Raw genomic sequence first — 57,671 nt, forward strand, 5'->3', positions numbered from 1 at the left:
AGCAGGATGTTGTGTTATATCTCAAAGATACTCAAAAATGAAAGCAATTCACAACTTACAATTCTAAAGAAAAGTAAAGCGGTAAGTTGTGTTATATCTCAAAGATACTCAAAAATGAAAGCAATTCACAACTGACGTAATCATCTTCTGTGTAGTCATCTTGTTGTGTTATATCTCAAAGATACTCAAAAATGAAAGCAATTCACAACAATTGTTTACACCACCAAAAGCGGGTATTAGTTGTGTTATATCTCAAAGATACTCAAAAATGAAAGCAATTCACAACGCTTTTACTGCAGAGATCTCTGAATCATAAGTTGTGTTATATCTCAAAGATACTCAAAAATGAAAGCAATTCACAACTTAGGTTTTTCCGCTTTTAAGCCTAAACCAGTTGTGTTATATCTCAAAGATACTCAAAAATGAAAGCAATTCACAACAGCATCCCCCACAAGCATAAAGTAATTTCCGTTGTGTTATATCTCAAAGATACTCAAAAATGAAAGCAATTCACAACGGAACATATTAAAACTAATATTGTCAGAGAGTTGTGTTATATCTCAAAGATACTCAAAAATGAAAGCAATTCACAACCTTAGCCCTTGTCATTAAAGTTGATGAAAAGTTGTGTTATATCTCAAAGATACTCAAAAATGAAAGCAATTCACAACGAACGCAGTGACGTTGTACACGGTGCAAGAGTTGTGTTATATCTCAAAGATACTCAAAAATGAAAGCAATTCACAACGGAGCTGCATCAATTATTATTCAAGTGGATGTTGTGTTATATCTCAAAGATACTCAAAAATGAAAGCAATTCACAACGCTGATTATCTCAAAAAATGAAAATGATTCTGTGCCTTAAATATATAAAAAACACCAGCGAGCAAATAGCAGACTGGTGTTATGTTTTATTTGAAGGTAGAAGATCTTAATCCAAAGGCTTTCTACCTGAAATGATATTGAATAATACCACAATAACAGCGATTACCAATAGTACGTGAACCAGATATCCGGTATTCATTCCTGGGACAACGCCCAACATTCCTAGTAACCATACGATGATGCAGATAACTGCAACTAACCATAATAGACTTCTCATAATTTTATTTTTTAGTGTGATTAATGAGATATAAGCATATATTGTGCCTTTTCATTTTTTGAAATGATAAAAGCACATGGCTACAGATTCTACAATAGTCGTAAAAGAACAGGGAAATGGTCGCTGTAACCACTCATATATCTTGATCCAGAATACGTTCTGGAAGGATAATTATTGTTTTTGTTGTCTTTGTTTTTCAGTCTTGGAGAATTATAAATTTCAGCTTTAATTTTTTTAAAATTAAAACTTTCCCTTAGAGTTTTTTCAGTGAATAAAATTTGGTCAAAACAAACACCTTTTTTTCCGTGGTAGGTCGAAAATTGGTTTTGATTATATAATTTTTCAAAAGGATTACTCAGAACTTTTTCGCCATTTTTATCAAAAAGTAGATCTTGTAAAGTTTCATTATCCGGATTTTCATTGAAGTCTCCCATTATAATAACCGCTTCTCCCTTATCAAGCACTTCCTGAAGAGTTTCTTTTAACTTTTGAATAATGAAATTTCGCTTTTCTTTTTTAGCATCCTGATTTCTTTTGGAAGGAAGATGCAAAACAAAAATATGAAGCTTTTTCTCCATAAATAAAAACTCCGCCTGTAAAATATCACGTGTTTCAAATTCTTTCTCTTCATCCAATTGGAACTGTAAAGTTTGATATTTCAGTAACGTGAATTTCTCTTTATCAAAAAGCAAAGACACACTTAGATTACGAGAATCTTGAGAAGGTTCATAAATGATTTCATAATCATTAATATGAGAATTTTCTCGAGTCAAATCTTCCAGAACAGACTTAGCGCCGATCTCAGCCAAACCAATAAGAGAGGGTGATTGTCCAAAATCTTCCTCGATAAAACGAAAAACATTTGAGATTTTTCTGACTTTCAGATTGTATTTGTAATCATCCCAATTGTATAAACCGGAATGATAGGATTCTGCAGAATCTTGGTCAGGCGGATAAAAATTTTCGACGTTGTAAAATGTCAGCAATTCTTTACTCATCTAGCCTTGCCACTTTTTTCTTCGCATATAGATAAAGGTACAAATTACAATCAAAGCCATTAGCCCTAGAGTGAAATAATAGCCTTTTTTATGATGTAATTCCGGCATATTATCGAAGTTCATTCCGTAGATTCCGGCAATGAAAGTAATCGGTAAAAAGTAAACCGAATAGATAGCCAAAAGCTTCATTACCTGATTCGCTTTCTGGTCAGAAAGTGCCAAAAACATAGAGATGAGGTTGACGGTTTGTGCATTCACGTGGTCAAAATCCGCAATTACATCCTTTTGTTTATCGAGTAAATCCATAACTTCTACTTCCTGCAAATCCAAAGTTTTGAATTTAGTGATCCATTCTCCAGAGATGTTTAAGATTCTCGTATTAAGCCCAGATTTTCTTTTAAGTTTATACAGTCTTCTGATTTGGTTTGTGTGATTGGTCGTTTTCAGGAAGATTTCATTTTCCATACTATCCATCACCTCAAGCAAAGTGTTGCTCTCGTCATCAAAGGTTTTTATAATTTTCAAAGCCAATCGAAGCGCCAAATGGTCACGCGAAATATTCTCGGGATGACCTTTTTTCAGTTCCTCAAAAACTTCATTGATGCTTTTGCTTTTCGCTCTGTGCGTTGTGATAATTAATTTTGGAAGTAAGAAAATCCCTAGTTTACTGCTGATATCACTGATGTTGTTCAGCGTCCGCTTTTCCAAATCCGTAGATTCGCGGGTCAGAAAAAACTTCACCTGATCCACTTCTTCATATTTCGGAAGGTGGTTCGGGTCTATCGTATCCTCCAGCAGGAGATAATTGATGTGGTAACGCTCGTGCAAAAACTGCAAATCCTCTTCAGTAGGCGCAGTTACGTCTATCCATTCCCAGTTGGCAGTTTTATATTTCTGTTCTATCGGCATAGAACAAAACTAATTAAAATATAACTTATTTCAAGACTATCAATGGTTCAAAAATATTTGGGCAGCTTAATCCGCCTTCCACTCCCGCTTTTTTCTTTTTTTGCTAAAAAAGAAAAAGAGCTCCGTTCAAGTCGGGCTGCAGCTTCGCCATACTCAACATTAGTCATAATTTAGAGGTTTTATCATTAAACCAAAATAATTTAAACCGGTATGAAAGAGATAAATTTTAACAATCAATAAAAAATCTATGTAATAAATAAAATATTTACATTTGCCAAAATTTCTAAAACACACCAATGTTTAAAAGTGTAATATCAGGAGTCGGACATTACGTTCCGGAAAATATAGTGACCAACGACGACCTTTCTAAACTAATGACCACCAACGATGAGTGGATTACCGAGAGAACAGGCATCAAAGAAAGAAGACATCGAAAAAACCGTGTAGATTCTGAAGAAACAACCTCTTTTTATGGATTGAAAGCTTCAGAAATCGCACTCAAAAATGCAAACCTTACTGCAAAAGACATAGATTATATTGTATTCGCAACATTGTCTCCGGATTATTATTTTCCGGGTTCCGGCGTGTTGTTACAAGAAATGCTAGGTTGTGATACGATTGGAGCTTTAGATGTTCGAAACCAGTGTTCTGGTTTTGTTTATGCAATGAGCGTTGCTGATGCGTTTATCAAATCAGGATTGTACAAAAACGTTTTGGTTGTTGGAGCCGAAATTCATTCTTTCGGATTAGATTTTTCTGATGCTGGACGTGGCGTTTCCGTGATTTTCGGCGATGGAGCAGGCGCAGTGGTTTTATCTGCAAGTCAAGATGAAAATGCTAAGGGAATCCTTTCTGTTAATATGCATTCTGAAGGCAAATATGCGGAAGAATTAGCTGTTAAATTCCCTGGAACTAAGTTAGGTTGGAGCGACAATCTTCTTAAAAATCCAGATTCTTTAACAGCAGAAGATATCTATCCGGTAATGAATGGGAACTTCGTTTTCAAACACGCTGTAACAAGATTTCCAGAAACTATTTTAGAAGCTTTGGAGAAAGCAGGAAAAACGATTGAAGATTTAGATTTATTAATTCCTCATCAAGCGAATATCAGAATTGCGCAATATGTTCAGCAATTGTTAAAATTACCAGACGAAAAAGTATTTGTGAATATCCAAAAATATGGCAATACAACGGCTGCTTCTATTCCAATTGCTTTGAGTGAAGCGATTCAGGAAGGTAGAATGAAACGTGGCGATTTGGTTTGTATGTCAGCCTTCGGAAGTGGTTTTACTTGGGGAAGCGTTTTATTTGAGTATTAATTCAATTCAAAAATGATTAGTTAAACCACAAAAGTTACAAAAGATTTTTAATTTTTAAAGTGATTCAAAAGTTTTAGAAAGTATTAATTATGAGCATTTCACTTATTTGCTCTTTTAAGCAAACTTTCCTTTTGTGACTTTTGTGGTGAAAATAACAAAAAGAGCTATTCGTTTCTGAATAGCTCTTTTTTTATTGATTAATTTTCTGAACAACCTTATCGGATAATGTTTTCAATTGCTCCATTTCTTCGAGATTGAGATTCATTGCTTTTGCTAATTCAATCGGGATACAAGTGGCTTTTTCTTTGAGTTTTGCACCTTTTTCTGTTAAATGAATTTTAACAACACGCTCATCTTCCTTACTTCGTTTTCGTTCCAGATAACCTTTTGATTCTAATCTTTTCAAAAGTGGTGTCAAAGTGCCGTTGTCCAATTGTAGAATTTCCCCAACTTGATTCACCGTCACATCATCTTTTTCCCAAAGCGTCATCATCGTGATGTATTGTGGATAAGTCAACCCAATATTTTTAAGAATCGGACGATAACACTGCATGATTTCGCGATGTAAAACATAAACAGAAAAGCAAAGTTGTTTGTCTAATTTTAATAAATCTTCCATACTGAGTTTTTGATTGAGCTCCACTATTCAAAGATAAATAATTTAGCACCTTTTCGGGTTGGGAAAACAAAATTTAGTCGTTGCTCACAGTCAACTTAACTTCGATATTTCCTCTTGTAGCATTAGAATAAGGACAGATTTGATGTGCTTTCTCAATCAATTCCTGAGCTTGTTCCAAAGAAACTCCTGGAATATTAGCGTGCAATTCTGCTTCCAGACCAAATCCGCCATTCTCGATTTGACCAATTCCGACTTTTGCAGTTACGGTTGTTTCGCCAGTTTCGATTTTGCTTTGTTTGATAACCAGGTTCAATGCGCTGTCAAAACAAGCTGCATATCCTGCAGCAAAAAGCATTTCAGGATTTGCAAAATCATCATTTGCTCCACCAAGACCTTTTGGCATTCTCACTTCTAAATCTAAGATTCCGTTATCGCTTTTCACGTTTCCGTTTCTTCCTCCTTTGGCTGTAGCGCCAATGCTGTACAATGTTTTCATTTTGTTGATGTTTTAATTATTATTTGATGGTACAAATGTATGGTGTAAAATTATATTGCGCACAATATAAATTGAAGTTTTCATCAAAATCGATTATTGATGTAAACTATAAACCATCTGAATTTGATAATTAGTCGGATTTGAATTTTAAAATTTTTGCTGAGTGAAACGCCTTTGCGCTCTTGAAAATATTTTCAATAAACAATAAAAACCTTTGCGGACTTTGCGTTTAAAATAATATTGGGATCTGTGAACAAGTTTAATTAAATAAAATCATAATAAACATTATCTTTTCCGAGGATCTTTTGGTCATTAGTATTCAGCCATCTTTTGAGAACTGTCGCATAAACTTTTCTGAAATCTTCTGTGTAAATCAAATCGCCGTCTTTTAGATTGGTCAAATCAGGAAGTGGATTCAACAATCCTTTTTTCTTTAGTCCACCGCTGATGAAAAACATTTGGTTGGCCGTTCCGTGGTCTGTTCCATTACTAGCATTTTGTGCAACTCTCCGTCCAAATTCAGAGAAAGTCATTATCATAATATCATTGAATTTCCCATTATCCTTCATATCCTTTGTAAAGATTTCCACAGCATCATTGATATTTTTGAACAACTGATTTTGTTTTTGATTTTGATTGGAATGCGTGTCAAAACTTCCTACGGAAAGATAATAAACTTGTGTGTTGATATCAGATTTGATGAGTGATGCAATGGTTTTAAAATCTTTCCCAATTTGTGTCGATGGATAAACTTTGTCTGTTGGTTTAGCTTTGCTTTCAGAAAAAATATATTCGGAATTGTTGATGGCGTTGCCAAGTGTATTGTAAAGATATGAAGCCAATTCGTGCTCGTGGTCGTGATTGTTTGCATTAAGTTTTTTATAAAGCATTTCCTGACTGTTATCAAACAATTTTTTTGGGTCTTTGAAAGCGATGGCATTTTTCGTTTCGCCTTTCATTGCTAGACTTAACAAATCATCAACTTCTATTGCCTGAGTCGGGTTCTGACAATCGTGACACGCTTCATCCAAATACCGCCCGAGCCAGCCAGAATTTTTGAACTCATTGCTGTCACTCGCCGTTTGCCAAATATCCATACTTCGGAAGTGCGATTTGTTCGGATCCGGATAGCCAACATTATTCATCACAGCTAATTCTCCATTGTCATAAAGTTCTTTGAAGAATTTGAGATTAGGGTTAATTCCAGCTTCATCTGTCAACAAAAGCGAATTTTCTTCCTTGATAGAAATCTGATTTCTTGACTTATAATAAATATCATTTTTGACAGGAATAATAGTGTTGAGTCCATCATTGCCGCCAGATAATTGTAGAATAATCAGCGTTTTTCCATTCATAGAAATCGCTTCTGGTAAAGTTATAGCTTGTAGAAAATTTGGGAAAAGAAAAGAAGCAGCAGCCAGACTGCTTGTTTTCAAGAATGTTTTTCTATTAATAATCATAACTGCTTATTTTAACAAAGTTGATATTCCGGCGTTGACATAATACTTATCATCAGATGTTTCTTAGTTTTATCAGAATTGAAATCCGTAATCATTTTCTGTAGATTTTCATTTGGTTTTGCTAATAGAAGACTGAAAAGGTCTTTATTCAAAATATTACTGATGCCTTCCCAATGGATAGTAATTGGGTTTTGCTTTTTGTTGACAACCACTTTTTTCTCGTCTTTTCCCATATTGACATCATCATTAGATTTAGGTTCTATATCTAGGGTTTTGTAACCCGCCATTACAGCAGGAATTTTCATTCTAAGTAATAACGTAGAACTGTCTATCCAAAGTGTTCCGCTTGGCCAACCTGCTACATTTGGAGGTTGTAAAAGTTCTTGTCCAAGCAATTTTTCGAAGTTGTAAATCGTATCGCGATTCTGCAAATCCATGGGCATTATTCTTCTGATTCCGACGATTAATTCAACTGGCGATTTTATTTTTGCACCGATGTTTTTTTCAGAATAAAACCAATCTGACAGGAAAATTTCGTCCATCAAAGTTGTGATGTCATAATTGGATTTGTAAAATTTATCACTCAATGATTTTACTATTTTTTCATCAGGATTTTCATTAACCAAGAATTTGTAGATTTTTTCTGTGATGAAATGTGCGCATTCTGGTTTTTCGAGAATCATATTAATGATATCAGTTCCATCAAAATTACCCGTTTTTCCAAGAAATACTTTTTCTCCAGAATCGTGTTGTTTTTTGTTATCGGTAAATTCTCCTAAACCATTATAACTCCAACCAGTAAAGGCTCTAGCGGATTCTTTGATATCTTTTTCTGTATAAAGATTTCCTCTTCCCAAAGTGAAAAGTTCCATCAGTTCTCTGGCAAAATTTTCATTCGGTTTGGCTTTTTTATTTTGCTGATTATTCAGAAAATTGAGCATCGCCGCCGATTTTGAAACTTCAAAAACCAGATCTCGAAAATTTCCCAAAGCATTTTTTCGGAAGATTTCTATAATCTCCTTATTAAATAAAGATTGCTGAATTCTTGTTGCAAAATGTCCGTGCCAGAAAAGCGCCATTTTTTCCCGAAGCTGATAAGGCGTATTTATCATTTGAGAATGCCAGGATTTTCGGACAGAAATATTATAATTTTTATTGAATTGATTAACTGGCTTTCTATCTGTAGCTTTTGACATTTCCTGATATTGTTCTGGTGTTATCGCTGGAACATCCGTTTTCAAAGGTTGATAATCCGAAGTGTTTTTAAGTATTTGATATAATTTCTTTGGATTTAGGTTTTTATATTTTTCGATATCGTTGTGATGAATGCCAAAACCAGCTCTGAAAACCAAATGTTTATTTTTTAAGAAATTACTCATAAATCAGGATTTATCGTTTTAGAATCAAATAAAAAAGAATTGTTAAATCAAAAATTATGAAAATATCGCTTTGTGAATAAATTTTAATAAATAATTATGATTTTAAATAATTGAAAATTAGAAAGTTGTTAACTAGATTGTTAATATTGTCAAACAAAAATCCGCTTTGGCACGGAATTTACAAGTAAGAACCTTGTAAAATTTAAAATTTAAGAATATGAAATCTTTAAAGCAGTTAATATTAGGCGCAGGAATTTTGGCAGGAGGATTAATGTCTGCACAGAGTTCTGATATGACCAATATGTTGAAAGTTGGTCTTAATGCAGGTGTTTCAACAGGTGGTAATACAGCAGCTAATTTAGGAGTGGATTTATCTTACCAATATTTGGTGACGCCTGGTTTTGGTTTAGGTATCGCTACAGGTTATAACCATTACTTCGGTAAGAATAAAACTATAAATGGTGTAGAAGTTGAAAACAATGATTTGGGAGTAGTTCCGGTTGCGGCACTTTTCAGATTTTATCCACAACAAACTGGGTTCTATTTTGGAACTGACTTAGGTTATGGCTTGATCGTTGGAGATGATAAAGTAGCAAGTAACGTGAATGTTGACAGACCAGACGGTGGTTTTTACATTAGACCAGAAATTGGTTACCACAATCGTGACTGGAACTTTTTTGTTCAGTACAACAAAACATTTACTGGAGACAAAGGACAGATTGCCGACCAAAAATATAATGCTGGAGCAATCGGTGTAGGTTTTGCTTACAACATCCCTTTAGGTAAATAACATGATTTTTTGCTTCTTTCATTAGAAAGCAAAAGATTAATTGAATTAAACTATGATACATTAGTGCCTCATTTTTTATAATGAGGCATTAATTTTTTAAAAACTTATCATACATCAATTTTAATTTTGAATGATTCTAATTAGATTTGCGTCATTAAAATTATTTAAAACAATGAAAAAGGTATTATTACTAGCTGTATTGGTAAGCGGATTAGCTTTTGGACAAACAAAAAAATTAACAAGTTCAGACGTACACTGGTGGGGTTATAAAATTGCAAAAACAGAAGCATCTTCGCACGATGGAACTGTGAATGTAAAATCTGGGAATCTCGTTCTTAAAAATGGTTCTGTAGTAGGAGGACAGTTTGTTTTGGATATGACCACTATCAATTCAACAGACCTTTCTGGAGAATACCAAGGGAAATTGAATGGACACTTGAAAAATGGTGATTTCTTCGAAGTTGAAAAATTCCCAACTGCAACGTACAAAATCACTTCTGTAAAGAAAAACTCTAACAAAGATTATAATTTCCTTGTAAACGGTAATCTTACAGTAAAAGGAAAAACCAATCCGGTTTCTTTCCCTGCGAAAATTACTGCTAAAAATGGAGTTGTAACTTTGGAATCTGATAAGTTTTCTTTTGACAGACAAAAATTTGATGTAGCTTACAAATCTACAATGCAAGACGTTTTGGTAAAAGACGATGTTGATTTGAAAGTGAAAATCAGCGTAAAATAATTACCACAGTACTAAGTAAATATCAAGAGCAGAATTTTTTCTGCTCTTTTTTTCTTTTAAATTTGAATGTTATTTCAAGTCATTGCTGAGTTTTACGTCTTTGCGAACCTTAAAAATGTTTTCAATTAATTCAAAAAATCTTTGCGGACTTTGCATTCAAAAATCAAGTTAATGAAACTATATACCATAAGCGGACTCGGGGCTGATGAGAAAGTTCTGGAAAAATTGACTTTCAATCCAGAAATAGAAATCGTTCACATTCCGTGGCTTATTCCGAATCTCAATGAAGATTTCCTCGATTATGTTTTAAGAATGTCAGAATCTATAGATGATTCCGAAGATTTTTATTTATTGGGATATTCGTTCGGAGGAATCATTGTACAAGAAATTCACAAACTAAAACCGGCGAAAAAAATTGTGATTCTAGGAAGTATCAAATGTGATGCGGAGAAATCAAAACTGATTCTCGCAGGACAAAAAACTAATGCTGTAAAATATATCCCACTCAGAGTTTTCAATGGAAAAACAACATTGTTTTATTCATTTTTTAGAAAATTATTTGACCCGAAAAATCCAAAACTTACCCAATATTTCCGAGTAAAAGACCCGTATTATCTCAAATGGTCTATGGATAAAATTACCAAGTGGAAATTCGATAAATTGCCGGATGTTATTCAGATTTTGGCAGACAAAGACATTGTTTTTCCACTCAAAAATTCAGAACCAGATTTCGTGATTAAAAATGCCACACATCTTTTTCCAGTTACCAAATCGAAAGAAGTTTCCGAGATTTTAAAGACCATTTTTGTGTAGAATTTTTATTTGGGCAGCTTAATCCGCCTTCCGTTCCCGCTATTTTTTGCCAGAAGTTTACAATTCAAAAAGAAAAGGAGTAATCTGCAAAAAATGAGCTCCACTCAAATCGAGGAACGAGATTCATCGATTCAAAAAGGGAAATAAAGAAAATGAGATAAGTCGGGCTGCGCTTCGCCAGAATCAACATTGGTCTCAATATCAGGATTTAACAAAATAATATTTCAGATTTAGATAATTTGTAAAAATCAATTACTTTTACAACCGATAATTTTTTACAATTTAATGGAATCAATCAGTGTTTTCGACATCATAAAGATCGGTATCGGGCCTTCATCTTCCCATACAATGGGACCTTGGAACGCAGCAAAGATGTTTCTGGATTTGGTCAAACGAAATCATTCTTTACAAGATGTCAAAGAAGTTTTTGTAGAATTCTTTGGCTCGCTTGCAAAAACAGGCGTTGGTCACGGAACTGATATTGCAGGAATGCTTGGTTTAAGCGGAGAAAATTTCAGAACCATTGATACCAATACGATTGATGAAAAGATTGAAAAAATAAAATCAGAACAAAAAATCCATCTTGGAGGAGAAGTTTGGTTGCCGTATATTTATGGTCATCATTTGATTCTTAACAAAGAAAAATCTCTCGATTTCCATCCAAACGGAATGATTTTCAAAGTTATTTTCCAAAATGGAGAAGAATTTAGTCAAGATTATTATTCAGTTGGAGGTGGCTTTGTAGCAACCAAAGAAGATAATTCTATGGAAGACAGATGTGTGAGAACGCTTTATCCTTGTCATCACGGCAGCGATATTCTGAAATATTGTGAAAAACTGAAGATTGATAAAATTTCCGACTTAGTTTTCCTAAACGAAGAATCTTGGAGAACGCACGAAGAAACACGTCAAAAAGCTCTTGAAATTTGGGATAACATCAAAGACTGCGTTTACAAAAGCATCAACAAAAAAGGAATCTTGCCAGGTGGACTGAACGTTACAAGACGAGCTTCTGAAATGAATGAAAAACTTCTAGGAACTCAGATTTACAAAAATAAAAATGAATGGTTCGAAATGGTTAAAAATCAGGAGAAAACATTCAATTCTGTGACAAAGTGGGTTTCTTGCTTTGCTCTTGCTGTGAATGAGGAAAACGCATCTTTTGGAAGAATTATCACTGCGCCAACCAATGGTGCAAGTGGGGTAATCCCGGCAGTTTTGATGTACGCTCAGACTTTTACGGAGTTTAATTCTGAAGAAGATATTATTAGATTTCTTTTGGTTGCGGGAGAAATTGGAACTTTATTCAAAAAAAATGCAACAATATCTGCAGCAATGGGCGGTTGTCAGGCAGAAGTTGGCGTTTCATCAGCAATGGCAGCGGCAGGATTGACGGAGATTTCTGGAGGAACGCCTGGACAAGTCTTGATGGCAGCAGAAATAGCAATGGAACATCATCTTGGATTAACTTGTGATCCAATTGGTGGGCTTGTTCAAATTCCTTGTATAGAACGAAACTCTATGGGAGCAATGAAAGCGATTACAGCAGCTTCATTAGCTTTGGATGGCGACCCCACAAAAGCTAAAGTTTCCTTAGATAGCGTCATCAAATCTATGTGGGAAACGGCTTTGGATATGAATTCAAAATATAAAGAAACTTCCGAAGGTGGATTGGCAGTTGCTGTGAATGTTGCTGAATGTTAAATACTTTTATTATACAATTTTCGATATTAAATTTCATTAATAAAGAATCGTTAAAAAAGAAGTCATTTTGTTAGCAAAAATAAAATTCGTATCTTTGCAGGAAATTAGACGATCTTTAAATGAATTTATTTACGGAATCCAATCTTAGCGCTGAAGTTCTTCAGGCGATTGGCGACCTCGGCTTCGTAGAGCCGACAGAAATCCAAAAACAGACTATTCCTTTTATCTCTACAGATACTCGCGATCTTATCGCACTTGCGGCAACAGGAACAGGTAAAACAGCAGCATTTTCGCTTCCGATTTTGGATATGATAGACGACAATAGTCGTAAAATCCAATTATTGGTGCTTTGCCCTACTCGTGAACTTTGCCTTCAGATTACCAAAGACATCAAAAATTATACGAAATACCTAAAAAACATCAAAACTACAGCAGTTTATGGTGGTAGCAGTATTATGGATCAAATCCGATCTTTGAGAGACAAACCTCAGATTATTGTGGGAACTCCGGGTCGTGTGATCGATATGATTGGCAGAAAAGCTTTAGATTTTTCTGAAGTACAATGGGTGGTTTTGGATGAGGCAGACGAAATGTTATCAATGGGTTTCAAAGATGATTTGGAAACTATTCTTAGCGAAACGCCTGAAACTAAGCAAACTTTCTTGTTCTCTGCAACGATGAACAAAGAAGTAGAACGTATTTCTAAAAACTATTTGACCAATCCTCACAGAATTTCTGTTGGATCCATCAATGCAGTTAAGAAAAACATCAAGCACGAATATTATGTGGTTGGATACAGACAGAAAAAAGAAGCTTTGAAGCGATTGATTGATGCAAATCCAAATCAATATTCGATTATCTTTTGTAGAACAAGAATGGAAACTCAGGAAGTTGCAGATTTCTTGATGCAAAATGGTTACGCAGCAGATGCACTTCACGGTGATCTTTCTCAGGCGCAGAGAGATACAGTGATGAAGAAATTCAGATTGAAGAACATTGATATCTTGGTTGCGACAGACGTTGCAGCTAGAGGTTTGGATGTTGATTCTTTGACGCACGTTATCCATTTCTCTTTACCAGATGATCCGGAAGTTTTTGTTCACAGAAGTGGAAGAACAGGACGTGCAGGTAAAGACGGAATTTCTATGGCTTTGATTAAACCAGAAGAAAGCAGAAAATTGAAGCAAATCAAATCTGAAACTAAAATCGATATCGAGGAGAAAAAAATCCCAACTGGAAAAGATATCATCAAAGCTCAGGTGGGCGGTGTTTTCGAAAAATTATTGACAGAACACGAAGATTTCTTTGAATTTGATAATAGTTTGATTCCAGACCTTTCTAACTTTACCAAAGAAGAATTGGTTCATCAATTATTGCAATTCCAATTGAAAGATCTTGCGACTTATTATAAGGATAGAAACGATATCCAACAGCAAGAGCTTAATAGTAGAGGAGATGACAGAGGAAGCAGAAGAGAGAGAGGAAGAGAGCGCGAAAGAAACGGAGAACCAAGAGAAAGAAGAGAACGTAACGATAGAAATGACAGAGGTGGAAAACCAAGAAAAAAGAATGAAGATATGGTAAGATTCTTCTTCAATCTTGGGAAGAGAGACCAACTGAAAAAAGTGGATATGTTGGACATCATCAACAAAGCTACTTCTAAGTCCAAAAAAAGAGCAGATATCGGTAATATCGAGATTTTGGATAAGTTCAGTTTCTTCGAAATAGAGAAGTCATACAAGAATGAAGTTTTAGATGGATTGACTAGTATGAAATTTCGGGGAAAAGAAATGCGTGCTGAAGTTGCAAATTAATGCTTGAATATTGATTTTAACGCTGAAAATAAATTATAAAAACCTGCTAATCAGCAGGTTTTTCTTGTTTCTAATCTTAATAATTATTTAACATAAAAATTTTCATGACCTTTTGTTTTTTATCATATTTGCAGAAATTAATCCGAAATAATGGGAATAGGAAATCTTTTCAGAGCATTTCAACCGAAAGATAAAATCTTTTTTGATTTGTTTCTTAAGGTCGCAGATAACTTAGTAGAAATGTCAAAAACATTCCACGACGGTTTGCTGGATTTTGATATCAATGATGAAACGTTGTTGAATCAAATGAGCGATTACGAACACAAATTAGACGATCTTACACACGAGATCTTCGTACAATTAGGAGAAAACTTCATCACACCATTTGACAGAGAAGATATCAATTATTTGGCTTCTGGTTTGGATGATATTGCAGATTATATATACGCTTCTGCAAAATATATTTATCTATACAAAAGCCCAGATAACAAAGTTTACTCTGAGTTTTCTCTTCTAATCCACAAATCTTGTCTTGAGATTAAAAAAGCTTTGGAAAATTTGAAAGACTTCAAAAATCCAAACGAAGTAAGAGAATCTTGTATCAAGATTAATTCTTACGAGAATATTGCAGACGACGTTCTAAGTCAGGCTATTGTGAAGTTATTTGAAACCAATGATGCATTGTTGATTATCAAGCAAAAATCTATTCTTGATTATCTGGAAATTGTTACGGATAAAGCAGAAGATGTTGCCAATACAATGGAAAGCATAGTTATCAAATACGCATAAGCGTGCGACCAAAAATTAAAAACGAATGGATTTTCCAATTCTACTCATTATTATTATCGCATTAGCGCTGATATTTGATTATATCAATGGTTTTCACGATGCAGCCAATTCTATCGCAACCATTGTTTCTACAAAAGTACTTACGCCTTTTCAAGCTGTTCTTTGGGCAGCATTTTGGAATTTTGCGGCATTTTTTATCGCTGCTTATGTTGTAGGCGAATTCAAAATTGGTAATACGATTGCAAAAACGGTGGATGAAAACTTCATCACATTAGAAGTGATTTTTGCTGGATTAATTGCTGCAATCGCCTGGAACTTATTGACTTGGTGGTTCGGGATTCCGTCCTCATCATCTCATACTTTGATTGGTGGATTTATCGGAGCAGCATTGATGCACGCTTTGATTACTGACTATCATTTGATTGCAATCACACATCCAGAATATTCTTTTATCGAAAAAGCTAATCAGGCATTTGTCCAGCTTTTCTCGCAAAATGTTGTAAAATATAAAGTCGTAATTCCGATTTTCCTTTTCATATTTTTGGCACCATTTATTGGAATGGTAATTTCAATTATCATTACTCTAATCATTGTAAATATCTGTAAAAGAGCCAATCCACATAAAGCGGAACGTGTTTTCAAAAAGTTACAGTTGGTTTCATCAGCGTTGTTTAGTCTTGGACACGGAACCAATGATGCGCAGAAAGTAATGGGAATTATTGGAGCAGCGATGATCTATTTCCATGTGAATATGATGAAAGATCCAATGTATTTGAATGTTGCAGAAGCTGATCGTTTCAACTTCTTCGCAGATCATTATCTTTGGGTACCTGTAGTATCATTTTTGGCTATCGCATTGGGAACAATGAGTGGTGGTTGGAAGATCATTAAAACAATGGGAACCAGAATCACGAAAGTTACTCCATTAGAGGGTGTAGCGGCAGAAACAGCTGGTGCAATCACGCTTTTCATCACAGAACAATTGAGAATTCCGGTTTCTACAACGCATACCGTTACAGGTTCAATCATTGGAGTTGGGCTCACAAAAAGAGTTTCCGCAGTAAGATGGGGAGTGACAGTTAGCTTACTTTGGGCTTGGATTCTTACAATTCCGATTAGTGCAATCGTAGCAGGATTTACTTATTTGCTTGTAGCATTATTCTTTTAAAATCAAATCTTTACTGATTATATTATAGCTTCTCATTTTGAGAAGCTTTTTTATTTTAAATTAATCCTAAACAGACAAAAACAAGAAACGAAAATCTTGGTAAAACAATTGTAAAAATCGTATTTTTGCATTAAACAAGTTTTTTAAATGGAATTTCTAGATCAGTATCAAAAAGTTGTAGCGGAAGCTATCGAAAAACATACTTTCACCAACAAGCCGGATGAGTTGTATCAGCCAATGAATTACATTATTTCTCACGGTGGAAAAAGACTTCGTCCGATAATGCTGTTGATGGCTTGTGACCTTTTCAAAGGAGATTTGGAAAAAGCTTTAAAACCTTCTTTAGCGATAGAATTCTTCCATAATTTTACTTTGATTCATGATGATATTATGGATGAGGCGCCATTGAGAAGAAATAAACCAACGATTCATACTTTACACGGAATCAATGTTGGAATCCTTTCTGGTGATGCTTTGTTAATTAAAGCTTATCAGTTTTTTGAAGATTTGGAGCCAGAATTATTCAAAAAATGTATCAAAATATTTTCTGAAACCGGAGCTGTTCTTTGCGAAGGCCAACAATTTGATATCAATTTTGAAAACAGGTCGGATGTAAGTTATGAAGATTATATCCAGATGATTACCTTCAAAACTGGTGTTTTAAGCGCTTCATCGTTCCAAATCGGAGCATTGATTGCTGGTGCGTCAGAAGAAGATGCAGATGCACTTTATAACTTTGGGAAGCATATTGGTATTGCGTTCCAAATTATGGATGATTATTTGGATGTTTTCGGAAATCAGGAACAATTTGGGAAAAAACACGCTGGAGATATTTATGAAAATAAGAAAACCATACTTTACCTTTTGGCTTTACAACACGCCAACGAAGAAGAATTATCTGAGCTGAATTACTGGTATTCTAAAAAAACAGATAATGTTGACAAGGTTTACAGTGTTGAGAAAATCTTCAGAAGAACAAAAGTAGATGATAAAGTTTTGAGATTGATTCAAAAGCATAACGAAATTGGACAATCTTATTTGGATAAAATCAATCTTCCAGACGAAAGTAAATTACCATTCAGAGAATTAGCAAATTATTTGTTGAGAAGAGAAAGCTAGAGAAATGTAAAACTGTAAAATCGAGAAATTGTCGAATCGATGCTACATCAAAAGCGGTTTTACAAATCAACAAATCCACAGTTTAACAACAATAAAATGAAATTCAGGACAGAAGTAGAGATTAATGAGAGTGGGAAAAAAATAGGAATCGAAGATTGTATATTTTCGATTGGTTCTTGTTTTGCGACGGAAATGCACGAGAAATTTTCTGAAGGTCAAATTCAATCTCTTAACAATCCTTTCGGGACTATTTTCAATCCGTTTTCTATTCTTCAAGCGGTTCAACAGATTTATGATGCGAAAGAATATCAGGAAAATGATTTGATTTTAGCTAATGAAAATTACATCAGTCTGGATCATCATTCGTCGTTTGACTCCAGATATGCGCACAAATCTTTGGAGAAAATTAATCAAAATATAGAAGAAGCCAATCAGTTTTTGCAAAGCACAAATTTTGTGATTATCACATTTGGAACTTCTTATATTTACGAATTTCTGCCGAAAAACAGATTAGTAGCGAATTGTCATAAGATTCCACAAAAGTTTTTTGAAAAACGATTTTTATCACATCAGGAACTTACGGATTCTATCCATAAAACGATTGAAATTCTGAAAGACATTTGTAAAGATAATGTTCAGATTTTGTTTACAGTTTCGCCGGTTCGTCATACCAAAGACGGAATTGTAGAAAATCAATTGAGTAAATCAAAGTTGATTACAGCAATTCACGAATCTATTTCTGGAAAAGAAAATTGCAGTTATCTACCCGTTTACGAAATTTTGATGGATGATTTGCGAGATTATCGTTTTTATAAAGAGGATTTGATTCATCCTAATTCTCAAGCTGTTCAGTACATTTGGGAGAAATTTGGGAATGCTTATTTTTCTGATGAAACTAAGATTTTCATCAATGAAAATAATAAAATCATAACGGCTCTGAATCACAAAACCAACGACGACAAAAATCCAAAATATCAGGAGTTTTTGGATAAAATCAATCAGAAAAAGATTGAACAACAAAAAAAAGTTAAACATAAAATATTTGGCTAATCGCTTTTCGCTAATTGCTATTAGCTATTTGCCAACTGCCAGTCGCAAGACAATATGATAGACACTCACACCCATTTATATTCCGACCAGTTTGATGAAGACCGTCACGAAATGATTCAACGGGCTTTGGATAAAGGCGTAGAAAAATTCTTTCTTCCCGCAATTGATTCTGAAACGCACGAAAAAATGCTCTCATTAGAGTCTGAATATCCTGAGAAAATCTTTTCGATGATGGGATTGCATCCTTGTTCAGTACAACCAGAATCTTGGGAAAATGAATTACAGTTAGTCAAGAATTATCTTGATCAAAGAGATTTTGTAGCAGTTGGAGAAATCGGAATTGATTTGTATTGGGACAAATCGACTTTAGATATTCAGGTAAAAGCCTTTGAGCAACAGATTGATTGGGCGATAGAAAGAGATTTACCAATTGTCATCCATACAAGAGAAAGCTTCGAAGAAACTTTTGAAGTTCTGGAAAGAAAAAAACATCCAAAACTTCGTGGGATTTTTCATTGTTTTTCTGGAAATTTGGAACAAGCGCAACACGCTATCGACCTTCAATTTATTCTAGGAATCGGTGGAGTAGTGACCTTCAAAAACGGAAGAATAGACCAATTTCTCAATGAAATTCCATTAGATAAAATCGTTTTAGAAACAGACTCTCCTTATCTGGCTCCCGTTCCTTTCCGAGGAAAACGAAATGAAAGTGCTTATGTAGAATTGGTTGCAGGAAAACTGGTAGATATTTACAAAACTGATTTTACAGAGATTGATAGAATCACGACAGAGAACGCTTTGAAGCTATTTGAAATATAAAAACCGGAAATTACTTCCGGTTTTCTTTTTTATTTCTTCCTAAAAAATCCTTTGTTTTTAGGCTTCTTGAAACCTATTTCGGTTTTTGCCTGAGGTTTTGGTCTCGGTGTGAAAGGCTTGTTATTACTGTCTCTTTTCTGTTCAACCAAATTATCAGTATGATAAGGATGATCTTTTACGACAGGAATCTTTTTTCCAATCAACTTTTCTGTGCTTCTAAGATTTGCCAAATCCAATCCATCAACAAACGAAAAAGAGGTTCCTTCTGAACCGGCTCTACCAGTTCTTCCGATTCTGTGAACATAAGTTTCTGAAACATCGGAAAGTTCGTAATTTACTACATATTTCAGCTCATCGATATCAATTCCTCTTGCTGCAATATCTGTAGCCACCAAAACTCTTGTTTTCTTCGATTTGAAATTGTTGAGCGCATTTTGTCTTGCGTTTTGAGACTTATTTCCGTGTATCGCTTCTGCAGAAATTTTAGATTGATGCAGTTTTCTGGCGATTTTATCTGCACCATGTTTGGTTCTGGAAAATACCAAAACCTGATCCAGCTTCGGATCTTGCAAAAGATGAACCAAAAGATCAGTCTTGTTATCTTTCTCCACAAAATAAATACTTTGCTGAATTGTGTCTGCGGTAGAAGAAACCGGAGCAACTTCTACTTTTACAGGATTCACCAAAATCTCGGAAGCCAAATTAGCAATCTCTTTCGGCATCGTTGCAGAGAAGAAAAGGTTTTGTCTTTTGGCAGGAATTATTTTAAGGATTTTCTTCACATCGTGTACGAAACCCATATCCAACATCCTGTCAGCCTCATCTAAAACAAAAATCTGAAGATGATGAAGTTTGATAATCCCTTGAGAAATGAAATCCAGCAATCTTCCCGGCGTGGCAATCAAGATATCAACACCTCTTTTCAACTGTTGTTCCTGTGCGTGTTGTTTTACGCCACCAAAAATTACCAAAGATTTTAGTTTCAGATGTTTGCCATAAGCTTGGAAGTTTTCCTCAATTTGAATGGCTAATTCTCTTGTAGGCGTTAGAATCAAAGCTTTGATTTGGTTTCTATGTTGTTCTTTTTCAGAAAGGTTCTGTAATATTGGAATTGCAAATGCCGCTGTTTTTCCCGTTCCTGTTTGTGCGCTTCCCAAAAGATCTTTTTTTTGTAAAATTGATGGGATTGCTTTTTCCTGAATGGGTGTAGGTTGTTCGTATCCTTGTGCTTTTAATGCGTCTAATATTGGCTTAATCAAGCCTAATTCTTCGAAATTCAAATGAAATGTTTTAAGTGTAAATAAAAAAATCCCTTCAATTCAGAAGGAATTTATGTTTTGCAAAGTTAACTTATTTAAAATAAAGTTATTTAATTAACTTTTTGCCAGTTTTGTTTTTGTTTCAATTCGTCAATGAAAGTGATAAGTGCCGTTAGATTTTTAGGTTTTTCACCAGCAGTCATCGCTATATCTTTTTTGCTGCCATCTGAAAAATAAACTCTGAGATTACTTTTAGATGCATCCATAATTCTCTTATCAATGTAACTGTCTGATAATGATTTTACATTAGCCACGTCTGTTAAAGTAATCAATTTGTCATAATTTGCGGAACTGATTTTAGATTTGAAAGTCCCTTCTCTTGGTTTGTCCAAATCACCTTTACCTTCTCCTTGAGAAAAATTAAAGTGTTCTGCCTCAAGAACAGCATTTTTATCAGTGTCAACAGTTATCTTGTAAATAGGACAAAATCCGAAGCAAGGACCAACTTCGTACTCTATTTTAGAATATTTGGAAGTTTGAGAAGTACTGCAGGCTATTAATCCAATTAGAAGCAAAAGACTTAGCAAATATTTCATTGTCAATTTTTTGTTCAACAGCTTTCAATAATTGTTCCGAAATATTTATCCGTGTAATTTTTTCCAAATCGCATCTTTCAATGCCTGAAGTCCTTCACCAGTTACACCAGAGAAAAATAAAGGCTGTCTGTTTTCAGGAAATTCTGCTGAGATTTCTGCCTTCAATTCATCATCCAACAAATCTGATTTTGAAATAGATAAAATAAAATCTTTATCCACCAGTTCAGGATTATATTCCTTCAATTCATTTTCCAAAATTTTGAATTCCTGAAAATGATCTTCAGAATCAGCCGGAATTAAGAATAATAAAATCGAGTTTCTTTCGATATGTCTCAAAAATCTGTGACCAAGTCCTTTTCCTTCTGCTGCGCCTTCTATAATTCCGGGAATATCAGCCATTACGAAAGATTTATAATTTCTCCATTCCACGATTCCAAGATTGGGTGTCAAGGTTGTAAAAGCATAATCTGCGATTTTAGGTCTTGCAGCAGAAACTGATGCCAAAAGAGTGGATTTTCCTGCATTTGGGAAACCTACCAATCCAACATCAGCCAAAAGTTTCAATTCAAAAATGATATAACCTTCCTGACCTTCCATTCCTGGTTGAGCATATCTGGGAGTTTGGTTGGTAGAAGACTTGAAATGCTCATTTCCTTTTCCTCCTTTTCCTCCTTCCATGAGGATGATTTCTTGTCCATCTTCCAAGATTTCTCCTATGATTTCGCCCTCTTCATTTTTTGCAATAGTACCCAATGGCACATTGATGTAAACATCTGCACCGTAAGCTCCTGTCAATTGATTTTTTTGGCCATTCTGCCCACGTTCTGCTTTTACGTGCCTTGTATATCTTAAAGGTAAAAGAGTCCATTCGTGAGCGTTTCCTTTCATTATTACGTGACCACCGCGACCACCATCACCGCCATCTGGACCACCTTTCGGGATGTATTTTTCTCTACGAAGGTGAGCCGATCCAGCACCGCCGTGACCACTTGTACAATGGATTTTCACGTAATCTACGAAATTTGACATAATGTTTTTATTGATGGAAGATGGAAGTCCGAAGATGGAAAAATTCCCGCTTCATACTTCCATCTTCCTGCTTTTACTTAATTTTTTCTACTTCAGCAAATAACTTCTCAGAGATTTCGGAGATTTCGCCAATTCCGTTAACTTCTACGTATTTGCCTTGATTTTTGTACAATTCTGCAACTTCTGCAGTTTTTGTATAATATTCTTTGATTCTGTTTCTGATGATGTCTTCATTAGAATCATCTGTTCTTCCGCTTGTTTCTCCTCTCTTCAAAAGTCTTTCTACTAAAACTTCATCTTCTACAATAAGCGAAAGACAAATGCTGATTTCAGAATCTAATTCTTCTTTCACAATTGTTTCCAACGCTTCCGTTTGAGTAGCCGTTCTGGGGAATCCGTCAAAAATAAATCCATTGGTCTGTGTCGGTTTTCTCAACTCATCAATTAGCATATCAATCGTGACTTGATCTGGAACCAATTCTCCTTTGTCAATATATGATTTGGCTAATTTTCCAAGCTCTGTATCATTCTTCATATTATATCGGAACAGATCTCCGGTCGAAATTTGTTTTAAATTAAATTTCTCGATAAGATGCTGTGCCTGGGTTCCTTTTCCACTTCCCGGAGGACCAAAGAGAACAATATTGATCATAATTTCTTTAAATTTATTATTGATTTATTTCTTTCAGTATAATACTAATGATTGATTCTTCCTTCTTCTAATTGATAAAGATCTGGTAGGTTTCTTCCCAATTCATCATAATCTAATCCATAGCCTAAGACAAACTTGTTAGGAATTTCTTTTGCAACATAATCTACTGTAAAATCTTTTTTGAAAACATCTGGTTTCAAAAGTAAAGAAGCTACTTTCAAAGATTTAGGACGTTGCGTGTTTTTGAAATATTCAAAAAGGTTTTCTAGCGTATTTCCTGTATCTACGATGTCTTCCATAAGGATGATGTGACGATCCACAACTTCTTTTGTAAGTTCCATTTTTTTATAAACAATCCCTGTAGATTGGGTTCCAGAATAAGAACTTACCTGTAAAAAAGCAATTTCACATTTACCAGGATAATATTTTAAAAAATCCGAAAAAAACATAATTACTCCGTTCAGAACACCTACAAAAATAGGCGTTTCATCTTTGTAATCTTCGTAAACTCTTAAGGCTAATTTTTTTATAATTTCCTGAATTTCATCGTGTTTCAGGTATGGTACGAAACTTTTGTCGTGAACTTGTATAGACTCCATATATATTTCAAAGTACAAAAATAAGGTTTTTATGCCAAATGACCGATTTTCTTTTTATGAAGCTTTTTCAGCAAAGGGTAATACAATTTAATTATCTATATTTGCGTTACGTTTCTGAAAAAGAATAATTATGTTCAAATCACTTTTCCATTGGAAAGTTTTACTTAATATCGTTTTAGCAATGGCGTTTTTCGCCGGTCTGGTTTGGTTGACGTTCCGTTGGCTGGAGTTTCATACCAATCACGGAGAGGAAGTTCCTGTCCCGAATGTAATGAATATGACCGTCCACGAAGCTATTAAAATCTTGGATGATTCTGGTTTGGAATATGAAGTTGATAGTTTCAAATATGATCCTAAATTCCGTCCTTTTCAGGTTTTAGCGGTTAATCCAAATCCTGGAGCTAACGTTAAAAATGGGAGGGTAATTACACTTAAAGTGAATCCAAGAACTTGGGCGAAAGTGGCTATTCCAGATATTATTGATAGATATAAAGGTTTAGCTTTTAATCAATTAAATCTTGTTGGTCTTAAAGTCGGAGATACACTTTATGAACCAAGTATCCAAAGAGATGCTGTGCTCAGAATTATATATAACGGAACAAGTGTGAAACCAGGAACTCAAATTCCTAGATTTTCAGCCGTTGATTTGGTCATAGGTTCTGGTCCTTTGAGAAATGTCAGTATCCCTAATGTTGTAGGGAGAACAGTTCAGGAAGCTAAGAAAATTATTGCGCAAGCTTTATTTGAAGTTGGGATTGTAGAACACGAAGATGGCGGAAAAGACGATTCTGATATTGTTTATTATCAAGATCCAGAATTTGGTTCTCTACGAGATCAGGGGATGCAGATTGATCTTTGGGTGAGTAAAAAAACACCTGCAGAATTACAGAATAAAATCAAGCAGCTGAATGAAATGTATCGTCCAAAAATTGATACGACATTGGCACCAATACAATATAATGAAATGCCAAATGTAGAGCCACCGAAACCTCAGGTTCAAAAACCCGCAGCTTCAGTAGAGTCTAATACGCCAAAGCCTAAAGCTGTAACGCCTGCACAAAATTCAGGAGCTAATAATTCCACTGGAACTGTAGCAAAACAAACTGCCACGACAACTGCTAAACCACAAGAAAAGCCTAAGCCAAAAAAAGTGGTTATTGAATAAAAAAATTAAAATTAATATCAAAAAAAGGCTTCGACTAATGGTTGAAGCCTTTTAAAATTATAATATGTTGGACGAAAACGAAGATTTTTTAGAAGACGAATTTATCAACAATGACACTTCTTCTGACGACGAAGAAAATAGTGGTTTGTATGAGCATTTCAATATTACTGTTGATGGTAATCAAGAACCGTTGCGTATTGATAAATACTTGTCCATCTTCCGCCAGAATTCTACAAGAAACAAAATCTCTCAAACTTGCAGAGCCGGAAATGTTATTGTTAACGGCAATGTTGTAAAACAAAATTATAAAGTAAAACCTGGCGATAATATCAGTGTTTTATTGGCTCATCCGCCAAGGGAAAATGTCATTATTCCACAAGATATTCCAATTAATATCGTTTATGAAGATGATGATTTGATTGTAGTTGATAAAGATGCGGGAATGGTAGTTCATCCAGGTCACGGAAATTGGGACGGAACATTGATTAACGCTTTAGCTTTTCATTTTGCAAAAGATCCTAATTATAACTCGGATTTAGATAGGGTAGGATTGGTTCATAGGATTGATAAAGATACTTCCGGATTGCTTGTAATCGCTAAGAATGAATACGCTCTGAGTTATTTGGCAAAACAATTTTTTGACAGAAAAACCAAGCGCCTTTATTGGGCTTTTGTTTGGGGTAATCTTCAGGACGATGAAGGAACAATTACCGGTCATATAGGCAGGCATCCAAAAAATAGAATGCAGATGTACACTTATGAAGATGGAAGCCAAGGTAAGCACGCTGTTACGCATTACAAAGTTTTGGAAAAATTCCGTTATATGACTTGGATAGAATGTAAGCTAGAAACAGGAAGAACCCATCAGATTCGGGCGCATATGAAACATATTGGACATACATTGTTTAATGACGAAAGGTATGAAGGCAATATTATACTTAGAGGTGTTAACCTTCCAAAATATAAGCAGTTTGTAAATAATGTTTTTGAGGTTTTGCCAAGACATGCTTTACACGCTCACACACTTGGCTTTATTCATCCAACGACTAAAAAAGAACTGTATTTTGAAAGTCCAATGCCAAAAGACATGCAGGAGGCTTCAGAACGTTGGAGAAATTATTTAGAAAACAATTAGAGTTTCATATATTTGTATTGTGAAGAAAAATTACCTATTATATAAAATATTTTTATTGATTATCACGGTTTCTTTTATGGAAACCAAAGCTCAAGAAACATTGCCTTTCTATCAACAATATCTTTTGGATGGTGATTTTTTGTTCAATCCGGCTTTGTTAGGAAAAACGGATGATGTTGTTCTGAATTTAAATTACCAGAAGCAATTTTCTCAACTCAGCGAATCACCCAATGTTCAAACTATTGGATTACACGCTAATGTCTTTGACAGAGTTGGTGCAGGGATTTCTTTTTTTAGAGATCAGAATGGACCAATTTCTTCTAATGGATTGTCGTTAGGAGCTTCTTATTTTATTCCATTATCAGATGAGGAAGATCGCCAAGATCAATTCTCTTTTGGTATCGGAACCAATCTCTATAATATGAATATCGATTATGGACAGATTAATGCTGCTCAACAAGGTGATCAAGTTTTAGGGGAGAATACCAACGATATTTTTCTAGCTTATGCTAATTTGGGAGCTGCTTTTAAATACAGACATTTCTTTGCGGGAGTTTCAGTAATTGATATTCCAATCAGTAATGATCTTCCGATTATAAATGGAATAGAACCTTCTCCAACCAAGTTTTATCTTAATGCAGGCTACGATTGGCATTTTACAGACGGAATGTTCTTAACACCGTCATTAATGATGAATCTGAATACCAATTCTTCAAGAATAATAGATTATAACTTGATGGCAACTGTTTTCGGTGAACAAAATAATGTTTCGGCAGGTCTTAGCTTCCGAAGTGCAAAAAGTGCGGTTGGGAGCCAGAACCTTGGTCTTTCACCTGTCATCAAAGGAAAAGTAGGATTTCTGACTTTTGGAGCAGTTTACAATTTCGGAGTTTCAGAATTGACAGAGAATTTCGGTAATAGTTTTATGTTATCAATTGGATTTAATATAGAAAACTTTATTAATTCTAGAGGTTTCCGTTATAGATAGTTTTATTAAATTGTCAATGGTTAATTGTTAATGATTTTCAATTTATAACTAACAATTCATAATTAATCATTTATAATTCAGCTTGATTTACCTTCACATCCCTTTTTGCAAGCAGAAATGCAGCTATTGTAATTTTCATTTTTCAACTTCTTTTAGTTTGAAAGACGAGATGTTATCTGCTATCAAAAAAGAAATCCAACTCAGACATAACGAACTCGAAAATAAAACTCTGAAATCCCTTTATTTCGGTGGAGGAACACCTTCTTTTCTCAGTGTTGATGAAATCAAATCGTTGATTGAAGAAGTTCAAAAATATTTCAGTTTTGATGAAAATATTGAAATCACTTTGGAATCTAACCCAGATGATTTGAATAAAAATTTCCTCAAAGCATTATCTCAAACAGAAATTAATCGATTATCAATCGGGACGCAGAGTTTTTTTGATGAAGATTTAATATTAATGAATCGTGCACACAATGCTTCCGAAGCTGAAAGCTCAATAAAGAGAGCGCAGGATTTTGGATTAGAAAATATCAGCATAGATTTAATTTACGGCTCGCCAACTTCCAACTTCGAAATCTGGAAAGACAATCTCAATAAAACTATTGAATTACAAGTTCCTCACGTTTCGTCTTATGCTTTGACAGTTGAACCAAAAACAGCTTTAGAAAAATGGATTGAAAATGGAAAAATCAATTCTCCCGAAGAAGCGGAACAGAATCAGGAATTCTATTATATGAAAGATTTCCTAAAAGATAATGGATTCGACCATTATGAAATTTCAAACTTTGGAAAGCCTGGTTTTCACTCAAAACATAATTCAGCTTATTGGAAATCTGAACCGTATCTAGGAATTGGTCCTTCGGCGCATTCTTATAATGGTAGTTTGGAAAGAAGTTGGAATCTTGCCAATAATCCAATCTATATCAAAAACCTGAACCAAAATATTCTTCCAATAGAAAAGGAAATACTCACGGAAAAAGATAGATTCAACGAAATGATGATGATTGGTTTAAGGACAATTTGGGGTGTAGATTTGAATAAAATCAATCAAAGTTTTTCCTCAGAAATAATAGATTATCTCAATCAAGAAATCAAACCTAAATTAGAAACCGGAATTTTGAAAATAGAAAATAATTATCTCAAAATTCCTGAAAAACATTGGTTTTTGGCGGACGGAATTGCGAGTGATTTATTTATTGTTTAAATTTTTTGTTCCAACAAAATCCGTATTTTTGTTATATAATTTTTCCAAGTTTTGAAAAAGAAAAAAGCCGACTACACACATCTTTCAGCCAATCAGCCAATCGGGATTTTTGATTCCGGAGTTGGCGGATTAACGGTTGCGAAGGAAATTAAAAGATTATTGCCTAATGAAGATTTGATTTATTTTGGCGATACAAAACATCTTCCTTACGGTGAAAAATCCCGTGAAGCCATTGTCGGTTACTCTACAAAAATCACCGAATTCCTTTTAGAAAAAAATTGTAAAGCGATTGTGATTGCCTGCAATTCTGCGACTGCTAATGCACTTCAGGAAGTTCAAGAATTGGTTGCAGACAGGGTTCCTGTGATTGATGTAATTAATCCGGTTGCAGAAAAAGTATCTTACGAGATTCACAATAATGTTGGCGTGATTGCAACCAAAGCAACGGTTAATTCAGGGCTTTATAAAAAATCAATTAGGAAACATAACAAGTTCATCAAGGTTGATGAGTTGGCAACGCCACTTTTGGTTCCTGCAATTGAAGAGGGTTTTAAAAATCATCCGATTACACATTCTATTATTTATAATTATTTGAGTAATAGTAAATTAAAAAATATTGAGACCTTGATTCTTGGTTGTACGCATTATCCACTTTTGATTGATGAAATCAAACAATATTACGGAAACCGCGTTCGTGTCATAGATTCTCCAAATATTGTTGCCAATCAATTGAAAATGATTTTGGATAAACATCATCTTTTGAACGAAGAAAATCACAGTCCGACTTATCAGTTTTATCTTTCTGATTTGACTAAAAATTTCGAGAAAATCTCTAAAAAATTCTTCGGAAAATCAATAGACTTGGAACTGAAAGTTCTCTAAGTTAAACCACATAGATATATAGTTTTTTACTATAAAATTAAGAGCAAGTAGGAAAAACAATTGCTCTTTTTTATTAATAATTTAATTCACATTTCTATGTGGTTAAATCATACAGCAATAATTAAAAATTCTCATTTCTGAAGATTTCTTTAATTATGTCAATTTCGTTTTGAACATTATTTTTTACACGTTCGCCGAAGTAAAGTGTGTTTTCAATTTTATTATTCCCTTCCCAAGTAATATCGATTCCGCCGCTCGCAATCTCTTTTTTGCAGAGAAAATCCGGAACAACAGAAAATCCAGAATTACCACTTAAACAACGGACAATCGAACAAATATTTGGGACAATGTAGTTTGGTTTAAAATCTGGATGTCGGTTAAAATTCGCTTTCCAGAAATTATTAAGATGTTCCATATCCGCCGCTGTACTGTACCAGATTTGCTGTTTCAACCAATTTTCTGCTTCTTCGATTTTATTGGTTTTAATTAATTTTTTGAATTCGGAAGTGTCAGTTCCTGTTCCATTAATCAAAACAATTTTTTCCTTAGAAAAAGCTTCGAAATTCAGGTTTTTAAGATTTTTTTTTCTTGGAGTAATAATCAAGTCCAGCAATCCGTTATCCAAATCTGTAAACATCTGTTCATACAACCCAAATCTGATAATCACATTGAAATCAAAATTCGGAATATGCTTTTCCAAAGTGAATTGAAAAGTCTCAAAGCACATCCCGATGCTCACAGTTGGACGTTCTGTTTTTGTGGTTTTATGAAAGGTTTGTTCGGCGGTTTCCAGTTTTAAAAGTGGCTCCAAAGTAAAATTATAAAGAATCTTGGCTTTCTCGGTCGGAATCAATTTTTTCGAAATTCTCTCAAACAAAGCGTAACCAACATAAGCTTCCAATGAGTTGATATGAAGGCTCACACCTGGCTGAGAAATGTATAATTCTCGTGCAGCTTTAGTAAAAGACTGAGTTTCGTAAACACTTTTAAAAGTTCGAAGCCATTCTAGATTTATCATTTATCATCATAATTATAATGCAAATATATAATTTATATTATTTTTATAATTAAATTTTCTATCGGAACTTTGCATCATTAAATTATTAAATCAAAAAATCAATGCAAAAAATATTTGTAATCAACGGTGGACAGACTTTCGCACATTCTGGCGGAACATTCAATAAAACAATCACCAATTGGACAAAAGATGTTTTGGAAAACGAAAATTTTGAAGTTAGAATCAGCAACGTCAATGATGAGTTTGATGCGATGGAAGAAGCGGAAAACTTCAAGTGGGCAGATGTCGTGGTTTATCATTTTCCGGTTTGGTGGTTTCAGGTTCCGAATCGTTTGAAATTTTATATTGATGAAGTTTTTACTGCTGGGCATAATAACGGAATCTATAAAAGTGATGGACGTTCTAGAGTAAATCCTGCCATCAATTACGGAACTGGAGGTTTGATGCAGGGTAAAAAATATTTTGTGACGACAAGTTGGAATGCACCGGAAACTGCTTTCACTTTGGAAGGAGAATTTTTCAATCAACATTCTGTGGACGAGGGAGTTTTATTCGGTTTTCATAGAATGAATGCTTTCACGGGAATGTCACATTTGGGAAGTTTTCATTTTCACGATATGGAAAAATCTGCGAGTCAGGAAAGAATTGATAACTATGAAATTGAATACAAAAACTATTTGAAAAATGCATTTCAAAGCGCTAAATCAGAAGTTTTAAACTAAAAAATATTAAAAATGTCTATCTATTTAACAGCAATTTTAAAAGCAAAAAAAGAATCAGTTCAGGATTTGAAAGCGATTCTTGACAATATGGTTCTGAATACGAGAAAAGAAGAGGCTTGCGAGAAATATGAATTACAACAAAGTCTGGATGACGAAACTGTTTTTATCTTTCACGAGATTTGGAAAAGTAAAGAAGGTTTGGATGCTCATAATCAACAATCTTACATCAAAGAATTTGTTGAAAAAGTTCCTGAATTATTGGAAAAACCGGCAGATATTTATCTGGCGAAATTAGTTTAAAATAAAAACGCCTCGATTAATCGAGGCGTTTTTTATTTTTGTAATTCCGAGGAACGAGGAATCTATAGATTCTTCACTTCATTACATTTCGTTCAGAATGACAAACTTACTAATATTAATATCTTCCAAAAATCGATTATCGTGTGAAACTACAATCAAAGTTCCTTCGTAATCGTTGATTGCAGATGTCAGAATCTCAATATTTTGGATGTCCAGATTATTGGTCGGTTCGTCCAGAATTATCATATCCGGAGAAATATTCTGAATGGAAAGACAACAGAGTAAAAGCTTTAGTTTTTCGCCTCCGCTTAAGAATTCACACTTTTTATCCCAATCATTTTTCCAGAAAAGAAAACGAGCTAAAATCGTTTTAATTTCGTGTTCTTCGAGGTTTTTTAAATTAAATTGTTGCGCTTGTTCATAAACCGAAAGTTCATTTTTAATCAAAGAATATTCTTGGTCAATGTAAATGGTTTTGGTTTCTGATAGATAAATATTTCCTAATGAAGGTTGAGTTTCTCCCAAAATCAGTTTTATCAAAGTTGTTTTTCCGGAACCATTGTCGCCTTTAATTGCAATTCTTTCTCCATTTAAAATTTGAAAATCGAGATTGTTTTTCCAAAGATTTTCTTGATGATAAGAGAAATTGATTTGTTCGGCTTTGACTAAAATTTTCCCTTTATGAAGATGAGAATTATCGAAATTAATTTTCATTTTATCTATTCCGGAAAGATTGTCTTTCAAGTTGTGAAGATTTTCTCTGATATTATCGATTTTTTCAGAATGAACAGATTTCAGTTTTGAGGTGCTGTTTTCCGCTTTGTTGCGAAGCGTATTCATCATAATTCTGGAAACACCTGATTTTTCCTGCTTTCCTTTTCCTCGGGAATCTAATTTATTTTGCCTTTCAATCGTTTCGCGTTCTTTTTCTTTGGCTTTTTTCAGTTCCTTTTCTCTATTCTGAATATTCTGTTCAAGCGAATTTTGTTCGATTTTTTTCTGCTCAGAATAGAAATCATAATTACCACCATAAGCCGAAATTTCGTTTTTGCTGAGTTCGCAGGTCTTAGTCAAAAGATTGAGTAAAACTCTGTCGTGACTTACAATTAAAAGACTTTTCGATGTTGATTTGATAAAATCGTAAAGCAAATTTCTACTTGCCAGATCCAGATGATTTGTAGGTTCATCCATTAGAATCAAATCCGGCTGATGAATCATCATTCCTGCAAGAAACAATTTGGTTTTTTGTCCGCCACTCAGATTTTCTAATTTCAGATTCAAATCAAAATTCGAAAGATTCCAATACGTGAAAGCTTCTTTGATTCTGTCTTCGATGGTCCAATCGTCATTAAGGATTTCCATATTTTCTTCGGTTACAGAACCGTTTAGGATTTCCTTTAGAGCATTCAGTTTTTTATCAATGTTTAAAGCTTCAGCAATATTCAAATGATTATATTGACCGAAAATTTGTGGGATATAATAGATATTTGAATCAGATTTAATCGTTCCAGATTTTGGTTGTAATTCGCCTGCAATTATTTTGAGCAAAGTCGATTTTCCGGAACCATTATTTCCGATTAAAGCTATTTTTTCCTGAGAATTAAGTGTAAAGTTGATGTCCGAAAATGGAACATCTTTATTGGAATGTTGATAAGATATATCTTGTAAAATTAACATAATTTCTTTTTTAAGATGAACAATAGCAGACGAGATTGTCCGCAGAAAATTGCCTGAAAAGAAATTGTATTTTACATTGTAATCTTTAGAATTTTATTTATGCAAAGTTAGAAATTATTTTTAAAATCAAAAAAGCCTTGAATTTTCAAGGCTTTTATTATTAAATCACATCCAGAATCTCTTCAAAATTCAATCTTGATTTGGCTTTGAGTTTCGGCTGATTGAAATCATTTTCATCTCTCACGCCAATTGCAACTGCGAACAATGTTGTGTATTTCTCATTATTCAGAATATCATCATATTTTGCGATTTCAATTCCTTCCATTGGCGTAGAATCTATTTCCATTTGTGCACACGCGCTCAGCAAAACGCCCAATGCAAGATAAACCTGATGCGACATCCAGCTTTTTGTATAATCTTCGCCGTGTGGTTTTATCATTTTGTTGTAATATTGTATAGAACCTTCAGGTAAATTTCCCTCGATTTGTCTTTCAAAATCTTCTGTATTCTTCAAAACCTGAAAAACCACCAAAAGCTGGCTGTCATTGATTTTTTCTTTGTTGAAATAAGAAACTTCAGCAAATTCTGATTTAGCTTTTGAATCTTCCACAAAAGTGAATTTCCAAGGCTGACTGTTGATTGAAGATGGACTCAGATGTAGAATCGATTTCAATTGTTCTTTAATTTCATTGCTAAGTTTTCCTTCAGAATTGTACTTTTTTACAGTGTATCTTTTCTGCATTTTGGTAAGAAATGTTTCCATAATATTATACTATCAATTTTATAGTTGCAAAAATAAGTAGTGTTTATCAACTTTGCAATAACGGTCAATAATGATAGTATATGTTTTTAATTGATAATAAGAAATTTCCTTGCGGAACAAGCGTTACAATGCGTTTCATTGGAGGAAAATGGAAAGCAGTCATTCTCATTCATCTTGCAATGGGAACGAAACGTTATAATGAAATCAGGAAAGAAATCCCGACAATCACGGAGAGAACCTTGAGTCTGCAGTTGAAACAACTGGAAGATGATGGAATTATCGAGCGGAAAGTTTACACGCAAAAACCACCGCTAATGGTAGAATATTCTTTGACAGAATTTGGAAAAACTTTGATTCCTGTTTTGCGTTTGATTTGTGATTGGGGAAATGAAGCAATTAAAGATTCAGATAAGATTTTGGTTCAGAACTGATTATAATCCGATTTTCTTCATAACGGTATTCAGTTTTTGCTTCCATTCTGCGGGTTTTGTAGAATAACCGGAGGAAGCAATGGCAACAAACCATTCGTTATGATTTTGCGAACCTTTTAGATTTTGATAAAATTTCTTTTTCGCAACCCATTCACAAAAGGCGCGATAAGAAGCTTTGGAATCGGTAAAACTTTTGAATCTAGAATTGTTGATGTCATTTTTTCCAGTCATTCCAAAATGGTTGTTCAGCACTTTACAAGCCGAGCTTGTACCGCCACCTGTTTCCATATAAGCAATGGAAAGTATTACCGAAATCGGAATGCCAAACTCCTGGGAAAGCTCTGTTGCAAATGGTTTATGTTGATTGACGTAAGAATTCTGCGCAGAGATTTTCAAACTGAAAAACAGAACGAAAATCATTAATAATCTGATGTGGAAATTCTTACAATACATAAATTTATATTTTTTATAATTGTTTTTAATAGTTAAGAAATCCAAGTTTTATCAACTTTTTTTATTTTCCATTTATTGTTTACCATTTCAATATATACTAAATATCCAACAGTGCAACTAATGCCACAAATGTATGTAGTACTTAAAATTCCATTTTTCATTTCTTTATCAAAATAGATTTGCGAAAAACTTAGAACGCCAAAAAATTTAGGATATTTATTTTTCCAATTTTCGTAAGAATTATCAAACGGAAGTTCGGAAGTTTTCTTGAAAATATATTTGTTGGTATTGTATTTTTCCGGAGTGAAGGACCAAACAGAATCGCTGATTGATTTGTAATCTTTTGGAATTTTCTTTAAATCGTCACTGTCAATACTTCCTAATTTTGGAGTAAAAGCTACAATTCTATTCAGTGAATCTTTTTTAATTGAGTCTATTTGCTTTTTTGAATATTCGAAACCAAGATAAGTTCTTCTGTCAATCAAAGTTGAGTCAACTATGCTTATGAAAATATCATCAAACACTTTACTTTCAATCTCATAATTGCTTGCTTTTCTACAATTAAGTACTGTGAAAAAGCTTATGATGATTAAAAATATTGGTCTGATTGACTTCAATTCTAATTGGATTTATTCAGAAATCGGTTCGCTTTGGAAGAAGGAGAAACTTACGTTTCCATATTTTCTAGTGTCTTTCAAATTCGGATGAGAAAACTTTAGTCTGCTCTGATGTTCCAAAATGAAAACGCCGTTTGGTTTCAGTAATTCGTTATTCAGAACCAAATCAATCATTTCGTTGTACTTGTTTTCTTCCGTTTCAAAAGGTGCATCAGCAAATATGATTTCGTATTTTTTCTCGTGATTTCTTTTTCTTTTCAACCAATCAAAAACATCAGCTCGCTGAACATTCACTTGCAATCCCATATCCAATTCGTTTGCTGTAGAATTGATAAATCCGGCGTGTTTTGGATTCAGTTCAACGGACGTAATGTCTTTGCAGTCGCGGGAAGCAAACTCCAAAGTAATGGAACCAATTCCTGCAAACAAATCTAAAACCGAGCAAAACTCAAGGTCATATTTGTTATCAATAATGCTGAACAGTGCTTCTTTTGCAAAGTCGGTTGTTGGTCTTACATCGAAATTTTTTGGTGCCGCAATTTTTTTGGCTTTCCATTTTCCTGATATGATTCGGAACATAAATAATTTTTTTTAACGCAAAAAGCGCAAAGATTTTTTAAATGATTAAAAATGTCTTAAAGTTCGCAAAGCTGCTTCGATTAGGTGAGTTTTACGCCTTTCTGAACTTTATATCTTGAGCTACTATTATTCTTTGCGGACTTAATTCAATATAAAACTCTTTTTATGAAGATTGTCGAAAACGATTTTCAGATTCGGAACAAACTTCTGCATTTCTGAGATGAAAGTTTCGTTCTCAGTTGTTTCTCCATAAATATAAAAATGAGTTTCAGAAATTCCGAAATCAATTTTACTCAGCGTAAACATTATGAAATAAAGAAAATCTACTTCCGAAGTCGCATCCAGATTGTTATAAAGAACCACTTTTTTATTCTCAATGGCAAAGAATTCCGCTTGTTGATGATAAAGATTCACGTGGATTTCTTTTCGATTTTTCACATTCAAAGAATTCAGGAACTTTTCGCCCGAAAAATTGAAATGCGTTGGAACTTCCAATTGCTTAATTTTCTGATAAAAATCTTTAGGAAAACTATAGTAAAACTGAATCCCAAATTTCTTGTTTACAGATAACATCAATTCCTCAGAATCTCTTTTTACATCAGCATTGTAAGAAATTAAATCATATCCCAAATCGTGCTGGTCAAAACCTTCTTCCACGATGGAAAAATGATTGATGGAGGAAATCACAGAGATTTCAGAAAACTTTTCCGAAGCCAAAACTATATTCAGTTTTTCCTCAACCAGATTTTTTGGTGTGTCTTCATCTTTCAGAAAGATTTTTTCTTCCAGCACTTTTCTGGACTTAGAAATCTGCCACTGCAAACCATCTTTTGTAAAAAGCAAGGATAATTTCCTCATATTTTTTTGTTCTGATATTTAATTGTTTTCAGTAAAAGCTGAAAAACTGAGATTTGCAAAGTTAAAAAATTAAAACTTTACTATTCCATTCTCGGTCAATTCTTATATTATGGTTATCTTCGCAGTTAATTCGATTTATTCTCAGGATGAACAAGATATCAATTTTACTTATATTATTCGTTTTTCAGTTGAGTTTCTCTCAGCAGTCCATCAAGTTTGAAGATTCAGATTTTGCAACAATCCTAGCCAAGGCCAAAGCGGAAAAAAAACTGGTTTTTATGGATGCTTATGCAGCTTGGTGCGGACCGTGTAAATTGATGGAAAAAAATGTTTTCACAGACAAGAATGTGGCAGACTATTACAATCAAAACTTCATCAACGCTCATTTTGATATGGAAAAAGGTGAAGGTAAAACGCTTGCCGCAAAATATGGTATCAGAAGTTATCCAACATTATTATTCCTAAATGGCGAAGGTGAAATAATTGGGAAAGAATTGGGTTATGTCAAAACTGAAGAATTCTTAGCATTAGGAAAGAAAAACAATAAACCAAGTTTAGTCAATACAAACCTGAAAGATGAGTTCCTAAAAGGAAAATTAGACCAAGCAGGCTTACTGAATTTCATTAATCTCTACGCAAGCAAAGATCCAGCCTTGGCAAAACAAGCTTCAGAAAAATATTTTGCCAACAAAAAAGATAAAACGTTTTCTGGAGAAGAGGTTAATGCGCTTCTTAATTTTACTCAGTCCGTAGATGATGCTAATTATAAAGTTTTTGTATCGAACAAAGCAGGAATTACTGAACTTCTTCCTGAGAACAATTACAAACAATTTGATAATTATTTGAAATTGATGAAACTTGTTACTTCCGCAACAGACGATAAAACCAAGACAATTGATGATGCCAAGCTTTTAAAAGAAGGCGAAGGATTATTCCCAAAAGATGAATTGGAGAAAAGTCTGAATATTTATAAATTAAATTATTACGCTGCTCACGAGAATTTTCCAGCTTACGAAAGAACAGCTTTAGAGTATTACAAAAATCCAGATGAATTCAATGCTAATGAGTTATTAACAGCTGCTAGTACAATTGGAGAAAAGTCCAAAGATGTAAAATCTCTTCAGGCTGCATCGCGTTGGGCAGAAAAAGTGGTAATGTCTTCAGAAAATTTTGATTCAACAAGTATTTTGGCAACTTTGTATGATAAATTAGGCAAAAAAGAGGAAGCGAAAATGTTTGCAGGAATGGCCGCCAATTTTGCCAAAGAAGAGAACAAAGATGCCACAAAAATGATTGAAATCCTAAACAAAAAATAATGATGAAAAAACTTTTTTTACTTAGTTTCATTAGTGTTATCACTTCCAGTTTTGCGCAAAAAAATGAAACTTATATCAAAGCTAATGCTTTATTTCTTCCCATAGGAATGCTAAATGTTGGGGTTGAACACGGTTTCACAGAACATATTACTGGTCAGGCTGATATTTTCTTTTCTCCGTGGAAATCTTTTGCAGGACATCAAGCTCAGTTTGGTATTGCCACGGTGGAAGGAAGATATTATTTTGATCAGGCTTTTAAACATTGGTATCTTGGAGCAAGTTTAGGTTTCGGTGTCTTTAATATCCAAAAATGGAATTATTGGGGAGATGAAATTTATACTGATAAAGAAGGTAATTTGACCCCATATAAAAAAAATGAACTTTATCAAAAAGGTTTTTCTTATATGTTTGGGTTGACAACAGGATATCAATTCCAGATTGGCAACCGTTGGAATATGGATATTTTCTTAGGAATTGGTTCTCAGCAAGGATTTTATAAAGGCTACGTAGAATATCTTCCGGAAACTCAGGAAAATAGATATGACAGAGTGAAAAACTGGGATAAAAGTGGGGAAATTATTCCTTTCAAAGGAGGTGTGATGATTTCGTACAAATTGTAAAATTATGATGATGAAGAATCCAAAATACATTTTAATTGCAGCTATCACTTTCATCATTATTTTTCTGATGAATTATATTGGAAATGATTCTCCAGACAAGCTTTCTAGAGCTTTATTAACTGCTTTTTCAGCGGTAATAGGTTTGGGAATAGGGATGTGGATTTACAGCAAACGTGACCAAAATGACGAACGTAACAATTTTGATTAATTAAACTGATTTTTATGCAGATCGATTTACAATCGGGCAAAAAAATATATTTCGCTTCCGACCAGCATTTTGGAGTTCCGGATTTGCAACAAAGCAGAATTCGGGAAGAAAAATTTATCCGGTGGTTGGATTCTATCAAGAAAGACGCACAAGTTCTTTTCTTGATGGGCGACCTTTTTGATTTTTGGCACGAGTGGAAATATGTTGTTCCAAAAGGCTATATCAGAGTTTTAGGGAAAATTGCAGAATTGAAAGATTGTGGTATCGACATCTATTTTTTTGTTGGGAATCACGATTTGTGGATGAAAAATTATTTCGAAGTAGAATTAGGAATTCCTGTCTTCTTTGAAAAAAAATATTACGAAATCAATAGTAAGCAATTTCTTTTAGCGCACGGAGATGGACTTGGTCCTGGAGATAAAGGCTATAAAAGAATGAAAAAAGTCTTTACGAATCCCATTGCTCAATGGGCTTTTAGATGGTTGCATCCAGACATTGCAATGAAAATTGCCAACTATATGTCTCAGAAAAATAAGATGATTTCTGGAGTTGAAGATCAAAAATTTTTAGGGGAGGATAAAGAGTTCCTGATTCTCTATTCTAAGGAAAAGTTGAAGACAGAAAAAATAGACTATTTTGTTTACGGTCATCGCCATTTGCCAATGGTTTTGGATTTGGAAAAAGGAGCTAAATATATCAATCTCGGCGATTGGATTTCTTACTTCACTTATGGCGTTTTTGATGGAGAACAATTTGATCTGAAAAAGTTTGAAGATTAAATTCAAATATTGAATTGAAAAATGAAGCAGAATATTTTTGATATTAAAACAGAAGAAGACTTCCGACTAGCTTGTGTGGAAACTTTTTTATATCAATACAAGAATGTAGAAGTTTACAGGAAGTTTGTGGATTATTTGAACATAAATCCGTCGTCGATTAATCAAGTTTTGGATATTCCATTTCTACCAATTGAGATGTTCAAAAATCATTTGGTTTTGGATAAAAATGCTGTAACCGAAAATTATTTTCAAAGTTCTGGAACAACACAAATGAATCGTTCCAAGCATTATATCGCCGATTTTTCTCTTTACGAAGAAAGCATTTACAAAAGTTTTGAGCAGTTTATTGGTAAACCAGAAGATTATATTTTTTTAGGATTATTACCTAATTATTCAGAAAATCCACATTCTTCATTGATTTATATGATTGATTTTTTGATAAAAAAGTCAAACAAACCAGAGAATGGCTATTTTCTTTACAATCATCAGGAATTGTTTGATTTGCTACAAACTATATCAGATAAAAAAGTCATTCTATTTGGTGTATCATTCGCATTGCTAGACTTTCTTGATACATTGGAATCTCTTAATATTTCAATTTCTGAATCTCAAAATTTAACAGTTATTGAAACAGGCGGAATGAAAGGAAGAAAAGAAGAAATGACAAAAGATGAGCTTTTGAAAATCTTTCAAAATGGCTTCAAAACGGATAAGATTTACTCAGAATATTCGATGACAGAGTTGTTGTCGCAGGCTTATTCGCTAGGTGAAAATATCTATAAAAGTCCCAATTGGATGCGAATTCTCATTAGAAATACAGAAGATCCGTTTTCTTATGTGGATGATGGAAAAACTGGGGCGATTAATATTATAGATCTCGCCAACAAACATTCTTGTTCGTTCATTGCTACTCAGGATTTGGGTAATGTTCAAGATGATACGTTTCAGGTTTTGGGAAGAATAGATCATTCTGATATCCGAGGATGCAGTCTTTTGGTTTCCTAAAATTTTAATTAAATTTAATTTTAAAAACACAATTTGATTTAGTCAAAGTCTAATTTAAAATCAGCCTAATGAGGTTTTTAGCATTAATTTTTCTTCTCTCTTTTTCTTTTTTCAAATCTCAAAAATGCTATGATTTGAAGACAGTTTTGAAAGTTGAGCCTACAGAATTATACAAGCCCCATTTATTAGCTTCACAGAATTTCGGTGTTAAAATTCTTGAAAATGTAAAGTCTGTTGATAAGTACATTGCTAATGGAAAATTTGTAAAAGTGAAGAAAAAATCAAGAGGCTACAGATTACATGCTTTAGAATATAGCCGCCCATATTTGGTTAAGAAAGCGAGAACTACTTTGGAAAGAATGGCGAATAAGTTTGCGACCGATACCAAAAGTTTCTTCGTTGTGTCGTCTGTTACCAGAACTTTGGAAGATCAATGCAGATTGAGAAAAGTTAATTCTAATGCATCTCTCGGGATCAGTTCTCACAATTATGGAGCAGCATTCGATATTTCTTATGTTCGTTTTGATCACAAACTGAAAATCAATCCAAAGCTTGAAAAAGAATTAGAGAAAGTGTTGACAGAATATAAAAATCTGGGTAAAATATTTTACATCAAGGAAAAGCAACAAAGCTGTTATCACGTAACTGTTCGTAATTATTAAAGTCTGAATTGATGTTGAAAATAGAGGAATTGGTTCACGCTTTCGTCAATACCAACTGTGATTTTGATAAAGAAATTGTTTTAACTAATTTTTTTCACTCTGATTGGGAGGCTGATATTTTATTGATTAATAATGAAGGTTACAGTCACGAAATTGAAATCAAATTATCCAAATCTGATTTTAAAAACGATTTTAAAAAATTCTATACCAATCAAAAATCTGGAGAGAAATTTCTGAAACATGATAAGATTGGTTGTGGTGACTATATTTGTAATTCATTCAGTTTTCTTCTTCCAATGGGAATGATTAATCATCAAGATATCCCGGAACATTGTGGAATTATAGAATTCTATCATGACGAGGATCATTGGGAAACAAGTTTTTATAATATTCGGGAACCAAAAATTATTCACGGAGATTCTTATTGGAAATTGTGTGATAAAGATTATTTCCTGAGAAATATGGCCCGAAGTCTTCTCATCAAAAAATTCGAACTAAAAGGAAAAAAGGAAGAACTGATTTTTAAAAATTACTTCGAGGAACGAAATAAGAAGTAGATTTTGCCTGAAATAGAACATTAATGTTTCAACTTTTGTACTGATCACTTCGGCAATAAAGCTATAGTTAATATTATTTGTTGCTTGTTTCTATCAATTTGTTATCATAAATCTAGTCAAGTTTTAAAAGGATCGATGAAAATTCATTATATGAAAGTTTAAGTGACAAAATTTCCAGTAATTTTTTCATTTCTAGTAATGGTTTGTTTTTTGTGTTAAACAATCGTATAAATTTTTGAAATATGGCTTTGAAATATTCTATATTAGATTTGGCAACAGTTGTCAAAGGAGACGATATTCACACAACTTTTAATAAATCAGTAAAGTCGGCACAACTTGCCGAAAAGCTTGGTTACACCAGATATTGGTTCTCAGAACATCATAACTTCCCCAATGTTGCCAGTGCCGCAACTTCGATTTTAATAGGTTACATTGCTTCGCAAACCACAACTTTGAGAGTCGGTTCCGGCGGAATTATGCTTCCTAACCATTCCACACTATCAGTTGCTGAGCAGTTTGGAACCCTGGATGGATTATTTCCGGGTAGAATTGATATGGGATTGGGACGAGCGCCAGGAACAGATATGTTGACAGCAACGGCACTAAGAGGAAACAACTTCAACCCTAATTATAATTTTGAATTCCACATCAAGGAACTTCAGAAATATTTGTCAAAAGATAATGCTGAAGCGAAGGTTAGAGCGATTCCTGGAGAAGGGGCTGATGTTCCGCTTTACATTTTGGGAAGTTCCACAGATTCTGCTTTTTTAGCGGCTAAGCTAGGTTTACCGTATGCTTTTGCAGCGCATTTTGCACCTGCGCAGTTAGAGGTTGCGCTGGAAATTTATAGGGAACATTTTCAGCCTTCTGAGTTTTTGCAAGAACCTTATGTTTTGGTTTGTATCAATATCATTGGTGGCGAAACTGTAGATGAAGCTCATTATTTATCGACATCGCATTTTCAGGCGTTCGTCAATATTTTGACTGATCAAAGACAGCCTCTTTCACCACCAGATGAAACCGAGTTGGCTGATATTTGTGATGAAGTAGCTGTTCATCTCAATAGAATGGCAGCCAAAACTTTTGTGGGAGATAAAGAAACTTTGAAAGATAAACTTGGCAAATTTGTGAAAGATTACAAACCAGATGAGATTATCGTTTCAGGAAATATCTATGATTTTGATAAAAAACAAAGGTCTTACGAGATAGCGTCAGAAGTTATAAAATCACTATAAGTAAAAAGCACAAACCTAGGTTTGTGCTTTTATTTTTTATTTCAGAACATCAACTTCTATTGTACTGCTGTTGTAGACTTTGATATTGGCTTTTGTATAATCTTCCTTTGTTGCTTTGTAAGGATTCTCAAGGAATTTCTGAGGATTGATTGCCATCAAAGGAAACCAAGTGCTTTGAACCTGAATCTGGATTTTATGTCCTTTTTTGAAGGTATGCAAAACATCTTGCAATTTCACATTCACGATTTCTTCTTTATTTGGAGTCAAAGCTTCTGGTTTTTCAAAACTATTTCTGAATCTTGCCGGCATAATCTCGCTTCTTACCATCTGGTGATAATTAGCATAAATAACATTTGGCTTGTCAGGATTTGCTTTTTCATCAGCAGGATAAACATCAATAAGTTTTACCACAAAATCTGCATCGGTGGAAGTGGAAGCTATTTTCAGTTTGGTTAAAATTTCTCCTGCAAAAGTAATATCATTGTCCAAAATATCTGTTGTGAAAGTTAACACATCGGGTCTGTAGCTTGCGAATCGTTGGTCTTCGCTCATATAATTTCTTGGCGTGAAACCATTCATATCTTTGTAATTCTCGCTGCTCAAGCCTGGTTTGTTAGGGTCTGATATATATTCTGAAAATGCAACTTGATTCAGAATGTTTTTGGCTAATGTTCCTGAATTATCAAGATAGAAAGATACTTTCTGAGTTTGTTTTGGTGGCCAGTTCTCGAACTGTTCCCATTGTTTTTTTCCGGTATCAAACATATAAGCTTCGGGAAGTTTTGCGGCAGTTTTAGAATCTTCTTTCAGATAATGGTGGAAGAAAGGCTGCTCTATATTTTTTTGATAATAAGTTGCAATACTGTCTCCAAAATAGATGTCGTTATGAAAATGTTTTCCTGCCTCTGCATTCCAGCCTCCGTGAGAGAATGGTCCCATAACAATAGTATTTTTTGCTTTAGGGCTGGTCTTTTCAATCGTTTTGTAAATTTCTAAAGGACCTCTTAAATCTTCTGCATCAAACCAACCGCCAACTGTCATTACTGCGTGGTTGATATTTTTAAGATGGGGTAAAAGATTTCTCTTTTGCCAGAAGTCATCATAGCTTGGGTGATTCACAACTTCCTGCATAAAGAAATTGTCTTTGTAATATTTGTCCACACCATCTTTCAGTGTTCCCATATCTTTGTAGAAAAGATAACCGTCATCAGAAGTTGGCTTTATCATTTTATCAGCGAACCAGCTTTTGTTTTCTGCTTTGGTTTTCTGAACTCCGAATACCGGAAAGGTTTTGAAATACCCCATCAAGAAAGCACCGTTGTGATGGAAATCGTCAAACCAAAAATCAGAAATTGGTGCTTGTGGAGAGGAAGCCACTAGTGCTGGATGATGTGCTAAAGTTCCGACTGCGGTGTAAAATCCAGGATAAGAAGTTCCATATTGCCCAACTTTTCCATTATTATTTTGTATATTTTTTACCAGCCAATCCACGGTGTCATAGGTATCAGTACTTTCGTCCACATCTTTTTTGGTTTTATGGTCAACCTGTGGTGTCATATTCGTGAAGGTGCCTTCGCTCATATATCTTCCGCGAACGTCCTGAAAAACGAAGATGTATTTTTCTTTTTCGATGAAAGGATTAGGACTTAATTTTTTTCTAAAATTACTTTCGCCATAAGGTGCAACGCTATAACAAGTTCTGTTCATAATGAATGGATACTTATTACTTTTTGAAATGTCTTTTGGTGTGTAAATAATAGTAAACAGCTTGGTTCCATCTCGCATTGGGATGTAAACTTCTTTTTTTGTGAAGTTGTCTTCGACGGGATTGGTTTGTGAGTAACTGAAACTGACTGTCACAAAACAGAAAAACATTAATAATCTCTTCATTGATAAATAATTTTGAATAAAATTAAGTTTTTTGAAGGAATTGACAGTGGAAAATTAAACAAAAGTTTATTATTATAGTGAATTATTATTCTGTGCTGAAATCTGCGCCCCGGCTTGAGCGGAAATCCTTTTTACGCAACGAAGTGAAGTGAAAAGATTGGGAGTGGAAGACGGATAAAGGCGCCCGAATTATTTTAAATATTAACATAAAAAAACCTGACTCGCTGGAATCAGGTTTTGTATATTTTTAATTTTCTATAATCCGAAAATTTTAGCAAATAAATCTGGGATGATTCCCATAGATACTAATGCTAAAATAATCACTACAGAAACGATATTGTAAGTGATACTCGCTCTTTCCGTATTGTGGAAGTTGTCTTCTTTGTAGAAAAACATTGCAATAATCAATCTCAAATAGTAAGCGATACTCAATGCAGAACCTAGAACGGCAACCAGAACCAAGAATTCATAATGTCCGCCAATAGCTTGATTGAAGATTCCTAACTTTCCAATGAAACCAGCTGTCAAAGGAATTCCAGCCATTGATAACATTGAGATGGTAGAAACAACAGCTAATAAAGGTTCTCTTTTTCCTAATCCGTTGAAAGCAGCAAATGAAGTTTCTTTCTTGATTTTCTCAACCCAAATCAAACTAATGAAAACACCAACTGTTGCTAATGAGTAGGCAAACAAGTAATAGCCTAAAATGTAAGTTGAGAAGTTATTGATTCCGAAAAATATCAAAGCAATATATCCGGCGTGAGAAACAGAAGAGTAGGCCAGCATTCTTTTTGCATTGGTCTGAACCAATCCCATAACATTCGCCAAAAGCAAAGTAAGTATGATGAAAACGCCTAAGATGTTAATCCAGTCTCCAGCGATCCCGCCGAAAGCAATTGTCATTAATTTGAACAAAGCGAAGAAACCAGAAATCTTTACGACTGACGCCATAAAAGCAGTAATCAAAGATGGTGCACCTTGATAAACATCAGGACTCCACATATGGAATGGTGCTAATGATACTTTGAAAGCCAAGGCAGACAACATCAAAATAGCTCCCATTATCAACATTAGATTCTTTGGATTGTTGTAAGCAAAATCGTGAATTTGGTAAAGGTCAAAACTTCCTGTACTTCCATACACCAAAGCTACTCCGAACAAAAGAAATCCTGTTGCGAAAGCTCCCATCAAGAAATATTTCATCGAAGCTTCTGTAGAACGAAGGTCCGTTTTATTAGCTCCAGCCATTACGTATAGAGGAATTGATAAAATCTCGATTCCGATGAATAATGTTACCAAGTTTTGGAATCCGAACAATACAATCCCGCCACAAAGTGCAAATAACATCAATGCATACAATTCTGACTGATGACTTCTGTGATTGCTGAATGCAAAACCTCCTAAAAAGAACAATAACAAAGTAACAGCAACCGATATTTTTGTAAATAATTCGGCATTGTAGCTGTATTCGTACATTGATTTGTACTGTGCGAAAAACTCGCAATCAGGAAGGAAACTAGTCGCCAGACCAATGATTAATCCCAAGATTCCGATATATCTTGCGTATTTGCCTTTCTCGAAAACACCTGAGAATAATACCAGAATTGCCGCAAGGAATAAAACTATTAAAACACTCATTTCTTTATTTATTTCGTAGGAAACCGGAAGTCCGATGTCCGTTTTGAATTTTATTTAATATTTCTTTTTATCTGAATTGATTTCAAATCCAATCTTAGTTAAGCATAGAAGAGTAGATGAAGTTTACAGAACTTGTGACCATTTCTATAACCGGCTGAGGAAAAACTCCTAAAACGATTACGAAAACTGATAAACTTGCCAATACTGTGAACTCAACGGAACTGATGTCTTTGGTTGTAGCCAAAACAGCTTCGTCTCCTTTTCCAAACATTGCTTTTCCGTAGAATCTAAGCATATAAGCTGCCGCAAGAATCAACGTTAATCCAGCTAAAACGGTCATTATTAGATTGTATGAGAAAATTGATTTCAATAAGATAAATTCTCCGATGAATCCGTTTGTTAATGGAACTCCTGTTGCCCCAAGCAAAATTATCATAAACAAGATGGCGAATTTAGGAGCGACTTTTGCCAAACCTCCCATTTTTCTAATGTCTCTTGTTTTGAATCTTTTGTAAAGAATATCGGCGCAATAGAATAATCCAACCACGTTGATACCGTGAGCAAAACTTTGAATCATCGCACCTTGAGCACCTTCGAAGTCTAATCCAACTCTCATCGTCACCACTGCTGATGCGAAGATTCCCGCAACAATTAACCCAACGTGAGATAGAGAAGAATAAGCAATCAATCGCTTAGTATCTGTAGAAATCAAAGCGATTAAAGCGCCATAAATAATTCCGATAACAGAAAGAATGATAACAATCTCTCCGGAAATTCCGCCAATTGCCAAAGGTGTAATTGGAAGAAGATATCTCATAACACCGTAAACTGCCATTTTCAACATAATACCTGATAACAACATCGAACCTTGAGTAGGAGAATAAGTATAAGTGTCAGGCTGCCAAGTATGGAAAGGGAATACCGGTAATTTCACCGCAAAAGCAAAGAAAATAAACCAGAATATTACCGTTTGTTCATTGAGATTAAGGTCAGCATTGTAAAGGTCTGTCAATGCAAAAGATGCGGCGTGATTGTAAACATAAATCAATCCAATCAACATAAACAACGACCCTACGAATGTGTAAACGAAGAACTTAGTTGTGAATTTGATTCTTTTATCTTCCTGACCCCAAAGTCCTGCAATTAACCAGATTGGAATCAATGTTACTTCCCAGAAAATGTAAAATAACAATCCATCTAACGATGTGAAAACACCTAACAATCCGAATTGCATTAGTAATATTAATGCGTAGAAAGAATTAGGATATCCTTTTTGCTCATTAAAAGAAGATAGAGTAATGATTGGAACCAAGATGTTTGTCAATAGAACCATCAACATACTCATCCCATCAATCCCGAAGTTGAAGCTGCTTTTGATATAGCTCGACCAAGGATAAGAGATTTCGTATTGTAATGGCGCATCTACAGTTGGATTGAAATCGAAATTCCCTAACATATAAAATGCGATGAACATCTGTGCAAAGCCAAAAGCCAATGCGATATATTTACTAGAAGGACTCTTCCAGAAAAATAGTAAAACCGAACCTACGAGAGGTAAAAGTAATAATGTTAATAGTAAACAGGACATTATTATTTCAATATAAAGTTAACAATCAATACAATTCCTATCGCCAATGACATAATCAGCACATAGTTTTCTACATTTCCGTTTTGGAGACGTTTCGCTGCACGTCCAGAATCTTGTGCTCCTAATCCGATGAAATTCACAATCGGGTCAAGAACTGCTTTATCAAACATTGCAGCTGCTTTTCCAGCTTCCTCGATTGGTCTTACAATGCACGCATTATAAATCTCATCAACAAATAATTTTTTAGCAGACAATTTCTCCCAACCTGTGTATTTATCTTCAGGAAGAGCCATTTTCTTCTTATTAACGTAGATGTTTTTAACAATGAACCAAACGCTGAAGAACATCAAAACTGTTGCTCCAAGAAGAATCATTTCTGTATTAAAATCAACACCAGAAAGTGTCGCTTCCATTTCACTGAAACTCTGCTCCGTCAATACTGGTTTCAACCATTCCATCAAATGAGCATAATGACCGTGACCGATGAAGTGAGGAAGATTGATAAAACCTCCAACTACTGAAAGGACAGCCAAAACAATTAATGGCAAAGTCATATTAAATGGACTCTCGTGCAAATGATGTTTCTGTTCTTCCGTACCTCTGAACTCGCCGTGGAAAGTCAAATAATACAATCTGAACATATATGCTGCGGTTGTTGCTGCCAAAACGAATAACATTCCCCAATAGATTGGACTTTTAGCATAAGCTGCAACCAAAATTTCGTCTTTGGAAATCATCCCGGAAAGTAATGGGAATCCTGAGATTGCCAATGTTCCGATAAGGAAAGTAATGTGCGTGATTGGAACATACTTCTTCAGTCCACCCATAAAACGCATATCCTGCTCGTTGCTCATTGCGTGGATAACAGAACCAGCGCCCAAGAACATCAAAGCCTTGAAGAAAGCGTGCGTCATTACGTGAAACATTGCTGTTGTATAAGCGCCCAAACCTAAAGCGATGAACATAAATCCAAGTTGCGAAACTGTAGAATATGCCAATACTTTTTTGATATCGTTCTGGCGAAGTGCGTAGAAGCCAGCTAATGCAGCGGTCAAGAATCCGATGAATAGAATTCCGTCCTGAACAGTTGGTGCTAAAGTAAATAAGAAATTACTTCTCACCACTAAATAAATACCAGCCGTAACCATCGTTGCTGCGTGAATCAAAGCTGAAACTGGCGTTGGTCCAGCCATTGCGTCTGGTAACCAAGTATATAATGGAACCTGAGCTGATTTTCCAGTTGCTCCAATGAATAAACTTGCCGTGATGAATATAATAATATTACTATCTAATTGGAATTTTGATGCATTCTCTTGTACGCTCAAATAATCGATAGCGTTGACTTGAGAAGCGATTGTAAAAATACCAATTAATAATGCCAAGTCACCAATACGGTTCATAATGAAAGCTTTTCTTGCTGCTTTTCCGTAATCCTCGTTGGTGTACCAGAATCCAATCAATAAATAAGAACAAAGTCCTACACCTTCCCAACCAATGAATAAAATCAGATAATTGCTTCCTAAAACCAAAAGCAACATCGAGAAAATAAACAGGTTCAAGTATGTAAAGAATTTGTAGAAACCTTTGTCGTGGCTCATATAGCCAATAGAGTAGAGGTGTATTAATGACCCAATTCCAGTGATAATCATTACCATCATCAATGATAATTGGTCAACCTGGAAACCAAAATTAACCTGAATCCCATTCACTCTAAACCATTCAAAAGCTTTTACGATAACTGGTGCGTCATCACTTTTGAATCCTAAAAATATACTAGTTGTGATAACAAATGAAGCGAAAACTACTAATGTTGCCAACCCTCCAACAAAAACTTTCGGAAGTTTTTTTCCAAAAAGTCCGTTAATCAGGAATCCGGCTAAAGGCAAAAGTACAATTGCGTAAACTAAATTTTCCATTCCTTTATTATCCTCTTAATTTATTAAAAATACTCACGTCCACAGATTTGGTATTTCTGTACATCATTGCAATAATTGCTAATCCTACAGCTACTTCTGCTGCGGCAACCACCATAATGAAGAAAACCAAAAGCTGTCCGTTACTATCACCTTTGTAAGCAGAAAATGCTGCTAATAAAAGATTTACGGAATTAAGCATCAATTCTACACATCCCAAAATCACGATAGCATTTTTACGAATCAAAACTCCCAAAACACCAAGGCAAAATAAAACGGTACTCAGAATAATGAAATATTCCAAAGGTACTTGTTGTATAAATGTATTCACTTCCATAATCTTATAAATCTTTTTTACCGATAAGAACAGCGCCCACGATACCTGCTAAAATCAGAATCGAAGCCAATTCGAATGGCAATACATATTCGTTAAACAATAATCTTCCCAGATTTTTGGTCAAACCAACCGAATGGTCGATGTTGTCTGCAACAGTTGTTTTCCCGGAAAGACCCCTGTAAGCTCCTAACATTCCTACAAACAAAATACAAACAGAAATAATCCCAATGAATTTTGGAAGACTGTCTTTCTTGCTTTCATCTTCTTTGTTCAAGTTCAACATCATCAAGATATAAAGGAACAAAACCATAATAGCTCCCGTGTAAACGATAATTTGAACAATACCTAAGAACTGCGCATTAAGAAGAATATACATTCCCGCGATGGAGAACATTGTTACAATCAAAGAAAGAATTGCATATAAAGGATTTCTTGCAAATACAAAGTAAACGGCACTTGCAATGGCGATAAACGCTACGATAAAAAATAAAATCTGGTCCATTATTTTACTGCATTTTTTTGTTTCTCAGATTGTCTCTCTGTGATATCAATCCTTGCATTAATTTTTTCGACCAGCTTATCTTTACCATAAATAAAAGAATTTCTATTTGTTTCCACATCAACTAATCTGTCAGTAAGATAGATCGCAGATTTAGGACAAGCTTCTTCACACATTCCGCAGAAGATACATCTTAACATATTGATTTCATAGATAGATGCATATTTCTCCTCTCTGTAAAGATGTTTTTCTTCTTTTGTTCTTTCAGCAGCTGTCATTGTAATGGCTTCTGCAGGACAAGCTACTGCGCAAAGTCCGCAAGCTGTGCATCTTTCTCTACCTTCTTCATCACGCTTCAAAACGTGTTGTCCTCTCCAGATTTCTGCTCTTGGTTTCTGAACCTCTGGATAAGAATATACTGCAGGAGCACCTTTCAACACAGTTCTTACAGCGTGTTTGAAAGTGATTCCCATACCTTTGAAAATCGCCGGCAAATAGATTTTTTCACCCAGAGTCATTTCTTTATTAGAAACAACTTTTGACCTATTAGTAAGTTTCATTTAATATAAGTTAGATGTTAGAAGTCAGATGTTAGATATTAGATTTTGAATCATATTATCACATCACCTCATTATCAAATTTTCAATTTTTTAATTTCCAAATGCTAAAATCACAGCACCTGTAGCAATTAGATTCACCAAAGCTAATGGAATCAACGTTTTCCATCCAAGGTGCATCAATTGATCATATCTGAATCTCGGAAGTGTCCATCTAATCCACATAAAGATTAAAATTCCGATGATTGTTTTTGTTAAGAAAGCCACAATACTCAAAACACCTGCAATATTTTCTCCCCAATTGTGAGTTACCCAGTCGATTCCAGGATAATTGTAACCTCCGAAGAAAAGAACTACCATAAATGCATTGGAAATGAACATATTCACATACTCTCCAAACATATATAGTCCTAATTTCATTGATGAATATTCGGTAGAATAGCCAGTTACCAATTCAGATTCACATTCAGGTAAATCGAATGGATGACGGTTGGTTTCTGCCATTGCAGCAATGAAAAATATTAGGAAAGCTAAAGGCTGATAAAGGATGTTCCAGTTGATTCCGGAAATCGCAGGAATGAATCCCCAAATTTTTCCAGCCGATTGTGCTTCTGTAATTAATTTTAAATCCAAACTTCCAGACATCATAATAATTGACAACAATGATAATCCCATTGCCAATTCGTAAGAAATCATCTGAGAAGAAGCTCTGATTGCGCCTAATAATGAATATTTGTTGTTAGAAGCCCAACCTCCAATCATAATTCCATAAACTCCGATAGAAGCCATTCCGATGATGAAAAGAACACCAACATCAATGTTAGCAACTTGTAAATCGTAAGAAATACCTCCGAAATTCAATGTTTTCCCCCAAGGAATTACTGCTCCAGTAATTAAGGAAATAAACATTACCAAAGATGGTCCTAAAATGAAAAGGAACTTTTCTGCATTTTGAGGAGTAAAATCTTCTTTAAAGAAAAATTTACCACCATCTGCCAAAGGTTGTAATAACCCGAATGGTCCCGCTCTGTTTGGTCCGATACGGTCTTGCATTATAGATGCTACTTTTCTTTCTGCCCAAGTAGAGTAGGCAGCAATAGTAAGCGCTAAAAGGAATAAAGCAAGTACTAATATGATTTTAAAAGTCAGTAATTCCATATTTTATAAGTTCAAAATTTAAAGTTCAAAATGAGTTTAAATTTTTATTAACTATCTAATTTTTCAATTTCTATTTCGTCTGCAACACCAATTTCTTTAGCTTCTGGATTATCCAAAACATTATAGCTATCTGTTTTTTTCTCGTAGTGGTTAAGAGAAATTACAGAATGTCTGTCGATATGTCTTGGTCCTTCGATGTTCCAAAGGGCAGTATCTTTTTTCTCAAAACGACATTCGTTGCAAATCCAATCTTCAACTTCGCCGTATTGGTCTTTTCTAGCAGTTACTCTTACAACTTCATCTCCCTTCATCCAAAGTACGGCTTTTCCGCTACATTTATCACATTTGCAAGTTGCATTATAAGGTTTAGTAAACCAAACTCTGCTTGCGAATCTCGCAGTTCTATCCGTCAAAGCGCCTACAGGACAAACATCAATCACGTTTCCGATGAAATCATTGTCCAAAGCTTTGTTCAACATTGTTGATATTTCTGCGTGGTCACCTCTGTAAAGGATTCCGTGTTCTCTTTTCTCAGTTAACTGATTCGCAGCCAATACACATCGTGCACAAAGGATACAACGGTTCATATTCAATTTGATGTATGGACCGATGTCGTCTGCATCGTAAGTATTTCTTTCGAATTCTGTTCTGGTTTCAAGATTTCCGTGCTCGTAACCCAAATCCTGAAGATGACATTCTCCAGCCTGGTCACAAACAGGACAATCCAATGGGTGATTTACCAAAAGGAATTCTGTAACCGCTTTTCTACCTTCCTGTGCTTTTTCAGAAGTTAAGTTTTTCACTTCCATTCCGTCCATCACACCAGTTCTACAGCTTGCAACCAATTTTGGCATTGGTCTTGGGTCTGCTTCAGAACCTTTAGAAACCTCTACAAGACAAGTTCTACATCTACCACCACTTGTCTCCAATTTACTGTAATAGCACATTGCAGGTGGAACAGATTTTCCTCCGATTTGTCTTGCTGCTTCCAAAATAGAAGTACCAGGCAAAACTTCGGTAGTTTGTCCGTCTATGGTTACTTTAAATTTTTTGACTTCTTCGCTCATATTTCAAGATTTTAGATTTTAGATTTTAGATTTTTGGTGAAAATCGTAGTTCCAAATCTTATGTCAATTCTATTTATTTTTCTAAGATATATTTAAAATATCTTAACTTTTTATTTTTCTATTAAATACGTATCCGATTCCAAAATTAACTTGGTAGAATACAAAGTCCTGACTCGCTTTATCAGGTTTATTATTAAGTGTAGTTTTGATATCCGGCATATTGATATACCCGAATTTTCCTTCTATTCTTGCCATCCAATGATTCCAAAAAACAGTATTAATACTAGTTCTCGCATCCAATCCGAATCCTGCTAAATGGTATCTATCACTTCTTTCGTTTCCAAAAAGTTTAACATTACTTTTCGGCATCAGAGCACCAATTCCGCCTCCGTAAGCCCAAAACATATTAAAATCTTTTTTGGATAATACGTTTTTGTATTTTTCCAGACCTAGATTGATATAATTAAGTCCATCAGTATGTTCAAATGTCAAAAATTGTTCATCCAATAAATTAACCTGACCATTTTGAACCATCCCTGCATAAGTTGGGTCTGAAATATGACCATCAATATTTACAGTCTGATTCTGGTCCATTACATATTTCATATGGTCTTGAGCAATTACAAGAGCCAAATTATCCTTAATAAAATAAGCTAATCTAAAATTAAATTGCGGAATCGAAAGTCTGGTTGGATCGATGTAAGCCATACTTAATTCAGATGGTCTGTCGTGAGCAACTACATTATTCAAAGTAAAATCATAACCATTTCCTTTGAATCTAATATCAGACTTGCTAAATCCCGCTCTGTTCCAACCCCAATATACGAACATTGTTCCCTTGGAAAATTTAGATTGATTATATTCAATTTGATTAACAGTATCTTCATTTTGTCCAAACAACATTGTTATCCCAACAAAAAATACAAAAACTAATTCAAAGAACTTCTTCATTATCTTAATGAATTTGAAAACTCAAATTCTATTCTTAATTGTTAGCCACTGCTGGTATTGGGTCAGCGTAGTTGGCGATTCCGTAATTTTGAGTCTGGCTCAACTCAGGGTTGTTCACGTGCCATTCGAACTCATCTCTGAAGTGTCTGATAGCAGCAGCAACCGGCCAAGCAGCAGCATCTCCCAAAGGACAAATAGTATTTCCTTCGATTTTTCTCTGGATATCCCAAAGTAAATCGATGTCTTCCATTTTACCTTCTCCTTTTTCTATTTTTTTCAAGATTTTGTACATCCAACCCGTTCCTTCACGGCAAGGTGTACATTGTCCACAACTCTCGTGGTTGTAGAATCTTGCTAAAGTCATTGTATGATTAACCACACATTGGTCTTCATCCAAAACAATAAATCCTCCTGAACCCATCATTGTTCCGGTCGCAAAGCCACCGTCAGCCAAAGATTCATAATTCATATATCTTGGTTCGCCATTGATGGTTTTCAATAATAAATTGGCTGGGACAATTGGAACAGAACTACCTCCAGGAATACAAGCTTTCAGCTTTTTACCGTTCGGGATTCCACCACAATATTCATCAGAGTAAATAAATTCTTCAACCGTAATCGTCATATCGATTTCATAAACGCCTGGTTTGTTGATGTTACCACAAGCGGAAATCAATTTAGTTCCAGTAGAACGACCAACTCCAATTTTAGCATATTCAGCGCCACCAATTTCGATGATTGGAACAACAGCTGCGATAGATTCAACATTGTTTACAACTGTAGGTCTTTCCCAAAGTCCTTTTACAGCTGGGAAAGGCGGCTTCAATCTTGGATTTCCTCTTCTTCCTTCAAGAGATTCAAGAAGAGCCGTTTCTTCTCCACAAATGTAAGCACCAGCACCTCTTTGAACATAAATCTCCAAATCGAAACCAGTTCCTAAGATATTTTTCCCAAGAAATCCAGCCGCTTTCGCTTCTTCGATTGCTTCTTCCAAAATATCTGGAATCCAAGAATATTCTCCTCTTATATATATATAGGATGTGTTGGAACCTAAAGTGTAAGACGAAATCAACATTCCTTCAATCAAAAGATGTGGAAGAAACTCCATCAGATATCTGTCTTTAAAAGTTCCAGGTTCAGATTCATCAGCATTGACGACCAAATGTCTTGGAACACCTTCTGGTTTTGCAAGGAAACTCCACTTCATTCCGGTAGGGAAACCAGCGCCACCACGACCACGAAGTCCGGAAGTTTTAACTTCTTCCAAGATTTCTTCAGGTTTCATTTTAAGAGCTTTTTCCGCTGCTTCGTAACCACCGTGTTTGCGGTAAGTTTCGAAATAACGAATCCCCTCTATATGTGCATTTTTAAGTAAAAGTTTTTTACTCATTTCTTTAATATTAATCTAAAGCGATTGCTCCTTGTCTGCAAAGTTCAAGGATTTCGTCAACTTTTTCAATTGTTAAATTTTCGTGATAGAATTTCCCCAGCTGCATCATTGGTGCATATCCACATGCTCCTAAACATTCAGCAGGCTTCAGAGTGAATAATCCGTCTTCAGAAGTTCCTCCATCTTTGATATTCAGTTTTGTGCGGATGTGGTCTAAGATATTTTCACTTCCGTTCAGCATACAAGGTCCGGTTCTGCAAACTTCCAACACATATTTCCCAACCGGTTTCATATTGAACATCGTATAAAAAGTCGCTACTTCATAGACTTCAATAGGAGTGATATTCAATAATTCCGCTACATAATCCATTACTGGAACTGCCAACCAACCATCGAATTCTTTTTGTGCCAAATGCAAAACAGGAATAAGAGCAGATTTTTGTCTGCCTTCCGGATATCTTGCGATAATTTTATGAACCTGTGCTAAGCTTTCAGGTTTAAAAGCAATTGTTGCGCTCATATTTAAAGATTTTAGATTTTAGATTTTAGATTTTAGATGAAAATCGTGGTTCTAAAAATCTTATCAATTGTGATATTAATTTATATTTAAAGAGTTTAGATTAATTTAAAATTTATAATCTAACATCTATAATTTCTTTTATGCGTCTAATTCTCCCGCAATAATATTCATGCTACACATCGTTACGATTGCGTCAGAGATTACCGAACCCTGAATCATTTCCGGATACGCCTGATAATAGATGAAACAAGGTCTTCTGAAATGTAGTCTGTAAGGACTTCTTCCGCCATCGCTCACAAGATAGAAACCTAATTCTCCGTTTCCACCTTCAACAGCGTGGTAAACTTCGCCTTTAGGAACATCAGTTTCTCCCATTACGATTTTGAAATGGTAAATCAAAGCTTCCATTTTTTGATAAACGTCTGCTTTTTCTGGAAGATAAAATTCTGGAACATCTGCGTGGAAAGGACCTTCTGGCAGATTTTCGTAAGCTTGTTTGATGATTTTGATTGATTCCCAAACTTCCTGCTGACGAACCATAAAACGGTCATAAGTATCTCCAGCAGTTCCTACAGGAATAATGAAATCAAAATCTTGGTAAGAAGAATAAGGTTGTGCGACTCTCACATCATAATCTACACCGGCAGCACGCAAGTTTGGACCAGTGAAACCATAACTCAAAGCTCTTTCTGCTGAAATTGCTCCTGCGCCAATCGTTCTGTCCATAAATATTCTGTTTCTCTCCAAAAGATTACAGAATTCTTGGAATCTTGGTGGGAAAGTCTTTAAGAAATCTTTGATAAGTTCGTGGAACTTCGGAGTGAAATCTCTTTCGAAACCTCCGATTCTTCCCATATTGGTTGTCATTCTCGCCCCACAGATTTGCTCGTACATATCGTAGATGCGCTCTCTTTCGATGAACATATAGGTAAGACCTGTAATAGCTCCTGAGTCCATTCCCGTTACACCGTTGCAAATCAAATGATCGCCAATTCTTGCTAATTCCATCAAGATCACACGCATATAATCTACACGCTTTGGAACTTCGACACCAATCAGTTTTTCTACAGTCATATGCCAACCAAGGTTATTGATAGGCGCAGAACAGTAGTTCATACGATCGGTGAGCGTTGTAATCTGAGAAAAGTTTCTTCTTTCGGAAATCTTCTCAAACGCTCTATGGATATAACCAACGGTTTGCTCTGCGTGAAGAATCCTTTCTCCGTCCATCGTAAGAACGTTCTGGAAAATCCCGTGAGTCGCAGGGTGAGTAGGACCAAGATTCAACGTGTACAATTGTCCGTCGATTTGCTCCTTGCTTTCGTATTGGTTTAGTATATTAGATAATGAGTTATCTTTCATAATATTTGCTTTTAGCTATTTGCTTCTGGCTACATTTCATCAGCCATTGGCTATATTATCTTCCGAACATAGCGTCGTTCTTATCTGTCCTTGTCCCGTCTTCCAAACGATATTCCTTCAACATTGGATGATATCCTAAATCTTCCATATTTAGAATTGGTCTCAAATCCGGATGACCTTTGAATTTAATTCCATAAAAATCAAAAGTTTCCCTCTCCATCCAGTTTGCTCCGGCATATAATTCTACAAGAGAATCTACTTCTATGTTTTCTCTGGACATAAATACCTTGAGACGAATTCTGAAATTCGTCATCATATTATGTAAATGGTAGATTACACCTATTTCTTTTTCGGGTGTCTCTGGATAATGAATCCCACAGATATCCGTTAGGAAATTAATTT

Annotated in this window: 60 protein-coding genes and 1 CRISPR repeat array (1 of these 61 only partly in view); of the genes, 27 read left to right on the forward strand and 33 right to left on the reverse strand. The window is 34.7% G+C overall.

Annotated features, from left to right (window positions below):
* Positions 1–8: 8 nt before the first annotated feature.
* Positions 9–825: direct repeats of the CRISPR family, unit length 47 nt; unit sequence GTTGTGTTATATCTCAAAGATACTCAAAAATGAAAGCAATTCACAAC.
* Between the two features lie 106 nt (positions 826–931).
* The 3 genes from V7P73_RS03960 to V7P73_RS03970 form a co-directional block, all read right to left on the reverse strand.
* Complete coding sequence (locus V7P73_RS03960; RefSeq protein WP_333851661.1) at positions 932–1,102, reverse strand: lmo0937 family membrane protein; 171 nt, start codon at positions 1,100–1,102, stop codon at positions 932–934.
* Positions 1,103–1,191: 89 nt separating this feature from the next.
* Complete coding sequence (locus tag V7P73_RS03965; RefSeq protein ID WP_333851662.1) at positions 1,192–2,100, reverse strand: endonuclease/exonuclease/phosphatase family protein; 909 nt, start codon at positions 2,098–2,100, stop codon at positions 1,192–1,194.
* Entirely contained in the window at positions 2,101–3,009 is a 909-nt protein-coding gene (locus tag V7P73_RS03970) for a magnesium transporter CorA family protein (RefSeq protein WP_333851663.1), read from the reverse strand.
* A gap of 296 nt (positions 3,010–3,305) precedes the next feature.
* On the opposite strand from V7P73_RS03970, the gene V7P73_RS03975 reads away from it, so the two are divergent.
* Positions 3,306–4,328 (forward strand): 3-oxoacyl-ACP synthase III family protein, encoded by a 1,023-nt coding sequence (locus V7P73_RS03975; protein WP_333851664.1) that lies wholly within the window; start codon positions 3,306–3,308, stop codon positions 4,326–4,328.
* Between the two features lie 190 nt (positions 4,329–4,518).
* Here V7P73_RS03975 and V7P73_RS03980 read toward each other — a convergent pair whose 3' ends face one another.
* The 4 genes from V7P73_RS03980 to V7P73_RS03995 all read right to left on the reverse strand — a co-directional run bounded on the left by V7P73_RS03980 (position 4,519) and on the right by V7P73_RS03995 (position 8,282).
* A complete protein-coding gene (locus V7P73_RS03980; protein WP_333851665.1) occupies positions 4,519–4,947 on the reverse strand; it encodes a MarR family winged helix-turn-helix transcriptional regulator in 429 nt (142 codons plus the stop codon).
* Positions 4,948–5,020: 73 nt separating this feature from the next.
* Positions 5,021–5,443 (reverse strand): organic hydroperoxide resistance protein, encoded by a 423-nt coding sequence (locus V7P73_RS03985; RefSeq protein ID WP_124803315.1) that lies wholly within the window; start codon positions 5,441–5,443, stop codon positions 5,021–5,023.
* Between the two features lie 263 nt (positions 5,444–5,706).
* Positions 5,707–6,903 carry a DUF1501 domain-containing protein gene (locus V7P73_RS03990; RefSeq protein ID WP_333851666.1) on the reverse strand — a complete coding sequence of 399 codons (1,197 nt, stop codon included), beginning with the start codon at positions 6,901–6,903 and terminating at the stop codon, positions 5,707–5,709.
* 11 nt (positions 6,904–6,914) lie between these two features.
* Positions 6,915–8,282 carry a DUF1800 domain-containing protein gene (locus tag V7P73_RS03995; RefSeq protein WP_333851667.1) on the reverse strand — a complete coding sequence of 456 codons (1,368 nt, stop codon included), beginning with the start codon at positions 8,280–8,282 and terminating at the stop codon, positions 6,915–6,917.
* Positions 8,283–8,499: 217 nt separating this feature from the next.
* Here V7P73_RS03995 and V7P73_RS04000 point away from each other — a divergent pair, with 217 nt between their 5' ends.
* The 10 genes from V7P73_RS04000 to V7P73_RS04045 all read left to right on the forward strand — a co-directional run bounded on the left by V7P73_RS04000 (position 8,500) and on the right by V7P73_RS04045 (position 19,087).
* Entirely contained in the window at positions 8,500–9,072 is a 573-nt protein-coding gene (locus V7P73_RS04000) for a hypothetical protein (protein WP_333851668.1), read from the forward strand.
* Between the two features lie 172 nt (positions 9,073–9,244).
* Positions 9,245–9,811 (forward strand): YceI family protein, encoded by a 567-nt coding sequence (locus tag V7P73_RS04005; RefSeq protein WP_333851669.1) that lies wholly within the window; start codon positions 9,245–9,247, stop codon positions 9,809–9,811.
* Positions 9,812–9,982: 171 nt separating this feature from the next.
* Positions 9,983–10,624 (forward strand): alpha/beta hydrolase, encoded by a 642-nt coding sequence (locus tag V7P73_RS04010; RefSeq protein WP_333851670.1) that lies wholly within the window; start codon positions 9,983–9,985, stop codon positions 10,622–10,624.
* A gap of 285 nt (positions 10,625–10,909) precedes the next feature.
* Complete coding sequence (locus V7P73_RS04015; RefSeq protein WP_333851671.1) at positions 10,910–12,328, forward strand: L-serine ammonia-lyase; 1,419 nt, start codon at positions 10,910–10,912, stop codon at positions 12,326–12,328.
* A gap of 119 nt (positions 12,329–12,447) precedes the next feature.
* Complete coding sequence (locus V7P73_RS04020) at positions 12,448–14,142, forward strand: DEAD/DEAH box helicase (protein ID WP_333851672.1); 1,695 nt, start codon at positions 12,448–12,450, stop codon at positions 14,140–14,142.
* Between the two features lie 150 nt (positions 14,143–14,292).
* Positions 14,293–14,931, forward strand: coding sequence for a DUF47 domain-containing protein (locus V7P73_RS04025; RefSeq protein ID WP_089767592.1), 639 nt, complete (start codon positions 14,293–14,295; stop codon positions 14,929–14,931).
* Between the two features lie 25 nt (positions 14,932–14,956).
* Positions 14,957–16,099, forward strand: coding sequence for an inorganic phosphate transporter (locus V7P73_RS04030; protein WP_333851673.1), 1,143 nt, complete (start codon positions 14,957–14,959; stop codon positions 16,097–16,099).
* A 147-nt stretch (positions 16,100–16,246) separates the two neighbouring features.
* Complete coding sequence (locus tag V7P73_RS04035) at positions 16,247–17,218, forward strand: polyprenyl synthetase family protein (protein WP_312419268.1); 972 nt, start codon at positions 16,247–16,249, stop codon at positions 17,216–17,218.
* 96 nt (positions 17,219–17,314) lie between these two features.
* Positions 17,315–18,268 carry a GSCFA domain-containing protein gene (locus tag V7P73_RS04040; RefSeq protein ID WP_333851674.1) on the forward strand — a complete coding sequence of 318 codons (954 nt, stop codon included), beginning with the start codon at positions 17,315–17,317 and terminating at the stop codon, positions 18,266–18,268.
* Between the two features lie 54 nt (positions 18,269–18,322).
* Positions 18,323–19,087 carry a TatD family hydrolase gene (locus V7P73_RS04045; protein ID WP_333851675.1) on the forward strand — a complete coding sequence of 255 codons (765 nt, stop codon included), beginning with the start codon at positions 18,323–18,325 and terminating at the stop codon, positions 19,085–19,087.
* A 29-nt stretch (positions 19,088–19,116) separates the two neighbouring features.
* Here V7P73_RS04045 and V7P73_RS04050 read toward each other — a convergent pair whose 3' ends face one another.
* From V7P73_RS04050 to V7P73_RS04070, 5 genes are all read right to left on the reverse strand, one after another.
* Positions 19,117–20,367 (reverse strand): DEAD/DEAH box helicase, encoded by a 1,251-nt coding sequence (locus V7P73_RS04050; RefSeq protein WP_333851676.1) that lies wholly within the window; start codon positions 20,365–20,367, stop codon positions 19,117–19,119.
* 89 nt (positions 20,368–20,456) lie between these two features.
* The gene (locus V7P73_RS04055; protein WP_333851677.1) at positions 20,457–20,942 is read right to left on the reverse strand and encodes a DUF6438 domain-containing protein; all 486 of its coding nucleotides are present in this window, start codon (positions 20,940–20,942) and stop codon (positions 20,457–20,459) included.
* Between the two features lie 45 nt (positions 20,943–20,987).
* Positions 20,988–21,971 carry a GTPase ObgE gene (gene obgE / locus V7P73_RS04060; protein WP_333851678.1) on the reverse strand — a complete coding sequence of 328 codons (984 nt, stop codon included), beginning with the start codon at positions 21,969–21,971 and terminating at the stop codon, positions 20,988–20,990.
* Positions 21,972–22,044: 73 nt separating this feature from the next.
* Positions 22,045–22,623 carry an adenylate kinase gene (locus V7P73_RS04065; protein WP_333851679.1) on the reverse strand — a complete coding sequence of 193 codons (579 nt, stop codon included), beginning with the start codon at positions 22,621–22,623 and terminating at the stop codon, positions 22,045–22,047.
* Between the two features lie 44 nt (positions 22,624–22,667).
* Entirely contained in the window at positions 22,668–23,222 is a 555-nt protein-coding gene (locus V7P73_RS04070) for a phosphoribosyltransferase (RefSeq protein ID WP_333851680.1), read from the reverse strand.
* A gap of 130 nt (positions 23,223–23,352) precedes the next feature.
* Between V7P73_RS04070 and V7P73_RS04075 the strand changes: the two genes are divergently transcribed.
* The 5 genes from V7P73_RS04075 (at position 23,353) to murI (ending at position 28,599) form a co-directional block, all read left to right on the forward strand.
* On the forward strand, positions 23,353–24,387 hold the full coding sequence (locus V7P73_RS04075) for a PASTA domain-containing protein (RefSeq protein WP_333851681.1): 1,035 nt from the start codon (positions 23,353–23,355) through the stop codon (positions 24,385–24,387).
* Between the two features lie 64 nt (positions 24,388–24,451).
* A complete protein-coding gene (locus V7P73_RS04080; protein WP_333851682.1) occupies positions 24,452–25,522 on the forward strand; it encodes an RluA family pseudouridine synthase in 1,071 nt (356 codons plus the stop codon).
* Between the two features lie 19 nt (positions 25,523–25,541).
* Positions 25,542–26,510 (forward strand): PorP/SprF family type IX secretion system membrane protein, encoded by a 969-nt coding sequence (locus tag V7P73_RS04085; protein WP_333851683.1) that lies wholly within the window; start codon positions 25,542–25,544, stop codon positions 26,508–26,510.
* A gap of 97 nt (positions 26,511–26,607) precedes the next feature.
* Positions 26,608–27,717, forward strand: a complete 1,110-nt coding sequence (gene hemW, locus V7P73_RS04090) for a radical SAM family heme chaperone HemW (protein WP_333852121.1) — start codon at positions 26,608–26,610, stop codon at positions 27,715–27,717.
* A gap of 51 nt (positions 27,718–27,768) precedes the next feature.
* Positions 27,769–28,599, forward strand: a complete 831-nt coding sequence (gene murI, locus V7P73_RS04095; RefSeq protein WP_333851684.1) for a glutamate racemase — start codon at positions 27,769–27,771, stop codon at positions 28,597–28,599.
* 121 nt (positions 28,600–28,720) lie between these two features.
* Here murI and V7P73_RS04100 read toward each other — a convergent pair whose 3' ends face one another.
* Positions 28,721–29,617 (reverse strand): LysR family transcriptional regulator, encoded by an 897-nt coding sequence (locus V7P73_RS04100; RefSeq protein ID WP_333851685.1) that lies wholly within the window; start codon positions 29,615–29,617, stop codon positions 28,721–28,723.
* Between the two features lie 101 nt (positions 29,618–29,718).
* On the opposite strand from V7P73_RS04100, the gene V7P73_RS04105 reads away from it, so the two are divergent.
* Together V7P73_RS04105 and V7P73_RS04110 are read left to right on the forward strand one after the other, a co-directional pair.
* Complete coding sequence (locus V7P73_RS04105) at positions 29,719–30,339, forward strand: NAD(P)H-dependent oxidoreductase (protein WP_333851686.1); 621 nt, start codon at positions 29,719–29,721, stop codon at positions 30,337–30,339.
* A 12-nt stretch (positions 30,340–30,351) separates the two neighbouring features.
* Entirely contained in the window at positions 30,352–30,639 is a 288-nt protein-coding gene (locus V7P73_RS04110) for a putative quinol monooxygenase (RefSeq protein WP_333851687.1), read from the forward strand.
* A gap of 81 nt (positions 30,640–30,720) precedes the next feature.
* On the opposite strand, the gene abc-f is transcribed toward V7P73_RS04110, so the two are convergent.
* Together abc-f and V7P73_RS04120 are read right to left on the reverse strand one after the other, a co-directional pair.
* The gene (gene abc-f / locus V7P73_RS04115; RefSeq protein WP_333851688.1) at positions 30,721–32,316 is read right to left on the reverse strand and encodes a ribosomal protection-like ABC-F family protein; all 1,596 of its coding nucleotides are present in this window, start codon (positions 32,314–32,316) and stop codon (positions 30,721–30,723) included.
* Positions 32,317–32,476: 160 nt separating this feature from the next.
* On the reverse strand, positions 32,477–33,058 hold the full coding sequence (locus V7P73_RS04120) for a nitroreductase family protein (RefSeq protein WP_333851689.1): 582 nt from the start codon (positions 33,056–33,058) through the stop codon (positions 32,477–32,479).
* 101 nt (positions 33,059–33,159) lie between these two features.
* Here V7P73_RS04120 and V7P73_RS04125 point away from each other — a divergent pair, with 101 nt between their 5' ends.
* Positions 33,160–33,510: a winged helix-turn-helix transcriptional regulator gene (locus V7P73_RS04125; protein WP_333851690.1), complete on the forward strand. Its 351-nt coding sequence runs from the start codon at positions 33,160–33,162 to the stop codon at positions 33,508–33,510.
* Here V7P73_RS04125 and V7P73_RS04130 read toward each other — a convergent pair whose 3' ends face one another.
* The 4 genes from V7P73_RS04130 to V7P73_RS04145 all read right to left on the reverse strand — a co-directional run bounded on the left by V7P73_RS04130 (position 33,511) and on the right by V7P73_RS04145 (position 36,017).
* Complete coding sequence (locus V7P73_RS04130) at positions 33,511–33,963, reverse strand: glucosaminidase domain-containing protein (protein ID WP_333851691.1); 453 nt, start codon at positions 33,961–33,963, stop codon at positions 33,511–33,513. It lies immediately after the preceding gene.
* Between the two features lie 32 nt (positions 33,964–33,995).
* Positions 33,996–34,580 carry a hypothetical protein gene (locus tag V7P73_RS04135; RefSeq protein WP_333851692.1) on the reverse strand — a complete coding sequence of 195 codons (585 nt, stop codon included), beginning with the start codon at positions 34,578–34,580 and terminating at the stop codon, positions 33,996–33,998.
* Positions 34,581–34,592: 12 nt separating this feature from the next.
* A complete protein-coding gene (locus V7P73_RS04140; RefSeq protein WP_312419213.1) occupies positions 34,593–35,159 on the reverse strand; it encodes an RsmD family RNA methyltransferase in 567 nt (188 codons plus the stop codon).
* Between the two features lie 141 nt (positions 35,160–35,300).
* The gene (locus tag V7P73_RS04145) at positions 35,301–36,017 is read right to left on the reverse strand and encodes a DUF3822 family protein (protein WP_333851693.1); all 717 of its coding nucleotides are present in this window, start codon (positions 36,015–36,017) and stop codon (positions 35,301–35,303) included.
* Between the two features lie 146 nt (positions 36,018–36,163).
* On the opposite strand from V7P73_RS04145, the gene V7P73_RS04150 reads away from it, so the two are divergent.
* From V7P73_RS04150 to V7P73_RS04185, 8 genes are all read left to right on the forward strand, one after another.
* Complete coding sequence (locus tag V7P73_RS04150; protein ID WP_333851694.1) at positions 36,164–37,333, forward strand: thioredoxin family protein; 1,170 nt, start codon at positions 36,164–36,166, stop codon at positions 37,331–37,333.
* Positions 37,333–37,953, forward strand: coding sequence for a DUF3575 domain-containing protein (locus V7P73_RS04155; RefSeq protein WP_333851695.1), 621 nt, complete (start codon positions 37,333–37,335; stop codon positions 37,951–37,953). The genes V7P73_RS04150 and V7P73_RS04155 overlap by 1 nt, the downstream gene beginning before the upstream one ends.
* A gap of 10 nt (positions 37,954–37,963) precedes the next feature.
* On the forward strand, positions 37,964–38,161 hold the full coding sequence (locus tag V7P73_RS04160; RefSeq protein ID WP_313100270.1) for a hypothetical protein: 198 nt from the start codon (positions 37,964–37,966) through the stop codon (positions 38,159–38,161).
* A gap of 14 nt (positions 38,162–38,175) precedes the next feature.
* Positions 38,176–38,940, forward strand: a complete 765-nt coding sequence (locus V7P73_RS04165) for a UDP-2,3-diacylglucosamine diphosphatase (RefSeq protein ID WP_313100269.1) — start codon at positions 38,176–38,178, stop codon at positions 38,938–38,940.
* Between the two features lie 21 nt (positions 38,941–38,961).
* Positions 38,962–39,945, forward strand: a complete 984-nt coding sequence (locus tag V7P73_RS04170) for a LuxE/PaaK family acyltransferase (RefSeq protein WP_333851696.1) — start codon at positions 38,962–38,964, stop codon at positions 39,943–39,945.
* Positions 39,946–40,079: 134 nt separating this feature from the next.
* Positions 40,080–40,607 (forward strand): DUF5715 family protein, encoded by a 528-nt coding sequence (locus tag V7P73_RS04175; protein WP_333851697.1) that lies wholly within the window; start codon positions 40,080–40,082, stop codon positions 40,605–40,607.
* A gap of 11 nt (positions 40,608–40,618) precedes the next feature.
* Positions 40,619–41,164 carry a hypothetical protein gene (locus V7P73_RS04180; RefSeq protein ID WP_333851698.1) on the forward strand — a complete coding sequence of 182 codons (546 nt, stop codon included), beginning with the start codon at positions 40,619–40,621 and terminating at the stop codon, positions 41,162–41,164.
* Positions 41,165–41,406: 242 nt separating this feature from the next.
* Entirely contained in the window at positions 41,407–42,399 is a 993-nt protein-coding gene (locus tag V7P73_RS04185) for an LLM class flavin-dependent oxidoreductase (protein ID WP_333851699.1), read from the forward strand.
* 36 nt (positions 42,400–42,435) lie between these two features.
* Here the strand turns inward: V7P73_RS04185 and V7P73_RS04190 are convergent, their stop codons facing one another.
* The 14 genes from V7P73_RS04190 to V7P73_RS04255 all read right to left on the reverse strand — a co-directional run.
* Positions 42,436–44,289: a CocE/NonD family hydrolase gene (locus V7P73_RS04190; RefSeq protein WP_333851700.1), complete on the reverse strand. Its 1,854-nt coding sequence runs from the start codon at positions 44,287–44,289 to the stop codon at positions 42,436–42,438.
* A 255-nt stretch (positions 44,290–44,544) separates the two neighbouring features.
* Complete coding sequence (locus V7P73_RS04195; protein WP_333851701.1) at positions 44,545–45,927, reverse strand: NADH-quinone oxidoreductase subunit N; 1,383 nt, start codon at positions 45,925–45,927, stop codon at positions 44,545–44,547.
* 94 nt (positions 45,928–46,021) lie between these two features.
* Positions 46,022–47,515: a complex I subunit 4 family protein gene (locus V7P73_RS04200; RefSeq protein WP_333851702.1), complete on the reverse strand. Its 1,494-nt coding sequence runs from the start codon at positions 47,513–47,515 to the stop codon at positions 46,022–46,024.
* 2 nt (positions 47,516–47,517) lie between these two features.
* A complete protein-coding gene (gene nuoL, locus V7P73_RS04205; RefSeq protein ID WP_333851703.1) occupies positions 47,518–49,431 on the reverse strand; it encodes an NADH-quinone oxidoreductase subunit L in 1,914 nt (637 codons plus the stop codon).
* 7 nt (positions 49,432–49,438) lie between these two features.
* The gene (gene nuoK, locus V7P73_RS04210; protein WP_333851704.1) at positions 49,439–49,765 is read right to left on the reverse strand and encodes an NADH-quinone oxidoreductase subunit NuoK; all 327 of its coding nucleotides are present in this window, start codon (positions 49,763–49,765) and stop codon (positions 49,439–49,441) included.
* 4 nt (positions 49,766–49,769) lie between these two features.
* Positions 49,770–50,267, reverse strand: a complete 498-nt coding sequence (locus tag V7P73_RS04215) for an NADH-quinone oxidoreductase subunit J family protein (RefSeq protein WP_312764826.1) — start codon at positions 50,265–50,267, stop codon at positions 49,770–49,772.
* Positions 50,267–50,824: a NuoI/complex I 23 kDa subunit family protein gene (locus V7P73_RS04220; protein WP_333851705.1), complete on the reverse strand. Its 558-nt coding sequence runs from the start codon at positions 50,822–50,824 to the stop codon at positions 50,267–50,269. The genes V7P73_RS04215 and V7P73_RS04220 overlap by 1 nt, the downstream gene beginning before the upstream one ends.
* A 90-nt stretch (positions 50,825–50,914) precedes the next feature.
* The gene (gene nuoH / locus V7P73_RS04225; RefSeq protein ID WP_333851706.1) at positions 50,915–51,979 is read right to left on the reverse strand and encodes an NADH-quinone oxidoreductase subunit NuoH; all 1,065 of its coding nucleotides are present in this window, start codon (positions 51,977–51,979) and stop codon (positions 50,915–50,917) included.
* 47 nt (positions 51,980–52,026) lie between these two features.
* Entirely contained in the window at positions 52,027–53,046 is a 1,020-nt protein-coding gene (locus V7P73_RS04230; protein WP_333851707.1) for a 2Fe-2S iron-sulfur cluster-binding protein, read from the reverse strand.
* A gap of 102 nt (positions 53,047–53,148) precedes the next feature.
* A complete protein-coding gene (locus V7P73_RS04235; protein WP_333851708.1) occupies positions 53,149–53,997 on the reverse strand; it encodes a hypothetical protein in 849 nt (282 codons plus the stop codon).
* Between the two features lie 34 nt (positions 53,998–54,031).
* The gene (nuoF, locus tag V7P73_RS04240) at positions 54,032–55,387 is read right to left on the reverse strand and encodes an NADH-quinone oxidoreductase subunit NuoF (RefSeq protein ID WP_313100255.1); all 1,356 of its coding nucleotides are present in this window, start codon (positions 55,385–55,387) and stop codon (positions 54,032–54,034) included.
* A 10-nt stretch (positions 55,388–55,397) separates the two neighbouring features.
* Positions 55,398–55,907 (reverse strand): NADH-quinone oxidoreductase subunit NuoE family protein, encoded by a 510-nt coding sequence (locus V7P73_RS04245; protein ID WP_333851709.1) that lies wholly within the window; start codon positions 55,905–55,907, stop codon positions 55,398–55,400.
* 138 nt (positions 55,908–56,045) lie between these two features.
* The gene (gene nuoD, locus V7P73_RS04250) at positions 56,046–57,269 is read right to left on the reverse strand and encodes an NADH dehydrogenase (quinone) subunit D (RefSeq protein ID WP_333851710.1); all 1,224 of its coding nucleotides are present in this window, start codon (positions 57,267–57,269) and stop codon (positions 56,046–56,048) included.
* A 55-nt stretch (positions 57,270–57,324) separates the two neighbouring features.
* Positions 57,325–57,671 carry the 3' portion of an NADH-quinone oxidoreductase subunit C gene (locus V7P73_RS04255; protein ID WP_312419161.1) on the reverse strand. Its footprint extends 148 nt past the window's final position, so 347 of the gene's 495 nt are visible here — the last part of the coding sequence; the start codon falls outside the window, past its right edge; the stop codon is at positions 57,325–57,327.

Source organism: Epilithonimonas sp., assembly GCF_036780765.1.
Lineage (GTDB): Bacteria > Bacteroidota > Bacteroidia > Flavobacteriales > Weeksellaceae > Epilithonimonas.

Coding starts and splice junctions, on each gene's coding strand:
- V7P73_RS03960 (WP_333851661.1), bottom strand. CDS start 1,102: ATGAGAAGTCTATTATGGTTAGTTGCAGTTATCTGCATCATCGTATGG.
- V7P73_RS03965 (WP_333851662.1), bottom strand. CDS start 2,100: ATGAGTAAAGAATTGCTGACATTTTACAACGTCGAAAATTTTTATCCG.
- V7P73_RS03970 (WP_333851663.1), bottom strand. CDS start 3,009: ATGCCGATAGAACAGAAATATAAAACTGCCAACTGGGAATGGATAGAC.
- V7P73_RS03975 (WP_333851664.1), top strand. CDS start 3,306: ATGTTTAAAAGTGTAATATCAGGAGTCGGACATTACGTTCCGGAAAAT.
- V7P73_RS03980 (WP_333851665.1), bottom strand. CDS start 4,947: ATGGAAGATTTATTAAAATTAGACAAACAACTTTGCTTTTCTGTTTAT.
- V7P73_RS03985 (WP_124803315.1), bottom strand. CDS start 5,443: ATGAAAACATTGTACAGCATTGGCGCTACAGCCAAAGGAGGAAGAAAC.
- V7P73_RS03990 (WP_333851666.1), bottom strand. CDS start 6,903: ATGATTATTAATAGAAAAACATTCTTGAAAACAAGCAGTCTGGCTGCT.
- V7P73_RS03995 (WP_333851667.1), bottom strand. CDS start 8,282: ATGAGTAATTTCTTAAAAAATAAACATTTGGTTTTCAGAGCTGGTTTT.
- V7P73_RS04000 (WP_333851668.1), top strand. CDS start 8,500: ATGAAATCTTTAAAGCAGTTAATATTAGGCGCAGGAATTTTGGCAGGA.
- V7P73_RS04005 (WP_333851669.1), top strand. CDS start 9,245: ATGAAAAAGGTATTATTACTAGCTGTATTGGTAAGCGGATTAGCTTTT.
- V7P73_RS04010 (WP_333851670.1), top strand. CDS start 9,983: ATGAAACTATATACCATAAGCGGACTCGGGGCTGATGAGAAAGTTCTG.
- V7P73_RS04015 (WP_333851671.1), top strand. CDS start 10,910: ATGGAATCAATCAGTGTTTTCGACATCATAAAGATCGGTATCGGGCCT.
- V7P73_RS04020 (WP_333851672.1), top strand. CDS start 12,448: ATGAATTTATTTACGGAATCCAATCTTAGCGCTGAAGTTCTTCAGGCG.
- V7P73_RS04025 (WP_089767592.1), top strand. CDS start 14,293: ATGGGAATAGGAAATCTTTTCAGAGCATTTCAACCGAAAGATAAAATC.
- V7P73_RS04030 (WP_333851673.1), top strand. CDS start 14,957: ATGGATTTTCCAATTCTACTCATTATTATTATCGCATTAGCGCTGATA.
- V7P73_RS04035 (WP_312419268.1), top strand. CDS start 16,247: ATGGAATTTCTAGATCAGTATCAAAAAGTTGTAGCGGAAGCTATCGAA.
- V7P73_RS04040 (WP_333851674.1), top strand. CDS start 17,315: ATGAAATTCAGGACAGAAGTAGAGATTAATGAGAGTGGGAAAAAAATA.
- V7P73_RS04045 (WP_333851675.1), top strand. CDS start 18,323: ATGATAGACACTCACACCCATTTATATTCCGACCAGTTTGATGAAGAC.
- V7P73_RS04055 (WP_333851677.1), bottom strand. CDS start 20,942: ATGAAATATTTGCTAAGTCTTTTGCTTCTAATTGGATTAATAGCCTGC.
- obgE (WP_333851678.1), bottom strand. CDS start 21,971: ATGTCAAATTTCGTAGATTACGTGAAAATCCATTGTACAAGTGGTCAC.
- V7P73_RS04065 (WP_333851679.1), bottom strand. CDS start 22,623: ATGATCAATATTGTTCTCTTTGGTCCTCCGGGAAGTGGAAAAGGAACC.
- V7P73_RS04070 (WP_333851680.1), bottom strand. CDS start 23,222: ATGGAGTCTATACAAGTTCACGACAAAAGTTTCGTACCATACCTGAAA.
- V7P73_RS04075 (WP_333851681.1), top strand. CDS start 23,353: ATGTTCAAATCACTTTTCCATTGGAAAGTTTTACTTAATATCGTTTTA.
- V7P73_RS04080 (WP_333851682.1), top strand. CDS start 24,452: ATGTTGGACGAAAACGAAGATTTTTTAGAAGACGAATTTATCAACAAT.
- V7P73_RS04100 (WP_333851685.1), bottom strand. CDS start 29,617: ATGATAAATCTAGAATGGCTTCGAACTTTTAAAAGTGTTTACGAAACT.
- V7P73_RS04105 (WP_333851686.1), top strand. CDS start 29,719: ATGCAAAAAATATTTGTAATCAACGGTGGACAGACTTTCGCACATTCT.
- V7P73_RS04110 (WP_333851687.1), top strand. CDS start 30,352: ATGTCTATCTATTTAACAGCAATTTTAAAAGCAAAAAAAGAATCAGTT.
- abc-f (WP_333851688.1), bottom strand. CDS start 32,316: ATGTTAATTTTACAAGATATATCTTATCAACATTCCAATAAAGATGTT.
- V7P73_RS04120 (WP_333851689.1), bottom strand. CDS start 33,058: ATGCAGAAAAGATACACTGTAAAAAAGTACAATTCTGAAGGAAAACTT.
- V7P73_RS04125 (WP_333851690.1), top strand. CDS start 33,160: ATGTTTTTAATTGATAATAAGAAATTTCCTTGCGGAACAAGCGTTACA.
- V7P73_RS04130 (WP_333851691.1), bottom strand. CDS start 33,963: ATGTATTGTAAGAATTTCCACATCAGATTATTAATGATTTTCGTTCTG.
- V7P73_RS04140 (WP_312419213.1), bottom strand. CDS start 35,159: ATGTTCCGAATCATATCAGGAAAATGGAAAGCCAAAAAAATTGCGGCA.
- V7P73_RS04145 (WP_333851693.1), bottom strand. CDS start 36,017: ATGAGGAAATTATCCTTGCTTTTTACAAAAGATGGTTTGCAGTGGCAG.
- V7P73_RS04150 (WP_333851694.1), top strand. CDS start 36,164: ATGAACAAGATATCAATTTTACTTATATTATTCGTTTTTCAGTTGAGT.
- V7P73_RS04155 (WP_333851695.1), top strand. CDS start 37,333: ATGATGAAAAAACTTTTTTTACTTAGTTTCATTAGTGTTATCACTTCC.
- V7P73_RS04160 (WP_313100270.1), top strand. CDS start 37,964: ATGAAGAATCCAAAATACATTTTAATTGCAGCTATCACTTTCATCATT.
- V7P73_RS04165 (WP_313100269.1), top strand. CDS start 38,176: ATGCAGATCGATTTACAATCGGGCAAAAAAATATATTTCGCTTCCGAC.
- V7P73_RS04170 (WP_333851696.1), top strand. CDS start 38,962: ATGAAGCAGAATATTTTTGATATTAAAACAGAAGAAGACTTCCGACTA.
- V7P73_RS04180 (WP_333851698.1), top strand. CDS start 40,619: ATGTTGAAAATAGAGGAATTGGTTCACGCTTTCGTCAATACCAACTGT.
- V7P73_RS04185 (WP_333851699.1), top strand. CDS start 41,407: ATGGCTTTGAAATATTCTATATTAGATTTGGCAACAGTTGTCAAAGGA.
- V7P73_RS04190 (WP_333851700.1), bottom strand. CDS start 44,289: ATGAAGAGATTATTAATGTTTTTCTGTTTTGTGACAGTCAGTTTCAGT.
- V7P73_RS04195 (WP_333851701.1), bottom strand. CDS start 45,927: ATGAGTGTTTTAATAGTTTTATTCCTTGCGGCAATTCTGGTATTATTC.
- V7P73_RS04200 (WP_333851702.1), bottom strand. CDS start 47,515: ATGTCCTGTTTACTATTAACATTATTACTTTTACCTCTCGTAGGTTCG.
- nuoL (WP_333851703.1), bottom strand. CDS start 49,431: ATGGAAAATTTAGTTTACGCAATTGTACTTTTGCCTTTAGCCGGATTC.
- nuoK (WP_333851704.1), bottom strand. CDS start 49,765: ATGGAAGTGAATACATTTATACAACAAGTACCTTTGGAATATTTCATT.
- V7P73_RS04215 (WP_312764826.1), bottom strand. CDS start 50,267: ATGGACCAGATTTTATTTTTTATCGTAGCGTTTATCGCCATTGCAAGT.
- V7P73_RS04220 (WP_333851705.1), bottom strand. CDS start 50,824: ATGAAACTTACTAATAGGTCAAAAGTTGTTTCTAATAAAGAAATGACT.
- nuoH (WP_333851706.1), bottom strand. CDS start 51,979: ATGGAATTACTGACTTTTAAAATCATATTAGTACTTGCTTTATTCCTT.
- V7P73_RS04230 (WP_333851707.1), bottom strand. CDS start 53,046: ATGAGCGAAGAAGTCAAAAAATTTAAAGTAACCATAGACGGACAAACT.
- V7P73_RS04235 (WP_333851708.1), bottom strand. CDS start 53,997: ATGAAGAAGTTCTTTGAATTAGTTTTTGTATTTTTTGTTGGGATAACA.
- nuoF (WP_313100255.1), bottom strand. CDS start 55,387: ATGAGTAAAAAACTTTTACTTAAAAATGCACATATAGAGGGGATTCGT.
- V7P73_RS04245 (WP_333851709.1), bottom strand. CDS start 55,907: ATGAGCGCAACAATTGCTTTTAAACCTGAAAGCTTAGCACAGGTTCAT.
- nuoD (WP_333851710.1), bottom strand. CDS start 57,269: ATGAAAGATAACTCATTATCTAATATACTAAACCAATACGAAAGCAAG.